The sequence below is a fragment of the Phreatobacter sp. genome (genome assembly GCF_022843985.1).
In the GTDB taxonomy this organism is placed as follows: domain Bacteria; phylum Pseudomonadota; class Alphaproteobacteria; order Rhizobiales; family Phreatobacteraceae; genus Phreatobacter.
In genome coordinates this window covers 1-57,025 of sequence record NZ_JALHMP010000006.1, presented here as the reverse complement: position 1 = coordinate 57,025, position 57,025 = coordinate 1, and the positions used below count along the sequence as shown (strand labels likewise).

Genomic DNA, 57,025 nt, shown 5'->3' with positions numbered 1-57,025 from the left:
CGGCGGCTACGTCAAGTTCTATGGCGATGCCGATGCCGCCTCGAAGCCAGATTTCGAGAGCGCTTCGGTCATGTCCGAGGAACAACGCTCGGAAAGCTTCTTCCACAAGAGCATCGGCCAGCGCGCGGCGATCGTCGCAGCCGGCCCGATTGCCAATTTCATCCTCGCCATCGTCATTTTCGCCGTCGTCTTTACCGTTTTCGGCAAGCCCATCACCCAGCCGCGCGTCGAGACCATCGTGGCGGACAGCGCCGCGGCCAAGGCCGGGTTCCAGCCGGGCGATCTTGTCGTCGCCATCGGCGGGCGGGCGATCGAGAGCTTCTCCGACATGCAGCGGATCGTCGGTGCCAGTGCCGGCGAGACCCTGACCATCAAGGTCGAGCGCGACGGCCGCGAGATGGACCTGACCGCCGTTCCGACTGTCTACGAGTTCAAGGACCGTTTCGGCGGCACCCATCGCATTGGCCGCCTCGGCATCTCGCGCTCGAACCAGGCGGGGGACACGCAGATCCGCCGCTACGATCCCCTCACGGCCACCTGGATGGGCATGAAGGAGACCTGGTTCGTGGTCGACCGGACCTTCGCCTATCTCGGCGGTGTCATCATGGGCACCCAGAGCGCCGACCAGCTCGGCGGCCCCATCAGAATCGCCCAGGTCTCGGGCGAGGCTGCGCAGATCGGATTCGTCGCGCTCCTGAGCCTCGCCGCGCTCATCTCGGTGTCCATCGGCCTGCTCAACCTCTTCCCCATTCCGATGCTCGATGGCGGCCATCTGGTCTTCTACGCGATCGAGGCCGTGCGCGGCCGTCCGATGAGCGAAGGAGCCCAGGAAATGGCGTTTCGCTTCGGTTTGGCGCTGGTGCTGATGCTGATGATCTTCGCCACCTGGAACGACATCCGGGGGCTCGTCGGCTGATGGCAGGCGTGGCGATCCAGCAACGGATTTCGAAAAACCCGCGGAGGCTCGGCGGTGCGGTTTGCACTCCGGGACAAACCGGTTACAAGCGTTTCGCCCGGGCGGAATCCACGGGTGGTTCGCGTTCGCGTGAAACCGACATAACGAACAGACAGGCGCGTGCTTCATGACTTCTTTCGCTCGGACGGTCCGAACGGTCGTGATCGCAGGGACGATGACCGCAGTGGGCGTGGTGATGGCCACGACCGCGGGCATGGTGCTCTCGACAGAGGTTTATGCGCAGTCCGCCGGGGCGATCGTCGTCCAGGGCAATCGGCGCATCGAGGCCGACACGGTGCGGTCCTATTTCCGCACCGGCCCGGGTGAGCCTCTCACCGCCGCCCGCGTCGACGAGGCCATCAAGGCCATGTATGCGACCGGCCTGTTCCGTGACGTGCGCGTGAGCCGCCAGGGTGGCCGCCTCGTTGTCCAGGTCGCCGAGAACGAAGTGATCAACCGCGTCGTCTTCGAGGGCAATCGCCGCCTGAAGACCGAGCAGCTGCAGGGTGAGATCGAGTCGCGGGCTCGCGGCACCTTTTCCCGCGCCACGGTCCAGTCCGATACCCAGCGTCTCTATGACGTCTACCGCCGCACCGGCCGCTATGAGGTCGAGATCGTTCCGAAGACCATCGAGCAGCCCAATGGCCGTATCGACCTGATCTTCGAGATCACTGAGGGCAAGAAGGCCGGCGTCCGCGCCATCAATTTCGTCGGCAACAACGCCTTTGGCCGCCAGCGCCTTCTCGACGTGATGTCGACGGCGGAAAGCGGCATCCTGTCCTGGCTGAAATCGAACGACGTCTATGATGCCGATCGGCTCAATGCCGACCAGGAAGCGATCCGCCGGCTCTACCTGCGTGCCGGTTATGTCGACATGCGCGTCCTCTCGGCCCGCGCCGACTTCGACCAGGCGGCGAATGCCTTCACCATCTATATCGAGATCGAGGAAGGCCCGCAGTACCGGATCGGCACGGTCGACGTGCAGTCCAACATCCGCGACGTCGATGGCGCGACCCTGCGCAGCGCCGTGAAGACGGCGCCTGGCGCGGTCTACAATGTCGAGCTGGTCGACAAGTCGCTGGAGGACGTGACCCTCGAGGTTGCCCGTCGCGGCTATGCCTTCGCCTCCGTGCGTCCGCGCGGCGAGCGCGACCCGTCGACGCTGACCGTCAATCTCGTCTACGTCGTCGAGGAAGGCCCGCGTGTCTATGTCGAGCGCATCAACGTGCGCGGCAATACCCGCACCCAAGACCGCGTCATTCGCCGCGAATTCGATATGGCCGAGGGTGACGCCTATAACCGCGTTCTCGTCGACCGCGCCGAGCGCCGCCTGAGGAACCTCGGGTTCTTCAAGGAGGTCAAGATCACCACCGAGCCGGGTTCGGCTGCTGACCGTGTCATCGTCAATGTCGAGGTCCAGGACCAGCCGACGGGCGCATTCTCGATCGCCGGCGGCTTTTCGACGGCGGACGGCTTCATCGCCGAGGCCTCGGTCGAGGAGCGCAACTTCCTCGGCCGCGGCCAGTTTGTCCGCCTCGGTGGCATGTATGGCCAGCGCTCGCGCGGTATCAACTTCTCGTTCACCGAACCCTTCCTGATGGAATATCGTCTGTCGGGTGGCTTCGACCTGTTCTACCGGCACACCAGCCGCGCCAGCTTCCAGCCGTTCGAATCGACCTCCTATGGCGGCACGCTCCGTCTGGGCATTCCGATCACCGAGCAGTTCGCCATGCAGCTGCGCTACAGCGCCGTGTCGCAGCGGATCTCGATGCGCGACGATCAGCTGAACTGCTTCACCGGTTATGGCGGCCAGCTCAGCCGCTATTCCGATGGCCAGTTCTTCGAGGCGTCGGATCCTCGTACAGCCGGTCTTGGTGCCGGAACGCCGCAATTCACGGATGCGAACGGGCTGCCGACCGCGGTGAATACGGGAACTCCGTATAGCTGTCTGCGGGATGGCGAGGTCTCGGCGGCTCTGCGCGCGATCAACAAGAAGAACCGCTTCATCTCCATGGTCGGCTATTCGCTGATCTATTCGAACCTCGATCGCGCGACCAATCCCACCCAGGGTCTGTTCGCCGAGCTGCGCCAGGACGTGGCCGGTGTCGGCGGCAATGCCCGGTTCATCCGCACGACCGGTGACGCGCGCTACTATCACGACCTGACCAATGACTGGGTCGGCATGCTCCGCGTCCAGGGCGGTCACATCGCCGGTCTGGGCGGCCGGCTCGACTCGGTCGATCAGTTCTTCATGGGTCCGGAGCTCGTGCGCGGCTTCCAGACGGCTGGCATCGGTCCGCGAGACTTCGAAATCCGGCGGGTGGCTGGGCTTCAGGGCATCAACCGGGAGGCCGACGCGATCGGTGGCACCATGTATTGGGGCGCTTCGGCCGAGGTTACCTTCCCGATAACCTTCCTGCCGCGTGACTTCGGCATGCGCGGCGCTCTCTATGCCGATGCCGGCTCGGTCTGGGGCTACAGCGGCATCACCTCGTTCAATACAGGTGGCGCGAACCTGCCCGTGACACTGAACGGGTCCGATGCCCACAAGATTCGCTCCTCCGTCGGTGTCGGCCTGTTGTGGAACTCGCCCTTCGGCCCGATCCGCTTCGACTATTCCTTCGTCCTTTCCAAGGCGCAGGGTGACCAGACGCAGGCCTTCCGCTTCTCGGGCGGCACGCGCTTCTGACCGCAGGCGTCCCGCTCCAGGGGCGCCGCGGTCCCTGGCGGGATGATCATGAGCGATCCCCAGTTCCTTGTTCCGGCCGAGGCGATGACCGTCGCCTCGGTCGCGGCTTTTCTGAAGGTCGATTGGACCGGCGGCGACGGCGAGCGTGTCATCCGCCGGGTCGCGGCGCTGTCCAATGCGTCGCCGGACAGCCTGTCCTTCCTCGACAATCCGAAATATGCCGAACAGCTCGCGGCGACGCGTGCCGCAGCCTGTCTTGTGGCGGCACGCCAGAGCCACCTCGTTCCCGAGGGGGTTGCGGCCATCGTCGTGTCCCATCCCCACGCAGCCTTCGTCTCGGTGTCACGCAGGCTCTTTCCGCAGGCGCTGCGCCCGCAGTCGCTGTTCGGGGCCACCGGGACATCCCCTGGTGCAATGATTCACCCCTCGGCGCGGCTTGAACCGGGTGTCGTCGTCGACCCCGGTGTCGTCATCGGGCCGCAGGCCGAAGTTGGTTCGGGAACCATCCTCGCCGCGGGCTGCGTCGTCGGCCCGGGTGTCCGCATCGGACGCGATTGTGCCATCGGCCCGCATGTGTCGCTGGTTCACGCGCTCGTCGGTAACCGCGTGATCCTCCATGCCGGTGTGCGCATCGGTCAGGACGGATTCGGTTTCGAGCTCGGCCGGATGAAACATGCCAAGGTGCCGCAGATCGGCCGGGTGATCATCCAGGACGATGTCGAGATCGGCGCCAATACGACCGTCGATCGGGGCCATGTCCTCGACACGGTGATCGGCGAGGGCACGAAGATCGACAATCTTGTGCAGATCGCCCACAACGTCGAGATCGGCCGTCACTGCGTCATCGTCAGCCAGGTCGGCATTTCCGGTTCGGCGCGGCTGGGCGATTTCGTCATGCTTGGTGGCCAGGTCGGCGTCAACAACCATGTCACGGTCGGTCATGGCGCGCAGATTGCCGCGACGTCGATCGTCAAGGATGATGTGCCCGACGGCGCGCGTTGGGGTGGTCGACCGGCCAAGCCGGTGCGTGACTGGTTCCGCGAGATCGCCGCCGTGGAGCGGCTGGCGCGGGCCAAGCCGGCGGACAAGGACGAGGGGGCTTCCTGACGATGAACGAGACGACGACCAGCATCGATACGGCCGGCATCCAGAAGATCCTGAGCGTGTTGCCGCACCGCTATCCGTTTCTGCTCATCGACAAGATCGTCGACATCCGGGCCGATGAATTCGGCATCGGGATCAAGAACGTCACGGCTAACGAGCCGCAGTTCATGGGCCATTTTCCGGGCAATCCGATCATGCCGGGCGTGCTGATGATCGAGGGCATGGCCCAGACCGGTGGCGTCATGGCCCTGACCTCGGTCGGTGGCACCGGCAAGCTCGTGTTCTTCATGACCATCGACAAGGCCAAGTTCCGCAAGCCGGTCATCCCCGGAGACCGGATCGAGTATCACATGACGAAGATCGCCAAGAAGCGTAACATCTGGTTCTACCGTGGCGAGGCCCTTGTCGATGGCAAGCTGGTCGCGGAGGCCGAACTCTCGGCCATGCTGGCGGACGCCTGACCGATGAGCGCGCGCGCGACCGAGATCCATCCCCTGGCCTATGTGGCGCCGGCGGCCGTGCTGGGGCAGGGGGTCAGGATCGGGCCCTTCTGCACGGTGGGCCCGGATGTCGTTCTGGGCGACGGCGTCACCCTGCATGCCCATGTCAATCTCGACGGCCACACGACGATCGGGGCGCGCAGCGAGGTCTATTCCTTCGCGTCGATCGGCACGGCCCCGCAGGACCTCTCCTACAAGGGCGAGCCGACGACGGTCAGCCTCGGGGAGGACTGCGTCGTCAGGGAAAGCGTCACGGTCAATCGCGGCACGCCGAAGAGCGGCGCGACGATCATCGGCGACCGCTGCTTCCTCATGGCCTATGCCCATGTCGCCCATGACTGCCGGGTAGGCGACAACGTGATCTTCGCCAATGCGGCCACCCTCGGCGGCCATGTGAAGGTCGGCGACTATGTCTTTCTTGGTGGCCTCTGCGCCGTTCACCAGTTCACCCGCATCGGCGATTTCGCCATGATTGGCGGTCTGACTGGCGTCAAGGACGACGTCATTCCCTATGGCATGGCCTTCGGTGCCAACGGCGTGTCCGGCGAGCTGATCGGTCTCAATGTCGTCGGCATGAAGCGCCGCGGACTGACCCGTGACGACCTCCGGGTGGTGCGCGCCTGCTACGAGACGCTGTTCTACGGCGTCGGCACCTTCGCGGAGCGGCTGGCGGACGCCACGGCGGCCTATCGTGAGCATCCTGCCGCCGGCCGTCTGATCGCCTTTATCGAGGCCGGCGAGAAGCGGCCGGTGATGATGGCGGCACCGAAGAAGACGCGGGTCGCCGGGACGGGCACGACCGCCACCGATGACTGAGACGGGCCCGCTCGGCATCATCGCGGGGGCGGGGAGTTTCCCTCTGGCGCTCGCGCGGGCGGCGACGGAGCAGGGGCGGCCCGTCTTTGCGCTGTTGCTGAAGGGCATCGCCGGTCCCGAGCTGCAGTCCTATCCGCACGCCTGGATCGGCATCGGCCAGTTCGGCGCCATGGTGGCGCAGGCACGCAAGGCCGGCTGCCGCGATCTCGTGCTGATCGGGTCCCTGGTTCGGCCCCATCTGTGGACCACCATGCCCGACCTCGGTGGCCTGCGCGTGCTGCCGGATCTGGTGCGGCTCTATCGCGGCGGCGATGATCACCTGCTCCGCGGTATTGCCGGGATTTTCGAACGCGAAGGGTTCCGTCTGCTCGGGGCGCAGGACGTAGCGCCGGAACTGCTTATTCCCGAAGGACCCCTGGGATCACTTGGCCCCTGCGAGGCCGACCGCGAGGATATTGCGCTCGCCCGGGACGCGATCGCCGCGCTCGGGCCCTACGATGTCGGCCAGGGCATGGTCATCGGCGGCCGGCGCATCGTGGCTGTCGAGGGGGCCGAGGGGACGGACGGGATGCTCGATCGCTGCACCGCCATGCGGGCGGCCGGGCGGTTGAAATGGCCGATGGGCAGCGGCATCCTCGTCAAGGCGCCGAAGCCGCACCAGGACCGCCGCGTCGACATGCCGGCCATTGGGCCGGCGACCGTCGAGAAGGCCGCGGTCGCAGGCCTCAAGGGCATCGCCGTTGTCGCCGGCTCGACCCTCGTCGTCGACCTGCAGCAGGTGATTGCCCTTGCCGACCGCCACGGTCTCTTCGTCGTCGGCGTTCCGGCGGATGGCGGGCCATCATGAGCGCGCGTACTGCCCGGGAACCGCTCGACATCTTCATCATTGCGGGCGAGGAATCCGGGGACCAACTCGGGGCGCACCTCATGGACGCACTCGTCAGCGAGCATGGCGGACCCGTCGCTTTCCGTGGCGTTGCCGGGCCCCGCATGACAGCCCGCGGGCTGTCCTCGCAGTTCCCCATGGTGGAGATCGCCCTGTTCGGTATCACCTCCATCATCATCCACATTCCGCGTGTGCTCAGGCGCATCCGCGAGACGGTCGCTGCTATCCTCGCAGATCCGCCGGACGTGCTGGTTCTGATCGACGCCCCGGGGTTCAACCGGCGGGTGGCGCGGCAGGTGCGCAAGTTCCGCCCCGCCATGCCGATCGTCTTCTATGTCTCGCCGACAGTCTGGGCCTGGCGCCCCGGACGGGCGGCGGAGATGCGCCCCTATATCGACCACCTTCTGGCGTTGCTGCCCTTTGAGCCCGAGGTCCACCGCCGTCTCGGCGGGCCGCCCACCACCTATGTCGGCCATCCGATCAGCGAGCGGGTCGCCGAGATCCGCCCCGGTCCTGGAGAGGCCCGGCGGCGGACCGAGGCGCCCCCGCAGGTCCTGGTCCTGCCCGGGAGCCGGCGCAACGAGATCACCCGCCTGTCGGCGCTCTATGCCGGGGTGCTGGCGCGGGTCGAGGCCGAACACGGCCCGGTCGACTGGCTGCTGCCGGCGGTGGCGCAGCATCGCGATCTGATCCTGCGCGAGATCGCGACCTGGCCAGTCAAGCCACGGATCATCGACGGCGAGGCGGCCAAATTCGCCGCCTTCAGGTCGGCCCATGCGGCGCTCGCCTGTTCGGGGACGGTGACCCTGGAGCTTGCCGTCGCCGGTGTGCCCCAGGTGGTGGCCTACCGGGCCGGCTGGCTCGAGGCGCAGATCGTCCGCCGGCTGGTGACGGTCGATACCGCCGTGCTGGCGAACCTGGTCGTCGGTGACAAGGTGGTCCCTGAATTCCTGCAGGAGAACGCCACGGTCGAGGCTGTGGCTGCGGCCCTGTCGGCAATCCTCGTCGACGGGCCGGCGCGGGACCGGCAGATCGCCGCCTTCGCGCGGATCGATGGGATCATGGACTTTGCCGGCGAAGCACCCAGCGTGAAGGCCGCCCGGATCGTCCTTGCCTGCTTGCGCGATACCGCACCGCCCGAAAAGGAACGGGGCGCCGAAGCGCCCCGCTGAACCCGACTGACCGGCGCGACTGCCAGGGATCACCCGTGGCTGGCGATCACTTGCGCCGGGAGATCGGCGTGTAGTCGCGGCGCGACTCGCCCGTGTAGAGCTGGCGCGGACGACCGATCTTCTGATGCGGGTCCTCGATCATTTCCTTCCACTGGGCGATCCAGCCGACGGTGCGCGCGAGGGCGAAGAGCACGGTGAACATGTCGGTCGGGAAGCCCATCGCCTTGAGCGTGATGCCCGAATAGAAGTCGATGTTAGGATAGAGTTTCTTCTCGACGAAATAGTCGTCGGACAGGGCAATGCGCTCCAGTTCGACGGCGACGTCGAGCAGCGGGTCGTCCTTGATGCCGAGTTCGCCGAGGACCTCGTGACAGGTCTTCTGCATGATCTTGGCGCGCGGATCGTAGTTCTTGTAGACGCGATGACCGAAGCCCATCAGGCGGAACGGGTCGTTCTTGTCCTTGGCCTTGGCGACATATTTCGGGATGTTCTCGACCGAGCCGATCTCGCCGAGCATCTTCAGCGCCGCCTCGTTGGCGCCGCCATGGGCCGGTCCCCAGAGGCAGGCGATGCCGGCCGCGATGCAGGCGAACGGATTGGCACCCGACGAGCCCGCCAGACGGACCGTCGAGGTCGAGGCGTTCTGCTCGTGATCGGCGTGAAGGATGAAGATCCTGTCCATGGCGCGGGCGAGGACCGGATTGGCCTTGTACTCCTCGGCCGGCACGGAGAAGCACATGCGCAGGAAGTTCGAGGCGTAGTCGAGCGAGTTCTGCGGGTAAACGAAGGGCTGGCCGATGGAGTACTTGTAGGCCATGGCGGCAAGCGTCGGCAGCTTGGCCACAAGGCGGATCGACGAGATCATCCGCTGGTGCGGATCGGCGATGTCGATCGAGTCGTGGTAGAAGGCCGACAGGGCGCCGACGGCTGCGACCATGACGGCCATCGGATGGGCGTCGCGGCGGAAGCCGGTGAAGAAGCGGCTCATCTGGTCGTGCACCATGGTGTGGTGCGTGACGCGATAGTCGAAATCGGCCTTCTGGGCGGCGGTCGGCAGGTCCCCGTAAAGCAGCAGATAGCAGGTCTCAAGGAAGTCGCCGTGCTCGGCGAGCTGCTCGATCGGGTAGCCGCGATAGAGCAGGACGCCCTCGTCACCGTCGATATAGGTGATCTTGCTTTCGCAGCTTGCGGTCGAGGTGAAGCCCGGGTCGTAGGTGAACATCCCCGTCTGTGCGTAGAGCTTGCCGATATCGACGGTCGACGGGCCCACGGTTCCGTTGGAAATCGACAGCGGAATGGTCTTGTCGCCAAGAGTGAGCGTCGCGGTCTTTGCGCTTGCGGACATCAGCAACCCCTTGAATTTCCTATCCGAAAATGCGTGCCCGGCCATGGTGGGTTCCACCCGTCGCGCCCCAGAAACCGGATAGACGCTTTTTGACCCAGCAGCAAGCGCGTGCGGCTGCGTAGGGCCCGCCCTGCGACATCGGCAGGACGGGGGATTTGCAGCCCTGGATGGCGTGTCAGGCCTGCATCTGATCGGCGATGCGGGCGAGGCTTTCGTCGCGGCCGAGCACCTCGAGGACATCGAAAATACCCGGAGAGGTGGTGCGTCCGGTCAGCGCTGCCCGCAGCGGCTGAGCGATGGCACCGAGCTTGATGCCCTGCGCCTCGGCCTCGGCACGGACCGCGGCATCGGCCGCGGCGGCAGTCCATTCGCCGAGCGCCGCGAGACGGCCATGCAGCGACGACAGGTGGCGGCGCGCCTCCGGCGACAGCAGGGCGGCCGCCTTGGCGTCGACGGCGAGGGGGCGGTTCGCCAGGATGAAGCCGGCGCCGTCGATCAGTTCCAGCACGGTCTTGGCGCGTTCCTTGATGCCCGGCATGGCCTTGAGGATCTGGGCGCGCCGGCCATCGGTCAGGGCTGCGGCGATCTCGGTACCACCCTCGACATGGGGCAGAATGTCGTCGATGGCGGCGAGCAGCCTGGCATCGTCGGCATGGCGGATATAATGGCCGTTGACCGCCTCGAGCTTGGTGAGGTCGAAGCGGGCCGGCGAGCGGCCGATGGCGGAGAGGTCGAAGGCTTCGATCATCTCCTCGGTTGAGAAGAACTCCTTGTCGCCCTGGCTCCACCCCAGCCGCACGAGATAGTTGCGCAGCGCCTCGGGCAGGTAGCCGAGGGCGCGGTACTGCTCGACGCCGAGGGCGCCGTGGCGTTTGGAGAGCTTGGCGCCGTCGGAACCGTGGATCAGCGGGATATGGGCCATGGCCGGTACCGGCCAGCCGAGCGCCTCGTAGATCTGCGTCTGGCGGGCGGCATTGGTCAGGTGGTCGACGCCGCGGACGATATGGGTAATCCCCATGTCATGATCATCGACGACGACCGCATGCATGTAGGTTGGCGTGCCGTCCGATCGCAGCAGCACGAGGTCGTCGAGATCCTTGTTCGGAATGACGACACGGCCCTGGACCAGGTCGTCGACCACTGTCTCGCCGTCCTGCCGGCCCTTGAGGCGGACCACGGGCTTGATTCCGGCCGGTGCGTCTGCCGGGTCGCGGTCCCGCCAGCGGCCGTCATAGCGCGGCGGACGGCCCTCCTTCATGGCGAGAGCCCGCATCTCGTCCAGTTCTTCGGGTGTTGCATAGCAATGATAAGCGCGCCCGGCCGCCAGCAATTGGTGGGCGACCTCGGCGTGACGCGCGGCACGGGCGAACTGGTAGATGGTGTCGTCGTCCCAGGCGAGGCCGAGCCAGGAGAGGCCGTCGAGGATCGCGTCGATCGCCTCGGTCGTCGACCGCTGGCGGTCGGTATCCTCGATGCGCAGTAGCATCTTGCCGCCGGTCTTCCTCGCATAGAGCCAGTTGAACAGGGCGGTGCGGGCACCGCCGATATGCAGGAAGCCCGTCGGGGAGGGGGCAAAGCGGGTGACGACGGTCATGATTCTTCCCAAGACGACAGGGCAAACCGGGCCGCGCTAGGCTCTCGGCCGGAAAGGGCGTGGCTGTAGCATGTTGTAGACGGCTTGGGGAGCGGCCCCATGGGGGCGAGACGGTGAGAACGCGGGCAAAGACCATCGCTGCCGCGGTGGCCGGCCGCGCCTGGCCGGTGGCAGGTGCGTGGCCCGGCCCCACCCTCGATGTCTGGACAGGTCGCCTGAGGCGCTGGGGCGCGCTGGAACTCGAACGCGGCCGTGCCTTCCTGATGCTGCCCGTGGCGATGGGTGCGGGCATTCTTCTGTATTTCGCCGCGCCCGCGGAACCGGCTCTGGCGGCCCCTCTGATGCTGCTCGCCCTGCTGTGTCTCGCCGCCTTTCGCCTGCGCGAGCGCTACGCAGCGTTCCTGGTCGTGTCGGCACTGGCCGCCATGGCAGGGGGTTTTGCGGCAGCGACGCTGAAGACCCAATGGATCAAGCACCCGGTCCTCGCCGGCGAAACCGGCACGGTGAAGATCGAGGCCTGGGTCGAGGCCGTGGAGAAACGCGAGGCCGGTGACCGCCTGACGCTCCATGTGATCACGATGGCGCCAGCGCCACCGCAGATTCCCCAGCGCATCCGCGTCACCAGCCGGACGCGTACTTCGGTCGCCGTCGGCCAGGCGGTCACACTGGCCGCAAGGCTGCGCCCGCCCGCCGATCCCGCCGCACCAGGTCACTACGATTTCGGCCGCGACGCCTATTTCATGGGGCTCGGCGCCAGCGGCTTCATCATCGGTGCGGTCACGATCGGCGCCACATCAGCCACCGGGGATCCGCCCTGGCCGGTGCAACTGAGGGCTCGCCTTGACAGCGTGCGGACCGCCATCAGCACGCGGATCCGTGCGGCGATCCCGGGGCCGGCTGGCGCCATCGCCGACGCTCTGGTCAGCGGCAAGCGCGACGGCATCCCCGAAGGCATCAACGAGGCGATGCGCGCCGCCGGCACCTATCACATCCTCTCGATCTCGGGCTTCCACATGGCTTTGGTTGCTGCACTGATCTTCGCCGTGGTGCGCGGCGGATTGGCGCTGGTGCCGTCCCTTGCGTTGACCCGCCACGTCAAGGCCTGGGCTGCGCTCGTCGCGCTCCTCGTCTCCACCGTCTATCTCGTTATCTCCGGCGCGGAGGTGGCGACCCAGCGCTCGTGGATCATGATCGCCGTGGTGCTGGTCGGCGTCGCCCTCGACCGCGGTGCACTGACGCTCCGGACGCTGGCGTTGGCCGCGATCGCCGTCCTGTTGATTGCTCCTGAAAGCCTGCTGGGGCCGAGCTTCCAGATGTCCTTCGCCGCCACCCTGGCGCTGATCGCCGGCTATGTCACCCTGCGTCCCTGGGCCGAGCGGCATTCCGGCGATCCGGCGGGATGGGGTCGCTCGCTCCTCATCGTCACCAACGGGGTGATCGGGCTCGCGACCAGTTCCTTCGTCGCATCCCTGGCGACGACGCCCTATGCGGCGTTCCATGTCAATGCGGTGCATCTCTATGGCGTCGCCGGAAATCTCCTGGGCGCACCGATCATCGAATTCTTCGTGATGCCGCTGCAGATCCTCGCCCTGCTGCTCTGGCCCTTCGGCTGGGACAAGCCTGTCTGGGCCCTGGCGGGTCTCGGCATCGATCTCTTCGTGCGGTCGGGAGAATGGGTGGCGTCCTGGCCCGGGGGGCGGGTCATCGTGCCGTCGCTCCATCCGACCGGGCTGCTGACCTTGTCGGCCGGTTTCATCATTCTCGGGTTGTTCTCGACACCGCTGCGCTGGCTCGGCTTGCCGGCCGTCGCGCTGGGCCTGCTCATGGCACCGGACGGACAGCGACCGCTGCTCCTGGTCGACGGGGAGGGGGCGACAGTCGCCGCCCGTGCTCCGGACGGAACGCTGCGGGTCGTCTCGGCGCGCGGCAATCGTTTCGCCGTCCAGCGCTGGCTGAGCGGGGAAGCGGACCGCCGCAGTGCCACCGACGAGACGCTGCAGGAGGGCGTCCGCTGCGATTCTCTGGGTTGCGCGATGCCGCTGGCGGGCGGCGGGCGGATCGCCGTACCGCGCCATCCCGATGCGCTGCCCGACGACTGCCACGAGGCGCGGATCGTCGTGACGCGGAATGATCCACCGCCAGGTTGCGCCGCCATCGTCGTCGACCTGCGCGCCATCGCCTGGACAGGGGCGCTGCGGATCCATGCGGAGGCCGGGGGGTTGCGGGTCGAGGCCGCCCGGCCGATGAGTGCGGAACGGCCCTGGTTCCGGCCGCGGCCGCCCGGCGTTGCGCCGCCGGTTCTCAGGTTTCCCAGCCGCAGCGCCGCGGCGCCATCTGCAGACCTGCCTGCAGAAAGCGGGCTCGGCCCTGACCTGGAGGAGATCGATCCAGAGCCGGCTCAATAACGCGCCTCAGTAGCGCCTGATGAGGCCGACCAGCTTGCCCTGGATCTGCACCCGGTCAGGCCCCAGGACACGCGTCTCATAGGCCGGGTTCGCGGCCTCGAGGGCGATGGAGGTGCCGCGCTTGCGCAGGCGCTTGAGCGTCGCTTCCTCATCATCGATCAGCGCGACGACAATATCGCCGGTCTCGGCGCTGTCGCCCTTGCGGATCAGTGCGAGGTCACCTTCAAGGATGCCCGCCTCAATCATGGAATCGCCCTTGACTTCAAGCGCATAGTGCTCGCCGCGCGTCAGCATTTCCGGCGGGACCGAGACTGTTGACATGCGCTGTTCGATGGCTTCGCGCGGCACGCCTGCAGCGATGCGGCCCATCAGCGGCACGGAAACCGGCATGGCCACGTCTTCGTCGGATACAGTCGGACGGGCGCGGCCGAGCGAGCCCTCGATGACGCTCGGCGAAAACTTGCCGCGGGCGGGGCCGGCCGATTGCTCTGGCTGGCGAATCACCTCCAGGGCCCGCGCTCTATTCGGTAGCCGGCGAATGAACCCGCGTTCTTCTAGAGCGGTGATCAGCCTGTGGATGCCGGATTTCGACTTGAGGTCGAGCGCTTCCTTCATCTCGTCGAAGGACGGGGGCACGCCGCTTTCCTTCAGGCGCTCCTGGATGAAGCGGAGAAGTTCATGTTGCTTGCGCGTCAGCATCGGTTTCCGTTCCTGGATTTCATCGGTCCGACTCACCCGAACAGACCATGAACAATCACTATCTGTTCTTTATGTGTTCCGCAACCGTTGATATCCGGTAAAGAACCGGTCTAGGGGTCGAGACGGAGAATCCGGCAGGGGCTTCCCGCTGCCGCGGCCGGGGCATGGGGCGGCCGGAGAATGAGGGCGTCGGCCTCGGCGAGCACCCGGATCATCGACGAGTCCTGGACAGCAAAGGGCGTTGCGACGAGTTGGCCGTCGCGCGTCGCGAGGGTCGCGCGCAGATGGTCGGCCCTGAGGTCGTTGGGACCGACGTCCGTACCGAGCACAGCTTCTTCGGTCGGGTCGTCCGCGTCGCTGCGCCCGCTGAGGCGAAACAGCAGCGGCCGCAGGAAGAGGGTCGCGCAGACGAACGAGGCGACGGGATTGCCCGGCAGGCCGAGCAGGCGCATCGGGCCGAGATCGGCCATCATCAGGGGTTTGCCCGGGCGCATCGCGATCTTCCAGAAGCCGGGTGCGGCGCCCTCGGCGGCGATCACCTCGCGCATCAGGTCATATTCGCCGACCGAAGCACCGCCGGAGGTCACGAGGACGTCGTGGCCCGTTTCGCGGGCGCCGCGCACGCGCGAGAGGGTCTCAGCGAGGCGGTCCGGCGCTATGCCGAGCATGGTGGGTTCGCCGCCGGCCCGCCGGACGATGGCGGCCAGCGCCAGGGCGTTCGAGGAGACGATCTGGTCCGGTCCCGGCGCCGTCCCAGGTTCCACCAGTTCGTCGCCGGTCGAAAGGATGGCGACCCGCGGCCTGCGGTGTACCGGAACGGTGGCATGATTCATGGCGGCGGCGAGCGCCAAGCGGCGCGGGTTCATCAGCGTGCCGGACGCCAGACCCGTCAGACCCTCGGTGAAGTCGAGCCCGCGGCGGCGGATGAACTGTCCGGCGCTAACACCGGTCGTTACCGCGACCTCGTCGCCGTCGCGCCGGGCTTCCTCCTGCATGACGATCGCGTCGGCTCCGGCTGGCACCGGTGCGCCGGTAAAGATCCGTACCGCCGTGCCGGCGGTGACAGCGCCGGCGAAACTGCGGCCCGCCGCCGATTCGCCGATGACGCTTAGCACTCCCGGCAGGTCGGCGCTGCGCACCGCATAACCATCCATCGACGACATGTCGTCCGGCGGCTGGCTGCGACCGGAGACCAGGTCACGGGTGAGCACACGGCCGTCGCAGGTGCCGACGGGGATCCATTCTTCCGGCAGGGGGGCAGCTCCCGCCAGCACGCGGGCAAGCGCTTCGGCGACGGGAAGCAGGCCCGCCATGGCTTACTCCGCCCTGTAGGTGCCGGAGGCGCCGCCGGTCTTCTCGACGAGATGCACGGCTTCGATCCGCATGCCCCGGTCGACGGCCTTGACCATGTCGTAGACCGTCAGGCAGGCGACCGAGACCGCCGTGAGGGCCTCCATCTCAACACCCGTCTGGCCAGACACCTTGACCGTGGCGCTTACCCTGACGCCCGGCAGCGCGTCGTCGGGCGTGACGTCCACGGCGACCTTGGTCAGCAGCAGCGGATGGCAGAGGGGAATGAGTTCGTGGGTGCGCTTGGCCGCCATGATGCCCGCGAGGCGCGCCGTGCCGAGGACGTCGCCCTTCTTGGCGTCGCCCGCGCGCACCAGGGCGAGGGTCTCCGCCTTCATCACCACCGTTCCCACGGCGACCGCCGTGCGCTCCGTGGCCGGTTTGGCGGAGACGTCGACCATGTTGGCCGTGCCGCTCGCATCGAGATGGGTAAGGGTCTTCGACTGTGCCATGGACCGGACCTAGCGCCTCCACTCACGCTCCGCAACGGCTGTCACGAAGCCACATGGCCCGCCTTTGCCGTCACTTCCGCCGCTGCCTTGCGGATGGCACCGGCGATCGTCTCCGGCGCCTCGGCGCCGGCGATGCCATAGCGACCGGCGACGATGAAGAAGGGAACACCGCTCACGCCGATCTTCTGCGCCGAGACATATTCGCGGCGGGTCCGGTCGATATCGGCGTCCGTCGCAAACAGCTCCGCCAGGAGTTCAGGATCGAGGCCACAGGATGCCCCGATGGCGACGAGTTCGGCGTTGTCGGCCAGGTTGCGCCCCTCAATGAAGAAGGCGGAGAACAGCGCTTCGACGACGCGGTTCTGCGTTTCTGGCGATCGGGCCCACAGGATCAGGCGGTGGGCGTTCAGCGTGTTGGGGGCGATGGCGATGCGGTCAAAATCGAAGGCGATTCCCTCTTCGGCGCCGATCCCGGTCAGCCTTTCGTGGATCTGCCGGATCCGTTCGGGATCGCCGAACTTGTCGAGCATGTACTGGCGCCGCGGCTTGCCCTCGGGCGGCAGGTCCGGCGCGAGCTGGAAGGGCCGCCAGTGGATCTCCGTTGCGATGTCGGGTGTCAGGGCCAGCGCCTTTTCCAGCCGGCGCTTGCCGACGAAACACCAGGGGCAGACGACGTCGGAGACGACGTCGATCGTCAGCACGGGCGGGGTCGAGGATGGGGTATCGGCCATGGCAGGCTCCCTGACAGAAAGCCCAGATTTAATACCCCGCGGCCGCCCGCGCCACGCTCAGGAGTTGTGCAAGGGCGGAATGGGCATCGCCGAGCGGGTCGAGCAGCGGTTCCGGTTCGCGCGGCCGCGTGTCCTCGAAGGGCATCTGCACGGCCTGCCGGGTCCCGCCGGGAATGGCGAGGGGCGTCACACCCGTCTCGAGAAGGCGGCTTGCCAGTCCTGCGATCGCCCGACCGTCACCGACGACGCCCGATACCCGGTCACCGAGCAGGGGATCGGGCCGGATGACCGGGGCGATCTCGCCGCCGGCCTCGACATAGGCGGCGCGCAGCGCGCTCTCGGCGAAGCGACGGCCGCCGATGGAGACCACACCCGGCTCGCGCGAGCCGATGGCGACGCTCTTGCGGGCCTTGTCGGCGGCGGCCGGCAGTCCGGTGTCGCGGAACCCGTCCGCGTCGACAGACCAGAAGGGCGGCTGGCCGTTCTCGGCCCCGGGCGGGAAGGCGGCGCGTGGCACCATGGCGCCGCGCAGCGACAGGTGACCCTCTGGCCCGACGCGCGATTCGACCAGGATCGGCGACTGCCCGCCGCCCGACGTATGGCTGTCTGGTCCCAGCATCAGGGCGCCCGGCTGGCCCTTGAGCGCGCGTGCGACCGCGGTTTCGCCGATGCCGAGGAAGATGTCGACGGCGAGACCTTCGGCAATGGCCTCCGCGAAGGCCTGGCTCTCGACGGGGCGCCGGGAAAAGAGAGCGAGGTGGCGCAGCGCCGGCCGCTGGGCCAGGCGGGCATTCACCACGGCCGCGGCGGCGGCGGCAGGCAGCACCGCGTGGGTGGTGCCGTCAGGGGCCAGACGGTCGATGACGATGCGCAGCGCCAGGGGCGGATGGGCGACGAGGGTGCCGCCGGCCATGAGCCAGGGGATGATCTGCAGGGCGATTCCGGCGAAACAATCCGGCGCCAGGGTCGCGGCGAAGACCGAATGTTCGTCCGGTACGCCGGCCATGAAGGCGGCTAGGCCCCCGGCGATCAGTTCATTATGGCTGCGGGCGACAGCAATATGGCCTTCCGCCACCGCGTCAGTGGTGACCACCGCGATATGGTCGGCGGGATTGTCCGGACGCGCGATCTCGATCCGATCGGCAGCGACCGGTAGTGTCAGCACGTCGTCGAGCGGGATGACGCCGTCGAGGGGTGGTCCGCCGAGCGACAGGACGAAGCGGACGGAGAAGGTCTCGGCAGCGGCGAAACGCATCATGTCGGCGCAGTCCATCGGGCCGATGCGGCCGGCGGTCAGGATGGCGCGGGCGCCGGTGCGCTGAAGATGGGCCGTGGTCTCGCGCCGACCCCAGCCGAGCGGCACGGGCGCGGCGATGAGGCCGGCGCGCGACAGGGCGAGAAGGGCGATGATCGCGTCGCTCGACAGGGCGAACTGCGTCGCGACGACGGCGTCGGTGGGGAGGCCCATGTCCCGCAACCGCCCGGCGAGGGCGTCAACGAGGCCGTCGAGTTCGGCCCAGGAGAGCTGGCGTGGATCACCGCCGATGAGATGAGGCCGGTTCGGCGCATCGGCCAGGGCGCGGGCGTCGGGGCGGATCTCGGCGGCGCGGCGCAGCAATCCGTCGAGCGATACGCGACCCGCCACGCCCGACGACGAACCCTTCTTGCCGCGCCCCAGAATCACTGCCTGTCAGCCCCACCGGCGTCACGACGCCACCACGTCTCAACGAGATAGCCGAAAACGGATGATTCGGCAGGCATGGCAATGTGATTCCATCGGGCAATCCACTGCGCCGGCTGGTGGAACAGCGGCACCCAGTAGAAGCCTGACGTCACAACCCGGTCGAGAGCCCGTGCGGCCATGACGAGGTCCTCACGCCGGCGGGCCTCGACGATCGCGGCCACCAGCCTGTCGACGGCGGGATCGGCAATGCCGGGCAGATTGCGGCTACCCGGCGAACGGCCGGCGGCAACCCCCCAGTAGAAGGCCTGCTCGTTGCCCGGCGAGAGGGAGGTGTTCCACCAGCGGTAGTCGACCATGTCGAAATCATATTCGCGAAGCCGACGGTCATATTGCACGGCATCGACATTGCGGACCGCCATGCGGATGCCGGCCCGCTGCAGGAAGCGCTGGTAGGTCAGGGCGAGGCGCTCCTGGTCGCGGGTGGCGACGAGAAATTCGAAGGTGAATGGCTGGCCCGTCGCCGCGAGGCGCATGGCGCCGCCCTCAAGGTGCCAGCCGGCCGCTGCGAACAGGGCGATCGCCTGGCGCAGGCGGGTGCGGTCACTGCCAGAGCCGTCGGAAACCGGCACCTGGTAGGTGCCATCGAGAATGTCGTCACGCACGCGGGCGCCGGATTGAGCGAGCAGGCGGCGTTCCGCGGCATCGGCGGGCCGGCCGCGGGCAGAGAGTTCGGATCCTTCGAACAGCGACTGGCTGCGCTCGAAGCCGCCGGCATAGAGGGCGTGGTTGGCCCATTCGAAGTCGAACAGGAGCCCCATGGCCTCGCGCACCCTCACGTCCTGGAAGACCGGGCGCCGTGTGTTCATGGTCAGGCCGCGAATACCCTTCGGCGTGCCGGGGCGCAGCGTCTCGCGCAGGATCCGGCCCTCGCGCATCGCCGGGAAATCGTAGCCCGAGGTCCAGCGGCCGGGATCGGTTTCCACGCGGCTGTCGACGAGCCCTTTCTTGAAGGCCTCGAAAAGTGTGTTGCCGTCGCGATAGAACTCGAAGCGGATCTCGTCGAAATTGAACAGGCCGCGGTTGATCGTCAGGTCGCGTCCCCACCAGTTGGGATTGCGCCTGAGGGACAGGCTCTCGCCCGCGCGGACCTCACCGACCGTATAGGGGCCGGAACCGACGAGTGGCTGCAGCGTCGTATCCTCGAAGGTTGCGGGATCGGTGGCGTGCTGCGGAAGGACCGGCATGAGGCCGAGTATCAGCGGCAGCTCGCGGTCGTTGGCCCCTGCGAGGTCGAAGCGGATCGTCTGCACATCAATCAGGTCGACCTGGCGGACCTTGCGATAATAGCTGCGGTGGTTGGGGCGGCCGCGCTCGCGGAGCAATTCGAAGGAGAAGCGTATATCGGCGGCGGTGACCGGGCGGCCGTCGGAGAAACGGGCCCGCGGATCGACATGGAAGATGATCCAGGAACGGTCGTCGGGCACTTCCAGCCCAGCCGCGATCTGCGGATAGAGGGTGAAAGGCTCGTCATAGGAGCGCGCCAGCAGGGTCTCGTGCAGGTATTGCCGGGCGCCGGGAACCGGCAGGCCACGCACGACGAAGGGGTTGAGCGTATCGAAAGTCCCCTGGACGCCGAGGACGATGCGCCCGCCCTTGGGGGCATCGGGGTTCACATAGCGGCGGTGGGCGGCATCCGGGCGGGCGGCCGGCTCGCCATGCATGGCGATGGCGGCCTGGACCGGCGCACGCGGAAACTCTGCCGCCGCCGCGGAGGGCGGAGCCAGCCCCGTCGCCAGCACGGCGAGGGCGAAGACGGGAAGGAGTAAGCGGGGCAGCATGGGAGTCCGTTCGGTTGGCCGCTTCTGTCCCTAGCATGAAGCCCCGTGATTCCGGCTTTTCAACGGGACGGCGAGCCGCTATTGAGCGCGCCGAGGGACCGCGCCACCATGTCGCCACGTTCGGCAGCGACACAGCGCGACCGACTACGACCCATTAAGGTCCGGCCCGCCAGGCTCCGGCTTGCGCTACGGACACGATCGAAAGGACCTTTCATGTCGATCTCCGCCAAAGCTGCGGCTCGTGTCGGTGCCGGCCTCGCACTCGCGCTGGTGCCCGCCTTCGCCTTCGCCCAGGCGCCGGCCCCGGCCCCCCAGCGTCCGGCGCCGCGTCCCGCCCAGGCGGCCCCCGCGCAGCCCGCTCCGGCCCAGCCGGCTGCACCGGCTGCCGGTGCCCAGGAAAATCTCGGCGCCATCCAGACCCCGTGGGTGAAACTCTGCGACCAGGTGCCCACTGACGAGCGGACGCCGCCGACAACCAAAAGACTCTGCATGGTTGTGCAGGAAACCCGCGCCGAGAACGGCCAGATGCTCGCCTCGGTCCAGATCCGCGACCTCGAGGGTGAGAAGCCGAGGCTGATTATCGCGGTGCCGGTGGGCATGTCGCTGCAGCCGGGCATCCGCGTCGTGCTGGAAGGGCCGGGACAGCCGCAGCCGCAGGCCATGCGCTACGAGGTTTGCCTTCCGAATGCCTGTTTTGCTCAGATGGAACTGCAGCCGGAATTCCTGACCCGCATGAAGCGTTCGACCAACCTCAATATCCAGGTCGTCAACATGAACAACCGGGCCATCTCGCTCGGCATGTCGCTGCAGGGTTTCCAGGCCTCCTATGACGGCGAGCCCGTCGATCCGAGGGCCTATGAGGAGAGCCAGCGCCGCCTTCAGGCCGAGTTGCAGCGCCGTGGCGAGGAGGCCCAGCGCCGCCTGCAGGAGCAGCAGCAGCGCCAGCAGGGTGCCGTTCCCGGCGCCGCGCCGATCCCGGGCGCGCCAGCCGGCATGCAGCCTCTGGCACCGCCCCAGCGCTGAACCATCACCCGGTCGATCGACGAGGGCGCGGACGTGTTCCGCGCCCTTTTTCGTTGCCCCACATCCGCCGTTCCACGGAATTGTGCGGTGCAACCTCGTCCTGTAGCGCTGGTCGCAACGAGGAGTGGGACATGAAGCTGCCGCGCAACGTCTACAAGCCGCTGGCGATCGGTGCGCCAGAGCCCTATCGCGACCTGCCGGTTCGGCTGGAACGGATGATCCATTTCGTGCCGCCGCACATGGAGAAGGTGCGCGCCAAGGTCCCGGATCTGGCGAAGAGCGTCGACATCGTCCTCGGCAATCTCGAGGACGCCATCCCGCTCGACGCCAAGGAGGCGGCCCGGGCCGGCTTCATCGAGATGGTGCGGGCCACGGATTTCGGCACGACGGGCGTCTGGACAAGGGTGAATGCCCTCAATTCCCCGTGGATCCTCGACGACCTCATGCAGATCGTCGCTGCCGTCGGCAACAAGCTCGACGTGATCATGCTGCCGAAGGTGGAAGGCGCCTGGGACGTCCACTATCTCGACCAGTTGCTCGCCCAGCTCGAGGCGCGCCATCAGGTCAGGAAGCCGATCCTCATCCACGCCATTCTGGAAACCGCGGAAGGCGTCAAGAATGTCGACGACATCGCGGCGGCCTCGCCGCGCATGCATGGCATGAGTCTCGGACCTGCCGACCTCGCGGCCTCGCGCGCCATGAAGACGACGCGGGTCGGCGGTGGCCATCCCGACTACAAGGTGGTCGCCGATCCCGGCGGGGAAGGGCCGCGTGCGATCTATCAGCAGGATCTGTGGCACTATACCATCGCCAAGATGGTCGATGCCTGCGCCGCCAACGGACTCAAGGCCTTCTATGGCCCGTTCGGCGACTTTTCCGACCCTGTCGCCTGCGAGACCCAGTTCCGCAACGCCTTCCTGATGGGCTGTGCCGGCGCCTGGAGCCTGCATCCCTCGCAGATCGACATCGCCAAGCGCGTCTTCTCGCCGGATCCCGGCGAGGTCGCCTTCGCGGCGCGTATCCTCGCCGCCATGCCGGACGGCTCCGGCGCGGTCATGATCGACGGCAAGATGCAGGACGACGCGACCTGGAAACAGGCCAAGGTGATCGTTGATCTCGCGCGGATCGTCGCCGCGAAGGACCCCGATTTCGCGGCGCGCTATGCGATCTGAGTTCGGGGGGCATCCGTAGACGGTCTCCAAGCCGCGTTGACAGAACGGCGACATGCCGCTTTTGTCGCGCGCCCAGAAACCACTTTCGTCTCAAGGGACCGAGACCGGCGTGATTGACAAGCCACGGCAAGCAAAATTCAAGATCGGCCAGATCGTGAAGCATCGGATCCATCCGTTCCGCGGCGTGGTGTTCGACGTCGATCCGACCTTCGCCAACACGGACGAATGGTACGAGGCCATTCCGGCAGAGATGCGCCCCTCGAAGGACCAGCCCTTCTATCATCTCTTCGCCGAGAACGACGTCACCGAGTACATCGCTTATGTGTCCGAGCAGAACCTGCTGATCGACACGAGCGGCGATCCGATCCGCCATCCGCAGGTCGACGAGGTGTTCGAACGCGATCCCGATGGCGAATACCGGGTCAAGCGGGCAGGGTTGCATTGATTTCGGGCGGCGGTGCCGTTGACCTCGGCGGTCCCGCCCAGTAGCGGTCGCTAACCTTCGGCCGCGCAGCGATCCATCCATGCTCCAGGTCCTCAACCTCGCCATGCCGTTCTTCGGCCTGATCGCGCTCGGCTTCTTCACCGCGCGCTTCAAGGCCTGGAGAGGCACGCCGATCGCCGAGGCCGGTTTGGCCTGGATGAACTTCTTCCTCATCTATATCGCGCTGCCGGCACTGTTCTTCCGCATCCTGGCCCAGACACCGCTCGAGAAGCTCAACAACGTGCCCTTCGTCCTCGGCACGACCTTTGCGACCTTCGCGGTCTTCGTCCTTGGCTTCGCCTATATGGCCTGGCGCTCGGGTGGCCATACCGGCCATGCCACGGTGGCGGGTGTGGCGGCGGCCTATGGCAATATCGGCTATATGGGCCCGGGCCTCGCCTTCTCGACGATCGGCGCGGAGGCGGCTGCTCCCGTCGCGCTGATCTTCTGTTTCGACAACATCCTGCTGTTCTCGCTCGTGCCGCTGCTGATGGCGCTCGACGGCACGGCGCGCCGGTCGATCCTGTCAGTGATCGGTGAGGTCGTCGTCAAGATCGCCACCCATCCCTTCATTCTGGCGACGGTGGCCGGCGTGATCTCGGCCTTCCTGCAATTCCAGCCGCCGGAAATGCTCGATCGGCTGCTGGCGTTCCTGCAGAACGCGGCGGCGCCGGTGGCGCTGTTCACCCTCGGTGTCACGGTCGCCCTGCGGATGGAAAGCTTTGCGGCGCTGGCGCGGGTCGCCGCCGCCATCTCGCCGATCCTCGCCCTCAAGCTGCTGATCCACCCGGCGCTGGTGATCCTGATCCTGTCGCTGATCGGCACCTTCGAGCCGTCATGGGTCTATGCCGCGGCGCTGATGGCCTGTCTGCCGCCGGCCCTCAACGTCTTCATCATCGCCCGGCAATACGACACTTTCGTCGAGGAGGCGTCGAACGCCGTCCTGCTGGGTACGGTGATCTCTGTCGGGACGCTGACCACCGTACTCTATCTCGTGAAGAACGGTCTTTTGCCGATCAACCTTTTCGCGCCTTGAAATATCAAGCGGCGTCGCGGGCCTCGGGCCGCATGAGACGCGGCGACGCGCCGGACGGTTGCAGCCCCTCACGCATGAAGGCCCGCCGGAGAGGGCCGATCTGGTCGAGGAACCAGAGTCCGGCGCCGCGGGCCAGATGGACCGGCATGAAGGGGGAGAGCAGCGAGCGGTTGAGCAGGTCGATGGCAAAGGTGCGGCTGACGATATCGGCGCGCCGGGCGCGGTCATAGGCGTCCATGGCATGCGGTCCGCCGAGCGGCTCGCCGGCGGCGCGCGCCTCCGCCAGGCAGTCGGCTAGGGCGGCCCCATCGCGCAGGCCGAGGTTCAGGCCCTGCGCGCCAATGGGCGGCACGACATGGGCGGCCTCGCCGACGAGGGGGGCATGGGGCACGGCGAAGCGGCGCGGCGTGACCGACGCGAGTTCGTAGCGGCCGCGGCCGGGTTCCACCGTGACCTTGCCGAGGATCGCCTGCGACCGCTTCTCGATCATGCGGGCGAAGGCAGCATCGTCGAGGGCAAGGAGCGTATCGGCCTCGCGGGGCGTCACCACGCAGACCAGGCTCGACCGGTCGCCCGGTAGCGGGACGAGGGTGAACGGGCCGGTCGGCGTGTGGAACTCGGTCGAGACGTCGCCATGGGGGCGGCTGTGGCGGAACGTCGCCGTCACGGCGGTCTGCGGATAGCGGGTGGTCACGACGTCGATGCCGGCAGCGGCGCGGACCGCCGACCGGCGCCCGTCGGCCCCGGCGACGACGGCGGCCGCCAGGGTCTCGCCGGAGGCGAGGGTGAGGGTGGCGCCAAGGGTGAGGTCGATGCCGGTCACCAGGCCGTCGATCAGTGTGATGCCACGAGAGCGGGCGCCGGCGAGCAGCACCCGGCCGATATCGTCATTGGCGATGTTGTAGCCGAAGGCGTCGAGGCCGATCTCGGTGGAGCGTCCTTCGAAAAGCGGCGCGCGCAGAAGGCTTCCCGTGGCGTCGACCAGCCGCATGACGCGCAGCGGTGCGGCATGGGGCGCAAGCTGTTCCCAAATGCCGAGCCGCTTGAGAGCGAGGACCGATCCGTCGAGAAGGGCCGAGGTTCGCCGGTCACTCGTCGCGCCCGGCAGGGCACCGACGACGGCGACGCGGAACCCCGCCTCATCGAGGGCGAGGGCAGCAAAAAGCCCGGCAGGGCCTGCTCCGACCACAACGACGTCGATTGGAGTATGCTTCGCACTCGCGCTCATGCGTCTTGCCGCCCGATGCTGTACCGATCCAGTCGTCTACCATCTGGTGGTGCCCGGCCCAAGTCCAAGACGCTGCGGCAGGGGCGACCGATCACGAAAGGATGAGGATGGCCGGGAGAAACTGGGCGAAGGGAGCGGGTGCGGCCTTCGCCGTCCATGCGTTCACCGCATCCGGGGCCGTGCTCGGCCTCCTCGCCCTGCAGGCGGCGTCGGACCGGCGGTTCGACGCAGTCTTCCTGTGGCTCGGCCTCGCTCTCGTCGTTGACGGCATCGACGGCACCATTGCCCGGCGGGTCGGCGTTGCGGCGCGCCTGCCGCGCTATTCCGGCGAGATCCTCGATCTCGTGGTCGACTATTTGACCTATGTGGTGGTGCCGGCCCAAGTGCTGGTCGTCGCCGGGCTCGTACCGGCGGGGCTGGTCTGGCCACTTGCGGCGGCGATCCTCGTCTCCGCGGCCTTCTATTTCGCCGATACCGCGATGAAGACCCCCGAGGGCGGCTTCCGCGGCTTTCCCGCGATCTGGAACGTCGCCATTTTCCTCCTCATGGTCTTCGGTCTGCCGCCGCTGGCCAATGCCGGAATCATCGCGGTGCTGGTCGCGGCGACCTTCGCGCCCTTCGGCTTCGTCCATCCGTTCCGCGTGGTCCGCTTCCGGCCGATGACCCTCGTGGTTCTCGCGCTGTGGATGCTGGCGGCAGGCCTGTCCGTCGCCGCGGGTCTCGCGCCGCCGCCCGGGGTGACGGTCGTCCTTGCGGTGACGACGGCCTATCTCGGCCTGATCGGCCTCGCCCTGCGCGCCCCTCTCAGGTGAAGGCCAACCGCGCATCGGCGGCCGCCATCGCCGCCTCCAGCGTCCGGGCGATGGTCACGCGCGGCTCGGCGATGCCGAAATGGGCGAGGGTCGCCTGCGCCGCCGGGCGCGGCCCGGCGATCACCACCCGCGTGCCGGCACGCTCGAGCTTGTGGACGAAGCTCTCCAGCGTGTTGGCGCCGGTGGTGTCGAGGAAGGGCACATCGGTCATGTCGAGGATGAAGATCGCCGGCGGATCGCCGATACGATCGAAGACCGAGGCGACGGTTGCCGCCGCGCCGAAAAAGAACGCACCGTTCAGGTGATAGGTGACGATGCGGCGGTCGGTGCCGCGCACGGTCGCATAGGGGGTGCGGGGCGCGGCGTCGTCGGCCATGTCCTCGTCGAGCAGGCGTACCTTGCTGTCCACGGCCATGGCCTCGGCCATGCGGTGCATGAAGAGCAGGGAACCGAGGACGATGCCGACCCCGATTCCCGCCGTCAGGTCGACGAAGACGGTCAACAGGAAGGCGGCGAGAAGCACGACCGCGTCGCCCGGCGAGGCGCGCACCAGCACGGCGAATTCGCGTTTCTCCGCCATGTTCCAGGCGACGATGGCGAGGACGCCGGCAAGCGCGGCGAGGGGCACGTAGCTCATCAGGCCGCCGGCGAGGCCGAGAAAGACCAGCAGGAAGACCGCATGGAACATGCCGGCCACCGGCCCGCGCGCCCCGGCCCGCACATTGGTGGCGGTGCGGGCGATCGTCCCGGTCACCGGCAGGCCGCCGAACAGGGCGGAGGCGATGTTGGCGATGCCCTGTGCCACCAGTTCGCAATTGGAACGATGGCGGCGCCCGGTCATGCCGTCCGCCACGACCGCTGACAGGAGCGACTCGATGCCTCCGAGCATGGCGAAGGCGATGGCCGGGACCAGCAACTCGCGCACCCGGGCAAGGGAGAGGCCCGGCAGGCCATTGAAACCGATCCCGGTCGGAAGGGCACCGAAGCGCGATCCGATCGTCTCGACGGGCAGTGCGAAGAGTGCCGTCGCGGCGCCGCCGAGCACCACGGCCACCAGCATGCCGGGGATGGCGGGGCGCCAGCTCTTGAGTGCCAGAATGCCGGCGATGGCCGCCACCGCGACGACCACTGCGATGGGATTGACGGTCGGCAGCGCCTGCCAGAGCGTCGGGAGCTTGTGCAGCATCTCCGCCGGTTCTGGCCCGGCGAGTGTCAGTCCGAGGAGGTCGCGGATCTGGCTCACGAAGATGATGACGGCGATGCCCGAGGTGAAGCCGACCGTCACCGGATAGGGGATGTACTTGATATAGGTCCCCAGCCGCAGGAACCCGACGGCGACCAGCATAATCCCCGCCATGAAGGTGGCGATCACCAGCCCGTCATAGCCGTGAAGGGCGATCGTCGAAGCGACCAACGGGATGAAGGCACCCGCCGGGCCGCCGATCTGGAACCGCGAGCCGCCCAGAGCCGAGATCAGAAAGCCGCCGACGATGGCCGTGATCAGGCCCTTGTCGGGTGTCGCGCCGGAGGCGATGGCGATCGCCATGGAGAGCGGCAGGGCGACGATGGCGACGGTCAGGCCCGCCACCGCATCGGTGCGCAGGTCCTTCCATCCATAACCTTCCCGCAGAACCGTCACCAGCTTCGGGGTGAAAAGGTCGCGGAAGGACGCGGGCGGGGAGACGGTGGGCGTCATGAGACATTTCGGCAGGGGGTGCGCTGACTCTAGGCGGCTCTCCCGCGACGCTGCGTCCGCACTAATACGTGCATCCTGCGACAGGACAGCTATTCTTTTTGCGGCGCAAAGCCGGCATTGTCGGAGGGACAAGGCCGCGACAGAGGAGCCCCCTGCATGCCCGGGCATCTTTCTACCCACGTTCTCGATACGGCGGCAGGCCGGCCTGCCGCCGGCATCGCCTATCGGCTCTATGCGATCGACGGGGAGACGCGGCAATTGATGGCCGAAGGCCGGACCAATGCGGACGGGCGTGCGCCGGTGCCGCTGCTGACCCCGGCGACGATCCGCAGCGGCCCCTACAGCCTGGAATATGACGTTGCCGCCTATCACCGGGCCACCGGTGTCCCCGTCAGCGATCCGCCGTTCCTCGACGTGGTAACCCTGCGCTTCAACGTGACGGCACTCGACCAGCACTACCACGTGCCGCTGCTGCTCTCCCCCTATGGCTACACGACCTATCGCGGCTCATGACGACGACACGCCCGATCCGCTTCCTGCATCGCGGGACCCTGGTGGAGGCCGCCGGCTTCGCACCGATGACCACCGTGCTCGATTGGCTGCGCCTCGACCGCCGGCTGACCGGCACCAAGGAAGGCTGCGGCGAGGGCGATTGCGGCGCCTGCACCGTGGCGCTCGGCCGCGTCAAGGACGGACGCCTGGTCTATGAGCCGGCCAATGCCTGCATCCTGCTGCTCGGCCAGCTCGATGGCGCCGAACTGGTGACGGTCGAGGATCTGGCGGCGGACGGGCAGCTGCACCCGGTCCAGCAGGCGCTGGTCGACCACCACGGTTCGCAATGCGGCTTCTGCACTCCGGGCTTCGTGATGAGCCTGTTCACGCTCTATCATGACGCTGGCGGCGCGAGGGACCGCGCGGCGGTTCTGTCAAGGCTCGCCGGCAATCTCTGCCGCTGTACCGGCTACCGGCCGATCGTCGATGCGGCGCTGGCGGCCTGCGCCGCGCCGCCTGCCGATGGTCATCACGACCGTCGCACGGCATCGGCTGCGATTCTGGCCGGCCTCGCCGACACGGCGGACGTCTGCGTTGGTGATGAAAACGCGTTCTTCGCGGCGCCGGCCTCGCTCGACGCGCTCGCCGCCCTCATGGAGAGCCATCCCGACGCGACCCTCGTCGGCGGGGCGACCGATGTGGGTCTCTGGATCACCAAGCAGCTCCGGACCCTGCCGAAACTCGTCCATACCGGCCGCGTGGCCGCCTTGCGGGCTATCGAACAGACCGCGACGGCGCTGACGATCGGCGCCGCCGTGACCTATGCCGAGGCGGAGACCGCCCTCGGTGCGCTCGATCCCGACATCGCCCTGCTCATCGACCGGCTCGGCTCGGCGCAAGTGCGTGCGGCGGGGACGATCGGCGGCAATGTGGCGAACGGCTCGCCGATCGGCGACATGCCGCCGCTGCTTATCGCGCTCGGGGCCACGGTCACGCTGCGCTGCGGCGGTTCCGTGCGGCTGCTGCCGCTCGAGCATTTCTTCCTCGCTTATGGCCGGCAGGACCGGGCGCCGGGCGAGATCCTGACCCATGTGACCGTGCCGCGACCCGAGGCGGGTGACCACCTGCGTGTCTTCAAGATCGCCAAACGCCACGACCAGGACATTTCGGCTGTCATGATGGCGCTGAAGGTCCGGCTCGACGGACGCCGGATCGCGGCGGCGCGGACCGCCTTCGGCGGCATGGCCGGCATCCCGAAGAGGGCGACGGCCGTGGAACAGGCGCTCGCCGGTGTCTGCGTCGACGATACCGGGGCGATCGCGGCAGCCGTGGCGCGGCTGCGGGACGATTTCGCGCCGCTCGACGATCACCGTGCTTCCGCCGCCTACCGGCTGCGCGTTGCCGGCAATCTCATCACCAAGGGGCTGATGGAAATCGCCGCGGGCGAAAGGTCGTCGACCCGGCTCGTCCCTCTCCGGGAGGCCCATCATGCGGCCTGACGGGGAGGGGGAGGGGCTGCGTCACATCCACCAGCCGATCCGCCATGACGCCGCCGATCGCCACGTGACGGGGTCCGCGCCCTATATCGACGACATCCGCGAGCCCGAGGGCACCCTGCATGTCGTGCCGGGCGGGGCGCCGGTGGCCCATGGCCGTCTGGTTCGACTCGATCTCGCTGCCGTGCGCGCCGTGCCCGGCGTTGTCGCGGTGCTCACCGCCGCCGATATTCCCGCCGTCAACGATGTCAGCCCGGTGGCCGGCGATGATCCACTTTTCGCGGTCGACACGATCGCCTTTCACGGACAGCCGCTCTTCGCCGTGGTGGCGGAGAGCCGCGACACGGCCCGGCGGGCGGTGCGGCTCGCGGTCATCGCGGTGGCGGAGGAGCCCCCGCTCGTTGACGTCGCCGATGCGCTCGCCGCCGATGCCGACCTGATGCCGGCCTATGCCTTCCGCCGCGGCGATCCCGAGGCGGTTCTCGCGGCGAGCCCGGCGCCGGTCGCCGGGACCCTGCGCATCGGCGGGCAGGAGCATTTCTACCTGGAAGGCCAGGCGGCGCTCGTCATCCCCGAGGAGGACGGCACCTATCTCATCCATTCGTCGACCCAGCATCCCAGTGAGGTGCAGCACGTCGTCGCCAGGGTCCTCGGCATTACCGATGCGGCGATCGAGGTGGCGGTCCGGCGCATGGGCGGCGGTTTCGGCGGCAAGGAGAGCCAGGCGAGCGGCTGGGCGGCGATGGCTGCCCTGGCGGCGCGGGTGACCGGCCGGCCGGCGAAGATTCGCCTCGACCGCGACGACGACTTCATCATGACGGGCAAGCGCCACGACTTCCTCGTCAGCTATCGCGCGGCCCATGATCCCGGCGGCCGGGTGGAGGCTGTCGAGGTCCGCTTCGCCGGGCGCTGTGGCTACAGCCACGACCTGTCATCGTCAATCAACGACCGGACGATGTTCCACGCCGACAACGCCTATTTCTATCCGCAGGTGCATATCCATTCGCGCCGGCTGAAGACCCACACGGTTTCCAACACGGCGTTCCGAGGTTTCGGCGGGCCGCAGGGCATGGTCTTCGCCGAGCACTTGATGGACCGGATCGCCTGGGCGACCGGGCGCGACCCGCTCGACGTGCGCTACGCCAATCTCTACGGCACCGACGAGCGCAACATCACGCCCTACGGCATGGTGGTGGAGGACAATGTCGCCGAGGCGCTCATGCGGCAGCTCGAGGCGACGAGCGATTATCGCGCCAGGCGCGCCGCCACTGCCGCCTTCAATGCCGGCTCTCGCGTGCTCAAGAAGGGTATCGCCCTGACGCCGGTTAAATTCGGCATCTCCTTCACCACCACCTTCCTGAACCAGGCCGGCGCCCTCGTGCATGTCTACCAGGACGGCTCCATCCACCTCAATCACGGTGGCACCGAGATGGGGCAGGGGCTCTTCGTGAAGGTGGCGCAGGTGGTGGCCGAGGAGTTCGGCGTCGCCCTCGACCGCGTCCGCATCACCGCCACCCATACCGGCAAGGTGCCGAACACCTCGCCGACAGCCGCCTCCTCGGGCACCGACATGAACGGCATGGCAGCGAAGGCCGCCGCGGCGGAGATCAAGGGCCGCATTGCCGAGTTCATCGCCCGCGACTGGCAGGTGCCGGTGGCGAGCATCGCCTTCCGCGACGACCGCGTCTGGTCCGGGGAGCGGAGCCTTTCCTTCGCCGAGGTGGTGAAGAAGGCCTATCTCGCCCGGACCCATCTGTCGGCCGCCGGCTTTTACGCGACGCCGAAGATCACCTGGGACCGTCCGAAGGCGACCGGGCGGCCGTTCTTCTATTTTGCCTATGGCGCCTCCTGCTCCGAGGTGACCATCGACACCCTGACCGGGGAATTCACCGTCGACCGCGTCGACATCCTCCACGATGCCGGCCGCTCGCTGAACCCGGCCATCGACATCGGCCAGATCGAGGGCGGCTTTGTCCAGGGCATGGGCTGGCTCACCATGGAAGAGCTGGTCTTCGACGCCAAGGGGCGGCTGCGGACACATGCGCCCTCGACCTACAAGATCCCAACAGCCCGCGACGTGCCGGAGGATTTTCGCGTCGCCTTCTTCGACAACCCCAACCGGGAGGACACGATCTACCGCTCCAAGGCCATCGGCGAGCCGCCGCTGATGCTGGCCAATTCGGTGTTCTGCGCCATCGCCGATGCCGTTCATGCGCTGGCGCCCGGCCGTGCCGTGGCCCTCGACGCGCCTGCCACGCCCGAGGCGATCCTCTTCGCCTGCAGCAAGCAGACCGGGGAGGGCTGACCCGTGGACATCTGGCCCCGCATCGCAGCGCTCATCGCAACAGAGGGGGCCTGCGTCCTTGTCAGCGTGCTGGCAGCGCGGGGCTCGGTGCCGCGCGAGCCGGGTGCGCGGATGATCGTCCGGCCGGACGGGGCCTTCCACGGCACGATCGGCGGCGGCACGCTGGAATGGCAGGCGCTGGCCAAGGCGCAGGCCCTGCTGGAGCGCGGCGAGGCGGCCGCGCTGATTCTCGACCAGCCGCTGGGACCAGCGCTGGGGCAATGCTGCGGCGGCCACGTGACCCTGGCGATCGAGCGCTTCGCCCATGGCGACCATGAGATGGTCGCGGCCCTGGCGGCGGCCGAGCGGGCAGGGCCCTTCCGCACAAGGACTACGGTGCACGACAGGCACCTCCGGCGCGTCGTCCTCGCCGATCATGAGGTCTCCGCGGCCGAAACAGGCACTGCCTTTGTCGAGACTTTCGGCGCGAACCTTCCGACCGTCGCGCTGTTCGGTGCCGGCCATGTCGGCAAGGCTGTCGTGCTGGCGCTGGCGCCGCTACCCTTCCGGGTCGTCTGGCACGACGGCCGTCCCGCTGCCTTCGCAGCGGCGATCCCGGCCAACGTCACCCTGCAGTCCGGCCCCCCTGAGACCGCGCTTGACGCGGTCCCGGAGGGCGCACAGGTCCTTGTCATGACCCACAGCCACGCCCTCGACCTCGCCATCGTGGCGGCAGCCCTGGCGTCCGGCCGCTTCGCCCATGTTGGCCTGATCGGTTCGGCCTCCAAGCGGGCGCGCTTCCTCCGGCAGCTCGCGGCTGTCGGGCTCGGCGAGGCGGCTGCGGCCCGGCTGCGCTGTCCCATCGGCCTTGCCGGTCTGGCCGGCAAGGAACCGGCGGTCATCGCCGCCTCCGTCGCCGCGGAGTGCTTGATCTTGGCGCAGTCCCGTACCATCAACGCAAAGCCGGCTCACCGGCGACAGAGCGCCTGAAGAGGCCGGCCGGACGCAACATGGACATCGCCCTCGCCACGGACTGGTTCAATCTCCTGTCCCGCTGGTTTCACATCACCGCCGGGATCACGTGGATCGGCACCAGTTTCTATTTCATGTCGCTGGACTTCAGCCTGAAGGCCAAGGCGCCGGGCACGAAGGGGGCCGACGGCGTCGCCTGGGAGGTCCATGGCGGCGGCTTCTACCATGTGCAGAAATATCTGGTCGCGCCCGACAACCTGCCGCCGGACCTGCTGTGGCACCGCTGGGCCGCCTACCTCACCTGGGTTTCCGGGTTCATCCTGCTGGTGGCGCAATATTACCTGAATGCCCGCGGCTTCCTCATCGATCCCGCGGTCGCCGACATCACGCCGGCCCAGGCGATCGGCTTGTCGCTCGCGTCCATCGTCGTCGGCTGGCTGCTCTACGATACGCTGTGCAAATCGCCGCTGGCGAACCATCCGACGGTGCTGGCGCTGGTCGTCTTCGCGATGGTGGTGGGGGCGGCATGGGCCTTCTCCCAGGTGTTCTCCGGCCGCGGCGCCTTCATCCATGTCGGCGTCTTCGTCGGGACGATCATGGCGGCGAACGTCTTCCTGGTGATCATCCCCAATCAGCGGATCGTGGTTGCCGACCTGATTGCCGGCCGCAAGCCCGACCCGAAATATGGCAAGATCGGCAAGACCCGATCCACCCACAACAATTACCTGACCCTGCCGGTCCTCCTGATGATGGTCTCGAACCATTATCCCATGCTCTATGCCCATCCGCATTCCTGGCTGGTCGTCGCCTTCATCCTCATCACCGGCGCACTGGTGCAGCACACGCTGAACCGCCACGAGGCGCATGATCCCTGGCAGAGCTATGGATGGGCCGTGCCGGTCGCTGCCATCGCGCTGCTGCTCGCCATATTCGTGACGTCGCAGCGGCCGAAGCTTGATCTCGCCGCTGCCGGACAGGTCAGCGAGGTCCAGGCGCTGCAGATCACCGCGACCCATTGCGCCTCCTGCCATGCCCGTCGACCGACCCAGGAGGGCTTTGCGGAAGCGCCGAAGAACGTCATTCTGGAGACGGCTGCCGATCTCAGGCGCCATGCGACCGCCGTCATCCAGCAATCCGTCCAGTCCAGGGCCATGCCACTCGGGAACCAGACCACCATGAGCGATCATGACCGCGCCGCGCTCGGCGCCTATCTGGCCGGGCTGAAATGAGCGGGCTCGACATCGACCGTCTCGGTCGGCGCGCCGAGGCCATGCTGGACGAACTGGCGGCGATCTCGGAAGAGCCGGATCGCCTGACGCGGCGCTACCTGACGCCGGAGCACAAGCGCGCCGCCCATCTGGTGGCGCAGTGGATGGCGGAAGCCGGCATGACGACCGCCGAGGACGCCCTCGGCACGATCCGCGGCCATTATCCAATGGCGGATGAGGCTGCCGGCGCCAATGCGGTGCCGCGCCTGCTGATCGGCTCGCATATCGATACGGTGATCAATGCCGGCAAATATGACGGCATGCTGGGCGTCGTCTGCGGCATCCTCGCCGTGGAACATTTCCGCGATGCCGGCCGCCGCTTTCCCTTTGCCCTCGACGTGCTGGCCTTCGGCGACGAGGAGGGCGTGCGCTTTCCCACGGTGCTGTCGTCGTCGGCTGCCCTGGCGGGCACTTTCGATCCCGCCTGGCTGGACGGCAAGGACAGGGACGGCGTGACGCTCGCGGCGGCGCTGCGCGACTACGGGCTCGACCCCGCCGGAATCCCTGCTGCCGCCATGAGCCGCGACGAGGCGCTCGCCTATGTCGAGATCCACATCGAACAGGGACCGGTCCTCGAACATGGCGACAAGCCACTCGGTGTCGTAACCTCCATTGCCGGCCAGTTCCGCACCCGGGTCACCCTATCGGGTATGGCCGGTCATGCCGGCACCGTGCCGATGCCCCTGCGACAGGACGCGCTGCTCGCTGCCGCCGAGATGATGCTCGCCGCCGAACAGATCGCGAAGGCCCACCCGGAATCGGCCATGGTGGCAACCGTCGGCCAGATCAGCGTCAAGCCAGGCGCCATCAACGTCATTCCGGACCGCGTGGAGTTCGTCCTCGATCTGAGGGCTGCCGCCGATGCGCCGCGTCACGCCGCGCTGCAGTCCTTCACGGCCCGGGCGCAGGCGCTGGCGGCGGCCCGCGGGTGCTCCGTGGTCTTCGAAACCTACCACGATTGCCCGACGGCTGCTTGCGCGCCCTGGCTGCAGGACGGGCTTGCCCGCAGCATGGAGAGCCTCGGACTCGCCGCGCCGCGCCTTGTCTCGGGGGCGGGCCATGACGGCCAGGCCATGGCCGGTCTCACCGACTTCGCCATGATGTTCGTGCGTTGCAAGGGTGGTATCAGCCACAATCCGCTGGAATTCGCCGATAGTGCCGATATGGGCGCGGCGGTGGCGACACTGATCCGCTTCATCGAGGATTTCAGCCCGGCACGAAACGTCTGACCGGCCACCGGATGCGGCATTCGGGCGCGTTGAACGCAACACCCCGTCGCAGTAGCGCTGCCGCTGCGGCATGCTAGGGGTTGGGCTTTTTTGATGACGAATGCGTCTTTGTGGAACGTCGCGCTGACGCGCGCGAGCTATGCCGTGTCGACGGCGCTGGCGAAGCCGTCAGCGGTAGTTCTCGATAGTCTGTTTTCCGCCTATCCGGACTATTACCGCATGCGGATTAACGGCGATGAGCGGATGGCGGCGATCGCCAACGTCATTCGCAGCGAGGTCGGCACCTGCGAGAGCCTTGGCGACGTGAGCGTCTACGAAGGCTATGTGCTCGGTTGGGTGGCGCGCGAGCTCGGCGTTCAGACCGTCTCCGGCTGCGACCTCTCGGGGGTCGCCGTGGACCGCGCGAGGGCTCACCTGCCCGGCACCTACACCACCTTTGACCTCAACGACCTCTACAAGAATCCAGCATCGGATCTGCCGATCCCGAAGCCGGACGTGCTGCTTGTCTGCGAGTGTCTCTATTACATCGGCCCGCTCGCGAACCTCACGTGGCGCCAAACCTGGCTGTTCCGTGAAGCCAAACTTGCCTTCATGCAGGCGCTGCGGCGGCAAGCCAACAAGGCCATCATCGTTCAGCATTTCGGCAAGGGCCAGAAGGAATCGATCGGCGAGCTCGTGGTCGCCGCGGGCGGGCGCAAAGTTGAGGACCGCTGGGGAATCTGGCTGCTGCCCGCCGCGACCTGAGGTCTTGCGCCGGCCCGGTTGCCGCATCCTCTTGCCATTCGGTCCGTGGCTTGCCTAATGAGGAGCATGGCTACACTCATCGATACCCTGAAGAGCGACAACCGCCCCCGGCATCCGGAAAAGGCGCATCGGCCGGACAAGCCGATCGCCCGCAAGCCGGATTGGATCCGCGTCAAGGCGCCGGGCTCGCCGAAATGGGCGGAGACCCACAGGATCGTCAAGGAAAACGGCCTCGTCACCGTCTGCGAGGAGGCGGGTTGCCCGAATATCGGCGAGTGCTGGGAGAAGAAGCACGCCACCTTCATGATCATGGGCGACACCTGCACGCGCGCCTGTTCGTTCTGCAACGTCAAGACCGGAATGCCGGCGCCCCTCGACCCCAACGAGCCCGAGCACACGGCGATCGCCGTCGAGAAGCTCGGACTTGAACATGTCGTCATCACCTCGGTCGACCGTGACGACCTTGCCGATGGCGGTGCGCAGCATTTTGCCGACGTCATCCACGCGATCCGCCGCCGCTCGCCGCAGACGACGATCGAGATTCTCACGCCTGATTTCCTGCGCAAGGACGGCGCCCTGGAGGTCGTGGTGGCGGCGCGGCCCGACGTCTTCAACCACAATCTGGAGACAGTGCCGTCGAAATATCTGAAGGTCCGCCCCGGCGCCCGCTACTTCCACTCCATCCGGCTGCTGCAGCGGGTGAAGGAGCTCGACCCCACCATCTTCACCAAGTCCGGCATCATGGTCGGGCTCGGCGAGGAGCGGAACGAGGTGCTGCAGCTGATGGACGACCTGCGCTCCGCCGAGGTCGATTTCATGACCATCGGCCAGTACCTGCAGCCGACCCGCAAGCACCACGAGGTCGTCCGCTTCGTCACGCCGGACGAGTTCAAGGGCTTCGAGACCATCGCCATGGCGAAGGGATTCCTTCTCGTGGCATCGAGCCCGTTGACGCGCTCCTCGCACCATGCGGGCGACGACTTCGCCAAGCTCCGTGCCGCCCGTCTCGCGCGCCTCGGCCATTGAGTTCGGGCGAGGCCTCTTCATGCCCGTCTTCAAGACCGAGCGGCGGGTCGGCCACCGACCCGGACAGATGTTCGACCTCGTCGCCGATGTGGACCAGTATCCGCTTTTCGTGCCGCTCTGCGAGGCCCTCAAGGTGCGTCGGCGGGTCAACGCGGGCGACGACGGCATCGCGATCCTCGTCGCCGACATGACGGTGTCCTATGGGCCGCTGCGCGAGACCTTTACCAGCCGCGTCACCCTCGACCGCCCGCGGCTTCACATTGTCGCCGAATATATCGACGGCCCGTTCTCGCGGCTGGAAAACCACTGGCGGTTCACCGCCGACGGGGAGGGAGCGCGCGTCTCCTTCTCCATCGACTACGAGTTCCGCTCGCGGGCGCTCGCCCTCGTCATGGGTGCCGTCTTCGACGCGGCCTTCCGGCGCTTCGCCGAGGCCTTCGAGGCGCGGGCCGATGCGGTTTACGGACGGCCTGGCGCGTCTCCGGCAGCCTGACCGTCCGCCGCGGCAAGGTCGAGCAGCATTCCAAGCGCGACGCGTACGCTCGCCGCGCGCACCGCCTCCCGGCCGATGGGGCCGAAGCGCTCCTCGCGAAGGACCACTTGGTCGCCGCGTTGCGCGGCGAAATGGACGAGGCCGACGGGCTTGCCCGGCGTCGCGCCGCCGGGGCCGGCAATGCCGGTGACGGAGACGGCGATCTGGGCGCGCGACCGTGCAAGAGCCCCGGCGGCCATGGCGGCGGCCGTCTGGGGGGAGACGGCGCCATGGGTCGCGAGCGTCGACGCCGGTACGCCGAGCATCTCCTGCTTGGCTTCGTTGGTGTAGGTGACGAAGCCCCGATCGACCACGTCGGAGGAGCCGGCAATGGCGGTGAGCGCCGCGCTGACGAGGCCGCCGGTGCAACTCTCGGCCGTCACCGTCATCAATCCGCGCGCCCGGCAGGCGGCGAGGACCGCGGTGGCGAGGGCGTCGATCTCGGTCGGGCTCATGCACCGTCTCCCGGCAGGCGGATGGTGGCGAGTGCGAGGGCGGCGAGGCCCTCGCGCCGGCCGGTGAAGCCCATCTTCTCGCTGGTCGTCGCCTTGATGGCGATGCGGTCCAGGCCAACGCCGAGGATCGCGGCCATGCGGGCGCGGATCGCCTCGCGGTGCGGGCCGATCTTCGGCGCCTCGCAGACCACCGTCACGTCCAGCATGGCGAGGCGGCCACCGCGATCGGCCAGGAGCCGCGCCGCATGGGCGAGGAAGTGGTCGGACGAGGCCCCCTTCCACTGGACGTCGCTCGGCGGGAAATGGGTGCCGATATCACCGTCTGCCAGCGCCCCGAGGATCGCGTCGGTCGCGGCATGGAGCACCACGTCGCCGTCGGAATGGGCGATGACCCCGCGGTCATGGGCGATGCGCACGCCGCCGAGCCAGACATGGTCGCCTTCGGCAAAGGCGTGGACGTCATAGCCCTGGCCGACCCTGACGTCGTTCATCGCCGCCTGCATCCGCCGTTCCGCCGCATCGAAATCCTCGGGATGTGTCAGTTTCACATTGCCCGGCTCGCCGGGAAAGACCGCGACCGCATGGCCGGCCCATTCCATCACCGCGGCGTCGTCGGTCAGGGCGGCGATGCCGGCGATCGCCGCCCGGCGATGGGCCTCGCGCAGGGCCGCATAGGCGAAGGCCTGCGGGGTCTGGATCGCGCGCAGGGTGGCGCGATCAGGCGTGCCCGTCACACGACCGTCACCATCGACCACCTTGATCGTGTCGACCACGGCGAGGCCCGGCACCGCGGACAAGGCCCCGCGCGAGACCGATTCGATTGCCGTAGCGATCAGGCCGGCTGACAGGAAGGGTCGCGCCGCATCATGGACGAGCACGATGTCGGGGGCTGTGTCAGCGAGCGCTTCCAGCCCGGCCAGGACCGATGCCTGCCGCACGGCGCCACCGACAACCGGGGCCAGAAGCTTGTCCGACGGGGTCATCGCCGCCGCGTAGAAGCTGTGGTCGTCCTCGCCGATCACGACGAGGACGCGAGCCACTCGGTCATGCAGCCGGAAAGCCTCCACCGTGCGATCGAGCAGGGGGCGGCCGGCGATGCTGCGATATTGCTTCGGCACGTTGCCGCCGGCGCGGGTGCCGCGACCGGCGGCGACGATGAGAGCTGCGACGGAGGGTTGCGAGCGCATGCGCGGCGTCCAGGTTTTCAGCGTCTTCCCTAGCGCGTTCACCACGACCTGTCTTGTCGTGCGGCACGCCTCTTGTGCAGCGCGGAAAATGATGTCTAAAGTGTAGGCATCATTGCATCACGCTTACGAAATAGGCAGTTTAATGAGAAACCCATCGACCGAAGCGCCGTTACGGCGTGTGCTGTCGATCGGGCCGTTCGAGATGGCATCCCCCGTCGCCCTCGCCCCCATGTCCGGAATCACGGACGCGCCTTTCAGGCGCATGGTGGCGCGGTTCGGTGTGGGCTGGACCGTGTCGGAAATGGTTCCGGGCGACGGGCTCGCCGCTGGCGAGGAAGAGGCACGGCTGCGCGCGGAAGGCGAGGGCCTGTCGCCGCATGTGGTGCAGATCGCCGGCTGCGACCCGTACTGGATGGGCGAGGGCGCGAGGATCGCGGTCGCAGCGGGCGCCGACATCATCGACATCAATATGGGCTGCCCGGCCAAGCGCGTGACCGGCGGCTATGCCGGATCGGCGCTGATGCGCGATCTCGACCATGCCGAGCGGCTGATCGCCGCGACGGTCGCCGCCGTCGATGCACCGGTGACGCTGAAGATGCGGCTCGGCTGGGACCACGCCTCGCTCAACGCTGCGCAACTGGCGCGCCGCGCCGCGCAGGCGGGCGTTGCGCTCGTCACGGTCCATGGCCGCACGCGCCAGCAATTCTACAAGGGCCGGGCCGACTGGCATGCCATCGGCGCCGTTCGCGGGGCGGTACCGTTGCCGCTGGTCGCCAATGGCGACATCACGACGCCGGAGGACGCGCGCCTCTGTCTCGCCCAGTCCGGGGCGGATGCGGTGATGATCGGCCGCGCTGCCCAGGGGCGGCCCTGGCTGCCGGCGCAGATCGCCGCCCATCTCGCCGGCGCGCCGGTTCCAGCCGATCCGGACCTTGCGACGCAATTGTCCTGCGCCATCGAACTCTACGAGGCCCAGCTCACCCATTACGGGCGCGCCGTCGGCATCCGCCATGCGCGCAAGCATTTGGGATGGGCTCTGGATGCGGCCGCCGCCACCTGCGGCGCCGATTCCGCGACCCTCGCCGAGGCCCGTGGCAGCGTCCTCACATCGGAGGATCCGGGCCGGGTGATCGCGGCGATGGCCGAGAGCTACGACCGGTTCCGGTGGAGGCGGGCGGCATGAAGGGCTCGGCGCAGGTTCTCTCCGTGCATGATTCGATTCTCAACGCCCTGCCGCACCCTGTCATCAGCGTTTCGGCGACGGGCATGGTCCTCGACGGCAACGCAGCGGCGGAAGGCTTCTTCCAGGCGTCGATCTCGGTGCTGAAGCGCCACGCGCTGAAGGAACTCGTGCCTTTCGGCAGCCCGCTCCTTGCCCTGGTCGACCAGGTCCGCGACCGGCATGCGCCGGTGAATGAATACAAGGTCGACCTTGGCACGCCGCGCAACGGCCACGAGCGGATCGTCGACATCTATGTCGCCCCGCTCGCCGAGCGCCCGGGCGACGTCGTCGTGATGCTGCAGGAGCGCACCATTGCCGACAAGATGGACCGTCAGCTGACCCATCGCGGCGCAGCCCGCTCGGTCACGGCGCTGGCGGCGATGCTGGCCCACGAGATCAAGAATCCGCTGTCCGGCATCCGTGGCGCGGCGCAGCTCCTTGAAGCCTCGGTGGACGATCAGGACCGGACGCTGACCCGGCTGATCTGTGACGAGGCCGACCGGATCGTGAAGCTGGTCGACCGCATGGAGGTGTTCTCCGACGAGCGCCCGGTCGAGCGCCAGCCGGTCAACATCCACGTCGTGCTGGAACATGTGAAGAAGCTGTCGCAGTCGGGCTTTGCCCGCCACATCCGCTTCGTTGAGGAATATGACCCGTCGCTGCCGCCGGTCTTCGGCAACCGCGACCAGCTGATCCAGGTGTTCCTCAACCTCGTCAAGAACGCCGCCGAGGCCATCGGCGAGCAGGCGGGTGACGGCGAGATCCTGCTGACGACAGCCTTCCGTCCCGGCGTCCGGCTTACCATGCCCGGCCTATCGAGCCGTGTCGCGCTGCCGCTGGAGGTCTGTGTGCGTGATAACGGTCCGGGCGTGCCGGACGACCTGATGCCGCATCTCTTCGATCCGTTCGTGACCACCAAGAGTTCGGGCACCGGCCTCGGCCTCGCCCTGGTCGCCAAGATCGTCGGCGATCACGGCGGCATCGTCGAATGCGACAGCCAGCCGCGCAAGACAGTTTTCCGCATCCTCCTGCCCATGGCCCGCGTCTCCCATTCCGACGCCAACGGCCGCAAAGCGCTCTGAAGAGGTTCATATGCCGACGGGTACCATCCTAGTCGCCGATGACGACGCCGCGATCCGCACTGTCCTCAACCAGGCGCTCTCGCGGGCCGGCTATGACGTGCGCCTGACCGGCAATGCGACGACGCTCTGGCGCTGGGTCTCGCAGGGCGACGGTGACCTCGTCATCACCGATGTGGTCATGCCGGACGAGAACGCCTTCGACCTGCTGCCGCGGGTGAAGAAGCTCAGGCCCGACCTGCCGGTGGTGGTGATGAGCGCGCAGAACACGTTCATGACCGCCATCAAGGCCTCGGAGCGCGGCGCCTATGACTATCTGCCCAAGCCCTTCGACCTGAAGGAACTGGTGGCGATTGTCGGCCGGGCCCTGGCCGAGCCGAAGGGCCGGCCCGGCAAGGCTCCTGCGGTGGATGCCGACACCATGCCGCTGGTCGGCCGGTCGCCGGCCATGCAGGACATCTACCGTGTCCTCGCCCGCCTCATGCAGACCGACCTGACGGTGATGATCGTCGGCGAGAGCGGCACCGGCAAGGAACTCGTCGCCCGGGCGCTGCACGATTATGGCAAGCGCCGCAACGGGCCCTTCGTCGCCATCAACATGGCTGCCATCCCGCGCGACCTCATCGAGAGCGAGCTGTTCGGCCACGAGAAGGGCGCCTTCACGGGTGCCCAGGCGCGAAATGCCGGCCGTTTCGAACAGGCCGAAGGCGGGACGCTCTTCCTCGACGAGATCGGCGACATGCCGATGGAGGCGCAGACCCGGCTGCTGCGCGTGCTGCAGCAGGGTGAATATACGACGGTCGGCGGCCGCACCCCGATCAAGGCGGATGTGCGCATCGTCGCCGCCACCAACAAGGACCTGCGCCAGCTCATCCAGCAGGGCCTGTTCCGCGAGGACCTGTTCTTCCGCCTCAACGTCGTGCCGCTGCGCCTGCCGCCGCTGCGCGAACGCAGCGACGACGTGCCCGATCTCGTCCGCCACTTCTTTGCCCAGGCCGAACGCGAGGGCCTCCCGGCCAAGCAGATCGATTCGGCAGCGCTGGAGAAGCTCAAGCGCTATCGCTGGCCCGGCAATATCCGCGAGCTGGAAAACCTGATCCGCCGCCTCACCGCGCTCTATCCGCAAGAGATCATCACCGCGCCGATCGTCGATAACGAACTGTCGACGCCGGAGCCGGCTTCGTCGCAGGACGAGCCGCGCGAGGATGACACGCTGATGGCCTCGGTGGAGCGCCATATGGGCGCCTATTTCAAGGGCTTCGGCGATGACCTGCCGCCGCCGGGTCTCTATCACCGGGTGCTGCGGGAGGTGGAGATCCCGCTGATCTCGGCGGCATTGGCGGCGACTCGCGGCAACCAGATCAAGGCGGCCGATCTCCTCGGCGTCAACCGCAACACGCTGCGCAAGAAGGTCCGCGACCTCGACATCCAGGTGATCCGAACGTCGCGCTGATTGCCACGCGGCCTCACGATCGCGTTGGGATCCTCGCGAGGGCGTGACGTTTCGGTCACAGTTGTTGTAAGAGGGTCACCCTTGAGTCCCGAAGAGGGGTCGACGGTTCGCCGCGCCGGCTTTCCGCCGAACTCTCCGGAGATGATCGCCGGATGACCGATACCGCGCAGCCCGCGACGCCTCTTGCCCCGGCCGACGGCTCTGCCTTAATGCCGCGCCTGCGCGCGCGACGGGCCGGGCCGATCATGGTCGGCGTGGCGCTGTTTTTCGGCCTGATCACCTTCCTGCTCGTCACCGGCCTGCTGCCGATTTCGGCGACCCACGAGGTCGTCCTCACCGTCCTCATCATCGATGGGCTGCTGGTCTGCGCGCTGATCTTCCTCATCGTCCGGGAAATCATGGTGCTGCGGCGGGCGCGCCGGGCCGGGCAGGCGGCCTCCCGGCTGCACGAGCGTGTCGTGAGGCTCTTCGCGATCGTCGCCTCGGTGCCGGTCGCGGTCATCGCCATCGCCGCCTCGATCACCCTCGACAGGGGACTCGAGAGCATCTTTTCCGGCAGCGTGCGCCAGTCGGTGGAGGCCTCGGCCAATCTCGCCAATGCCTATCTCAACGAACAGGTCTCGGTGGTCCGCGCCGAGGCGGCGGCGCTGGTGCAGGACATCGAGCGCGTGCGCTCGCTCACCACGACGGAGGTGAATTTCGAACGGTTCCTGACCGCCCAGGCCATGGTGCGCGGCCTGACGGTCGTGCGGATCCTGAAGAGCGACGGTTCGGTGGTCGATCGTGCCGACGTGCCGATGCAGGGGGATTTCACCGTTCCCGCCTCGATCCTCGACGAGGTCAGCAAGACCGACGACATCATCGCCAATGTCTCCTCGCGCGAGGACCGCGACTTCATCGAAGCCATCCTCAAGATGCAGCGCGGCGGCAACGAGATCCTGTATGTCGTGCGGCAGATCAGCCCGCAGATCGCCCAGCACCTCCGGGCGACCCAGTCCGGCCTGTTCGAGTACCAGGCGCTGCAGTCAAGGCGGCTCGGTCTGCAGATCGCCTTCGCGCTGATGTTCGCGCTCATCGCCTTCCTGGTGACGCTGTCGGCGGTCTATCTGGGGCTCAGCTTCGCCAACCGGCTGGTGCAGCCGATCCGTCGGCTGATCGGCGCCGCCGACCAGGTCGCCGCCGGCGATCTCGACGTCCAGGTCCATATCCGCAAGTCGGAGGGCGATCTCGCCAATCTCGGCGACACGTTCAACAAGATGACCGGGGAACTGCGCGACCAGCGCGCCGACCTCATCGCCGCCCGCGACCAGATCGACAGCCGCCGGCGCTTCACCGAGGCGGTACTGGCCGGCGTCACGGCCGGCGTGATCGGCCTCGACGAAGCCGGCCGGGTGACTTTGCTCAACCGTTTCGCGGTCGAGATCCTCGGTGTCAGCGAAGCGGCGCTGTCCGGCACCATGCTGTCGGAGACCATCCCGGAATTCGCCGAACTGATCGCCGGCGCGGCGCGCGGCGCGCCTATCGTCCAGGGCCAGGTCATGCTGGTGCGGGGCGGGCGGGAGCGCACGCTGGTGGTCCGCGTGGCGCTGGAAGCCGACGAGGACGGGGCCCATGGCGCGGTGGTGACGATCGATGACGTGACCGATCTCGTGGTGGCGCAGCGCACCTCGGCCTGGGCCGACATTGCCCGCCGCATCGCCCACGAGATCAAGAATCCGCTCACCCCTATCCAGCTCTCGGCCGAGCGGCTGAAGCGGCGCTACGGCCGAGTCATCACCGAGGACCGCGAGGTTTTCGACCAGTGCACCGACACGATCATCCGCCAGGTCGGCGATATCGGGCGCATGGTGGACGAGTTCTCCTCCTTCGCCCGCATGCCGAAGCCGGTTTTCGAGATGGAGGACGTCGCCGATACCGTCCGTCAGGCGGTCTTCATGATGCGCATCGGCTATCCGGAGATCGAGATCGTCGACGAGATTCCGGAAGGGGCGATGCCGGCCTCCTTTGACCGCCGCCTGATCAGCCAGGCGCTGACCAACATCATCAAGAACGCCACGGAGGCCATTGCCGCCGTGCCGGAAGAGGTTCGCGGCAAGGGCAGGATCATGGTCAGGCTCACCGCCAGCCAGCCCTTCTATGCGGTGGATATCATCGACAACGGCATCGGCCTGCCCAAAGAAAACCGTCATAGGCTGCTTGAGCCTTACGTTACGACACGGGAAAAGGGCACGGGCCTCGGTCTGGCGATCGTCGGCAAGATCCTTGAGGAGCACGGCGGGGGGCTCGGCCTCTATGACGCGCCCGCAGGGGCCGGCGGAGACCAGCGCGGGGCCCTCATCCGGCTCAGTTTCAGGGACCAGCGGCTGGCGATGCAGACCACCGCCGCGGCAGAATGACGAAGAACGGATAAGGACGCATGGCAGGGGACATTCTCGTTGTCGACGACGAGGCGGATATCCGGGACATCGTCGCCGGCATTCTCGACGACGAGGGCTATCGCACCCGCACGGCCCGCAATGCCGACGAGGCGCTGGCGGCCATCGAGGCGCGGCGCCCCAACCTGGTTTTCCTCGATATCTGGATGCAGGGCAGCCGGCTCGACGGGCTGCAGCTCCTCGATGTTGTCAAGGAGCGCCATCCCGAGGTCCCGGTCGTCATGATTTCGGGCCACGGCAATATCGAGACCGCCGTATCCGCCATCAAGCGCGGCGCCTATGACTATATCGAGAAGCCCTTCAAGGCCGATCGCCTGGTGCTGATCGCCGAACGGGCGATCGAAACCTCGCGGTTGCGCCGCGAAATCAAGGAACTGCGCCAGATCTCGGGGCAGACAGCCGGGCTGATCGGCCGTTCCTCGGCGATGAACCAGCTTCGCCAGACGATCGAGCGCGTGGCGCCGACCAACAGCCGCATCATGATCTTCGGCGCGTCGGGCGCCGGCAAGGAGCTGACGGCGAGAACGATCCATGCGACGTCGGCCCGCGCCAGCGGCCCCTTCGTGGTGATCAATGCCGCCGCCATCACGCCCGATCGCATGGAGATCGAACTGTTCGGCGCCGAGACCGACGGCGCCCAGGGCCGCAAGGTCGGCGCGCTGGAAGAGGCGCATGGCGGCACGCTCTTCATCGAGGAGATCGCGGAAATGCCGCGCGAGACGCAGAACCGCATCCTGCGGGTTCTGGTCGAGCAGAGCTTCCAGCGGGTCGGCGGCACCGCCAAGGTGCAGGTCGACGTCCGGATCGTCTCGGCGACTGCCCGCGACATCCAGGCCGACATCGCCGAGGGGCGTTTCCGCGAGGACCTCTTCCACCGTCTTGCCGTGGTCCCGGTCCGCGTGCCCTCGCTCGCCGAAAGGCGTGAGGATATCCCCGAGCTCGTCGAGCATTTCGTCGAACAGCTCGCCACCGTGTCGGGCCTGCCGCGTCGCAGGATCGGCGACGATGCCATGGCGGTGCTGCAGTCCCACGACTGGCCAGGCAATCTGCGCCAGCTGCGCAACAATATCGAGCGGGTGCTGATCCTGGCCGGTGGCGACCCGGATGCGGTGGTCTCCGTCTCCATGCTGCCGCCGGATGTCGGCGCCGCGGCGCCGTCCATGCCGACGGGGCAGGGGGGCGAGCATCTCATGGCCCTGCCGCTGCGTGAGGCCCGCGAGGCCTTCGAGCGCGAATATCTTGCTGCCCAGATCAACCGGTTCGGCGGCAACATCTCGCGCACGGCCGAATTCATCGGCATGGAGCGCTCGGCCCTGCACCGCAAGCTCAAGGCACTGTCGGTGGAGTGATCCGCGATTTCGGCAGGGCGGCCTTGCGCCGCCATCGCCTGCGGCAGGTTTCGCCCGTTGCGCGAACCATGGCAGATTGGCGTTGCACTGCGGCAAGGACCGCCGCTGCGCAAAGCCGGTCGAGCGTCATTGATCCCACGTCGTCGTCCCATGCCCTTCGAGGAGCCGCCGTATGTCCCGCGTCGCCTATGTCAACGGAAGCTACGTGCCCCATGGCGAGGCCGCCGTTCATATCGAGGATCGCGGCTACCAATTCGCCGACGGGGTCTATGAGGTCTGCGAGGTAAAGGGCGGGCGGCTGGTCGACGAGACGCGCCACATGGACCGCCTCGAGCGCTCGCTCGGCGAATTGCGCATCGCCATGCCCATGGACCGCCGGCCGCTCGGCATGGTCCTCAGGGAAACGGTACGCCGCAACCGCGTCCGTGACGGCCTCGTCTATCTGCAGGTGACCCGCGGCGTTGCCCGCCGCGACCATGCCTTCCCCAAGCCCGGCACGCCGCCGGCCCTGGTCGTCACCGCCAAGAACATCGATCCTGCCAAGGGCGAGGCGAACGCCGTCAAGGGCGTCAAGGTCATCTCGGTCGCCGACAACCGCTGGGAACGCGTCGACATCAAGTCCGTCGGCCTGCTGCCCAACTGCATCGCCAAGCAGACGGCGCGCGAGGCGGGCGCCTTCGAGGCCTGGCTGGTGGATGCGGACGGGTTCGTCACCGAGGGGTCCTCGACCAATGCCTGGATTATCACCAAGGACGGCGCCCTGGTGACGCGTTTCGCCGATACCGGCATTCTCAAGGGCATCACGCGCACGACGATCTTCGACCTGTGCGAGCGCGAGGGGTTGAGGATCGAGGAGCGCAAGTTCACCATCGAAGAGGCCCAGAACGCCCGCGAGGCCTTCCTGTCCTCGGCGACGACGATCGTCATGCCGATCGTCGAGATCGACGGCCGGCCGGTCGGCAATGGCGCGCCCGGATCGATCGCCACGGAGCTGCGGGCGAAATTCCACGAGGTGGCGGAGATCGCCTGAGCGGCGAGGGGGCCGTCCACACGCGGCTGTGACGAGACTTTCGCTTGTGCGCTGCGGGACGATCGGCCTTAAATGGGGATGTCAAGAACAAGCCCGACCGGCCCGGCCGGTCCATAAACCTTCGCGGCACGTGTGAGTCCGCGGCAACAACGGAAAAACACCATGGCGGAACGAGCTCAGAACCTCCAGGACACATTCCTCAACCATGTGCGCAAGCACAAGATTCCCCTGACGATTTTTCTGGTCAACGGCGTCAAGCTGCAGGGCGTGGTGACCTGGTTCGACAATTTCTGCGTCCTGCTGCGCCGGGACGGCCACTCGCAATTGGTCTATAAGCACGCCATATCGACAATCATGCCCGGTGCGCCGGTCCAGCTGTTCGATCCGCAGGACGGAGACGGCGACAAGGGCTGAGCTCACCCGACGAGGCCCTGTTGGACATACGCCGCCCCGATATCATCAGCACCACCCCGCATGACGGCGACGAGCCGCGTGGCGAGTCGACACGCGTCGTGGTCGTCGTGCCGGTGCTGACCGGGCCACGGCGAGGCGAGGGGGTCGACATTCCCGCCCGCACCGTCGCGGCGCGCCGCGACGAGGCCGTCGGCCTCGCCGCCGCCATCGATCTCGAGGTCATGGACACCGTCACGGTCGGGCTGAACACGCCACGGCCGGCCACCCTGATCGGCAAGGGCAAGGTGGAGGAGATCGGCGGCCTGGTGACGGCCCACGATGCCGGCCTCGTCTTCGTCGATGCCGCCCTGTCGCCGGTGCAGCAGCGCAACCTCGAAAAGGCGTGGAAGGCCAAGGTCGTCGACCGCACCGGGCTGATCCTCGAGATCTTCGGCCGCCGCGCCCGCACGAAAGAGGGCGCGTTGCAGGTCGAGCTCGCCCATCTCAGCTACCAGAAGAGCAGGCTGGTCCGCTCCTGGACCCATCTCGAACGCCAGCGTGGCGGCTTCGGCTTCCTTGGCGGCCCCGGCGAGACGCAGATCGAGGCCGACCGCCGCATGATCCAGGAGCGCATCATGCGGATCGAGCGCGAGCTCGAACAGGTGACGCGCACCCGCCGCCTGCACCGCGAGAGCCGAAGGCGCGTGCCCTATCCGATCATCGCGCTGGTCGGCTACACCAATGCCGGCAAGTCGACGCTTTTCAATGCGCTGACCACCGGCGGGGTTCTGGCGCAGGACCTGCTCTTCGCCACCCTCGACCCGACGCTGCGCCAGATGCGCCTGCCACACGGCACCAAGGCCATCCTGTCGGACACGGTCGGGTTCATCTCCGACCTGCCCACCATGCTCGTCGCCGCCTTCCGGGCGACACTGGAAGAGGTGATCGAGGCTGATGTCATCCTGCATGTGCGCGACGTCAGCCATGGCGATACCGAGGCCCAGGCCGCCGATGTCGCGGCGATCCTCGCCGATCTCGGCATCGACCCGGCCAGCCGCACCCTCGTCGAGGTCTGGAACAAGGTCGATCTGCTCGACGAACCGGCCCGCGAGTCGGCGCTGAACCGCGCCGCCCGCCACGACGAGGCGCATCGGCCCTATTTCGTCTCCGCCGTGACGGGCGAGGGGCTGCCCGATCTTCTCGCGGCCGTCGAGGACAAGCTGCGGGCCGCCCATGAACGCCTCACCGTCACGGTCGATGCGGCCGATGGCGGCACGCTGCACTGGATCCACGAGAATGCCGAGGTCGAGGAGCGCCGGTCCCTCGACAGCGGCGATACGCAGGTGACGCTGCGCATCGCCCCGGCCAAGCGCGACCAGCTGGAGCGGCGGCTGGCGCGCAGCGCCTGAGGCCCGCTTCAGGCCCCGCCGGCCTTCTCGCGCCGCTTGGCCTCGTCCCAGAGCGCGTCCATCTCGGCGAGCGAGGCCTCGGCCGGCTTGCGGCCTTCGGCCGCCAGCGCCGCCTCGATGGCGGCGAAACGCCGCTCGAACTTGGCATTGGTACCGCGCAGGGCCGCCTCCGGATCGACATCGAGGTGGCGGGCGAGATTGACGACAGCGAACAGCAGGTCACCGACCTCGTCGGCAATGGCCGCCGGCCCGGCACCGTCGCGCCGCGCCGCGACGATCTCGCCGGCCTCTTCGACGATCTTGGCGAGCACGGCATCGACATTATTCCAGTCGAAGCCGACCGAGCCGGCCTTGGCCTGAAGCTTCAGGGCGCGGGTCAGGGCGGGAAGGGCGGTCGGAACTCCCGCCAGCACGCCGGCCGCCGTTTCGGCCGGCAGGCCCAGCCGCTGCCGTTCGGCAGCCCTGGCGCGCTTCTCCTCGGCCTTGATGCTGTCCCAAAGGCCCTTCACCGCCGCCGGGCTGACGTCGCGGTCGCCGCCGAAGACATGGGGATGCCGGCGGATGAGCTTCCCGGTGATGGCGCGGACAACGTCGGGAAAGGCGAAGAGCCCTTGTTCCTCGGCCATGCGGGCGTGAAAAACGACCTGCAGCAGCAGGTCGCCCAGTTCATCCCTGAGATCGGCGAAGTCGCCGCGCTGGATCGCATCAGCCACCTCATAGGCTTCCTCGATCGTATAGGGCGCGATGGTCGCGAAGGTCTGTGCCAGGTCCCAGGGACAACCGCGGCCCGGCGCCCGCAGCCAGGCCATGATGGCCACGAGATCGGCAATGTCGTCGGAGGGGGTCGGCGTCTGCGGCATGGATGTCATGGGGCAGTCTGAGCGGGGACGGGCCAGTGATGGCAAGCGCGCAGGAGGGTCATCCACAGGTCTCGGCCAGGGGCGAGGCGGGCGTCAGCATGAGCCAACCATGATTCGCATAAGACATATTATGGAATGTCGTCATGAACCCAATGAAGCACCAGAACGGCCCCATACCCGTGGGAACCCTGCGGCCCGGCGGATCAGCCCGTCCGGACGATCAGCCTGTCCGGATGGCCATCCCGTCATAAGCCGGCACGATGCCCGCCGGCAGCCGCGCTGCCAGGGTCGCATAGTCGATGTCCGAATGGAGATTGGTCAGCACGGCGCGGTCGGGCCTGTGGCGCGCGATGACCGCCAGGGCCTCGTCGACGGAGAAATGGGTCGGATGGCGCGTGTAGCGCAGCGCGTCCAGGATGACGGTTTCCGCGCTGTCGAAATAGCCGGCACTCTCGTCGGGAAGCCGATTGATATCAGGGCAATAGACGTAGTTTTTGACACGAAACCCGAAGGCGCGATAGCCGGCGCCGTGCTCCACGGGGAATGGCTGGAAGGTCAAGGCGCCGCCAGGCCCGGGCACCATGATCGGCACATGCGGTTCGAACAGGCTCAGATCGACGATGGGCGGATAGTCGCTGCCCGGCGGCGAGGCGAAGCAATAGCCGAACCGCTCGCGCAGCGATCCGGCGGTCGTGGCGTCGGCATGGGCGACGATGCGCCGCCGCATGGCGAGAACGAGCGGCCGGAGGTCGTCGATGCCGTGGGTATGGTCGGCATGGTCGTGGGTGTAGAGCACCGCGTCGAGCCGCGTGACCCCGGCTGCAAGGAGTTGGTCACGCAGGTCCGGTCCGGTATCGATCAGGACGGTGGTGACGCCCTCCGGTCCGCTCTGCTCGATGAGCAAGGCACAGCGCCGCCGCCGGTTGCGCGGTTCGGACGGGTCGCAGGCGCCCCAGCCCTGGGCCACCCGCGGCACGCCGCCGGAGGAGCCGCAGCCGAGGATGGTCAGGGTCAGCGCCATGGTCGGCTCAGGCCGCGAGGCGCCGGCCGGGATCGGCCTTGGCGAAGAGGCGGTAGAAATTCTCGGTGGTCTGCCGCGCCATCGCCTCGGGCGTGACGGCACGTGCCTCGGCGATCACCCGGCCGGTCTCGACGACATAGGACGGCTCGTTGGTCTTGCCGCGGAACTTGCCCGGCGCGAGATAGGGCGCGTCGGTCTCCACCAGGATGCGGTCCGCCGGCAGTTCGGCCGCCAGTTCCCGCAGATTGGCGGCGCTCTTGTAGGTCGCGATGCCTGAAAACGACACGTAAAGGCCGAGGGCAATGCCGGTGATGGCGAGGTCGCGGGAGCCGGTGAAACAGTGCAGGACGGCTGTGAAGGCCCCCTTCCCCATTTCCTCCGTGAGGATCGCGGCGACCGCCTCGTCGGCCTCGCGGGCATGGATGACCAGCGGCAGGCCAGAGGCGCGCGCCGCGGCGATATGGGTACGGAACCCCTGTTCCTGGGCGTCCCGCGGCGACTTGTCATAAAACCAGTCGAGGCCGGCCTCGCCGATGGCGATGACCTTGGGATGGTCCGCCAGCGCCACCAGCGCCTCTGCCGTGACGTCGAGCTCCTCGTGGGCATTGTGCGGATGGGTGCCGACCGAGCACCAGATGCCCTCATGGGCCTCGGCGATGGCGCGGATGGCATCGAAGCGGCGCACACGGGTGGAGATCGTCACCATGGACTGAAGGCCCGCCGCGACGGCACGGCCGATCAGGCCGCCACGATCGGCGGCAAGCTCGGGGAAGTCGAGATGACAATGGCTGTCGACCCACATCAGGCCGCCGTCTCCGGCTCGACATAGCGCGGGAAGACCCCGGCCGGCGGCGGCAGGACCGTCCCGGGCTTCAGCCGGGTGGCGAGCGCGGCGAAGTCGCGCGCGTCCTCCGGGACCGCGAGCAGGTCGAGCAGCTTGGGCGCGCCGAGCGGAATGGCGGGCGCGGCCAGGATCGCCGCCTGGCGGATGACTTCGGCCGTGACGTAGAGAACCGTCTCCATCCGCGCCGGATCGGTCTTCCGCAGCGCCCAGGGCGCCTGCGCCGCGAAATAGCGGTTGGCATCGCCGACGACGGCCCAGACCGCCTCGAGCCAGCGGTGCAGCTGCTGGCTGCCCACCGCCTCGCGGGACAGGGCGAGCATGCCTTCGGCCGCGGCGAGGATCGCCTCGTCCTCGGCGCTGAAGGCGCCGGGCGTCGGCAGCACGCCGTCGCAGTTCTTGGCGATCATCGACAGCGAGCGCTGGGCGAGGTTGCCGATGTCGTTGGCGAGATCGGCATTGGTCCGCGCCACGATCGCCTCGTGCGAATAGGAGCCGTCATTGCCGAAGGCGACCTCGCGCAGCAAGAAATAGCGCATGGCGTCGACGCCATAGGCTTCCGCCATGGCGAAGGGATCGACGACATTGCCGAGCGACTTCGACATCTTCTCGCCGCGGTTGAACAGAAAGCCGTGGCCATAGACGCGCTTCGGCAGGGCGATGCCGGCCGACATGAGGAAGGCCGGCCAGTAGACCGCGTGGAAACGGACGATGTCCTTGCCGATGACGTGGAGATCGGCCGGCCAGAAGGCCCATTTCGGGTCGGTCTCGTCGGGAAAGCCGGCGCCGGTGATGTAATTGGTCAGGGCGTCGACCCAGACATACATGACGTGGCCGTCGGCGCCGGGCACCGGGACGCCCCAGTCGAAGGTGGTGCGCGACACCGACAGGTCGGTGAGGCCGCCCTTGACGAAGCTGATGACCTCGTTGAACCGCGTGTCGGGTCCGACGAAGTCCGGATGGGCCTCGTAATGGGCGAGGAGACGATCCTGGTACTTGGACAGGCGGAAGAAAAAGGTCTCCTCCTTGGTCCATTCCACCGGGGTCCCCTGCCCGCCGACGCGCACGCCGTCCGGGCCGACCGAGGTCTCGTCCTCGCCATAGAAGGCCTCGTCGCGGACCGAATACCAGCCCTCGTAGCCGCCGCGATAGATGTCGCCGGCCGCCACCATCCGCTCCCAGATGGCCTGGCTGGCACGATAATGGCGCGGCTCGGTGGTGCGGATGAAGTCGTCGTTGGAAATGGCGAGCGCCCCCGCCATGGCGCGGAACCGGTCGGCGTTGCGGTCGGCCAGCGCGCGCACGGCGAGGCCCTCGCGCTCCGCCGTCTGGACCATCTTCAGCCCGTGCTCGTCGGTGCCGGTCAGGAACTGGACCTCGCGCCCGTCCGCCCGCATGAAACGGGCGATCGCATCGGTGGCGATCACCTCATAGGCGTGGCCGATATGGGGCGCGCCGTTGGGATAGGAAATGGCGGTCGTGACGTAGAAGCGGGGCTTCGACATGAGGCGTTTCGGACGGTTCGGGGTCAGGCGCGCCGCCGGCCGGCCTCGGCGAGCCAGCCGAAAACCTGGAAAACGAAGGGCTTGCGTTCGAGATTGAACGTGCGCACCTGCGCCGCGGTAGCCTCGACCTTCTCCCATACCTCGGCATGGGGTGCAAGGCGGCGGGCCCCCTCGCCCGCCTCCGCCAGGACCTGCCGGTGCAGATGGGCGAAGACCATGCGCAGGAACAGCTCGAACAGACCGTCGTCGCGCCGTGCGAGCTTGTCGCCAAGGCCGTGGATGGCCAGCGGATCGGGGGCCGGCAGGCTCGCCAGCAGCCTTTCGACCTCGCCGGCAAAGCTCTCCTGTCCACCCGCGGCGATCTCCAGCGCCCGGCGCAGGCTGCCGTCGGCCAGGGCCGCGATGCGGCCCGCCTCCTCGGCCGGCAGGCGGATGTCGTCGAAGGTCTGGAGGCCGGCGGCGATCTCGTCCGCCGTCAGAGGCAGGAGCGGCAGGGCGCGGCAGCGCGAGCGGATGGTCGGCAGGAGCCGGCCGGGCATATGGGCGACGATCAGGAAGAGCGAGCGCGGCGGCGGCTCTTCCAGAAGTTTCAGCAGGGCGTTGGCGCTGGAGCGGTTGAGGTCGTCGGCGGCATCGACGATACAGATGCGCCAGCCGCCCTCGCCCGCCGTCGAGCCGAAGAAGCGGACGATCTCGCGCATCGCGCCGACGGAAATGTCCTGGGGGATCTTCTCCTTGCCGGCCTCGGCGATGCGCCGCAGCGCCAGCAGGTCGGGATGGGAGCCGGCGACGATGCGCCGGGCCGCCGGTTGGGCGTCAGGCACGGACAGGTCCGCCGTCGCGACCGGGACGGCCGCCGCGACGGGATGGGCGAGGACGAAGCGGGCGAAGCGATAGGCGAGCGTCGCCTTGCCGATGCCCTCGGGACCGCCGATGAGCCAGGCATGGTGCATGCGCGGGCCGCGATAGGCGTCGAGCAGCTGGCGCTCGGCCGCGCCATGGCCGACCAGGACCTGCCGTTCGCGCGGATGCGGGGCGCCGTCGAGGCGGTCGGCGGCAGTCTCCGAGATCATGGGGCCACCAGCCGGGCCCCGAGGCCGAAATGCTCCGTTACCGCGTTGCGGATGGCGTCGGCGACAATGTCGGCGTCGCCGCTGGCATCGATCAGCCTGCAGCGCTCGGGTTCAGCGCGGGCAATGGCCTTGAAACCGGCGCGCAGTTTGTTGTGGAAGGCAAGGCCCTCCTTCTCGAAACGGTCCGTCGCCTCGCCGCGGCTGGCGACGCGGGCGAGCCCCACCTTGGCCGGCAGGTCGAGGATCAGCGTCAGGTCCGGCCGGTTCTCGCCGACGGTGACGCGCTCGACCGCCATGATAAAATCGAGCGGCACCTTGCCGGCATGGCCCTGATAGACGCGGGTGGAATCGGCGAAACGGTCGCAGATCACCCAGGCGCCGCGCGCCAATGCCGGCAGGATGGTGACGGCGAGATGGTCGCGGCGGGCGGCGGCGAAGAGCATGGTCTCGGCCTCCGGCCCGAAAGGCGCGGCGCCGCCGGAGAGCAGGACATGGCGGAGGATCTCGGCGCCGGGCGATCCGCCGGGCTCGCGGGTCATGACGACATCGTAGCCGCGCTGTTCGAGGAAGGCGGCAAGGCGGCGCGCCTGCGTCGATTTTCCGGCCCCCTCCCCGCCCTCCAGCGTGATGAAGCGTCCGCGGGCCTTGGCGGGAGCACTCAAGGCCGAGCCGCCCCGGACCGGATCCAGCCGGTGGCGAGTTCCCAGGCGCCCTGCATGGCGCGCTGGCTCAGGGTTCCTGTCTCGACATCGGCGGCGGCGAAGACCGGCACCTGAAGGGCGAGCTGCGCGCCACGCATCACCCGGAGCTGGCCGACCTCCGTGCCCTGCTTGACCGGTGCCCGGACCGGGCCGCGATAGACGATCTGGGCCGTCACGCGGTCCGACTGGCCGCGCGGCAGCAGCAGCCGCACCAGATTGCCGGCGGTGACGGGAACGCTGCCCTGCGCTCCGCCGAAGACGGCGACCTCGCCGATCGTTTCCTGTTCCTGGAACAGGTCGCGCAGCTCGAAGGAGCGGAAGCCCCAGTCGAGCAGCTTGCGCGCCTCGTTGGAGCGCTCCTGCAGCGAACGGGCGCCCAACACCACGACGATCAGCCGCTGGCCGTTCTGCACCGCCGATCCCGCAAGGTTGAATCCGGCCTCATCGATATAGCCGGTCTTCAGTCCGTCGGCGCCGTTATAGGTCCCGAGCAGCGGATTGCGGTTCTGCTGGCGGATGCCGCCCCAGGTGAATTCCCTCTCGCTGTAGAGCGGGTAATGTTCGGGATAGGTGCGGATGATGTGGTCGGCGAGGCGCGCCATCTCGCGGGCCGTGGTGCGCTGCTCCGGGTGCGGCAGGCCGGTGGTGTTGCGGAACACCGACTGGGTGAGGCCGATGGTCCGCGCCCGGCTGTTCATCACCGGAATGAAATTCGCCTCGGTGCCCGATACGGCCTCGCCGAGGGCGATCGTCGCGTCGTTGCCCGACTGGATGATGGCGCCGCGCAGCAGGTCCTGCACCTTCACGCGGGAATTGACGGCCGCATACATGGAGGAGGTCCGCGACGGAGCCCCTCCCCGCCGCCAGGCATCCTCGCTGATGACGATCTCCTGGTCGGGAAGCAGCCGTCCCTGGCGCATCTCCTCGAAGATCACCGCCAGCGTCATCAGCTTGGCCAGGCTGGCGGGGGCCTGGAGTTCGTCGGCGGCCTTCTCGAACAGCACCGATTGCGTCCCGACATCGACGAGGATGGCGTTGCGGACCGTGGTCTGGAAATTGTCCTGGGCGAGCGCCGGCCCTGCCAGACCGACAGCCAGCGCCAAAAGGCCGGCGACGGCGCATTGCATCAACCCGAGTCGCGGCTTGGTCACGGTCGTCCTCCCGCCCCATGGATGGGGCGGGACGCGGCTGAAATCAAGGCGGATCAGTAGAGCGAGCCGAAGCCGAGGGCGGCACGCACCGGGGCGCCGCCGGGCATGGCGGCGATGGCCGGGGCCGGCGGGCGCGGCGGCGCGAAG

The 57,025-nt window shown here is 67.9% G+C and carries 50 protein-coding genes and 1 pseudogene (1 of these 51 cut by a window edge); 31 read left to right on the top strand and 20 right to left on the bottom strand.

The genetic code is table 11. From position 1 onward, the window contains the following. From rseP to lpxB, 7 genes are all read left to right on the top strand, one after another. Positions 1-916, top strand: partial view of an RIP metalloprotease RseP gene (gene rseP / locus Q0C57_RS05755; protein ID WP_296573346.1) — the 3' portion only. Its footprint begins 227 nt before the window's first position; only the last 916 of its 1,143 coding nucleotides appear in the window; its start codon lies beyond the left edge, outside the window; the stop codon is at positions 914-916. A 214-nt stretch (positions 917-1,130) separates the two neighbouring features. Then, a complete protein-coding gene (bamA, locus tag Q0C57_RS05750; RefSeq protein ID WP_296573343.1) occupies positions 1,131-3,644 on the top strand; it encodes an outer membrane protein assembly factor BamA in 2,514 nt (837 codons plus the stop codon). 48 nt (positions 3,645-3,692) lie between these two features. Then, entirely contained in the window at positions 3,693-4,751 is a 1,059-nt protein-coding gene (lpxD, locus tag Q0C57_RS05745) for a UDP-3-O-(3-hydroxymyristoyl)glucosamine N-acyltransferase (protein ID WP_296573340.1), read from the top strand. Between the two features lie 2 nt (positions 4,752-4,753). Beyond that, on the top strand, positions 4,754-5,209 hold the full coding sequence (gene fabZ / locus Q0C57_RS05740) for a 3-hydroxyacyl-ACP dehydratase FabZ (RefSeq protein WP_296573337.1): 456 nt from the start codon (positions 4,754-4,756) through the stop codon (positions 5,207-5,209). 3 nt (positions 5,210-5,212) lie between these two features. Further along, on the top strand, positions 5,213-6,064 hold the full coding sequence (gene lpxA, locus Q0C57_RS05735) for an acyl-ACP--UDP-N-acetylglucosamine O-acyltransferase (RefSeq protein ID WP_296573334.1): 852 nt from the start codon (positions 5,213-5,215) through the stop codon (positions 6,062-6,064). Next, on the top strand, positions 6,057-6,911 hold the full coding sequence (lpxI, locus tag Q0C57_RS05730) for a UDP-2,3-diacylglucosamine diphosphatase LpxI (RefSeq protein WP_296573331.1): 855 nt from the start codon (positions 6,057-6,059) through the stop codon (positions 6,909-6,911). Before lpxA ends, lpxI begins: the two co-directional genes overlap by 8 nt. Further along, positions 6,908-8,122 carry a lipid-A-disaccharide synthase gene (gene lpxB, locus Q0C57_RS05725; RefSeq protein WP_296573328.1) on the top strand — a complete coding sequence of 405 codons (1,215 nt, stop codon included), beginning with the start codon at positions 6,908-6,910 and terminating at the stop codon, positions 8,120-8,122. The genes lpxI and lpxB overlap by 4 nt, the downstream gene beginning before the upstream one ends. Before the next feature lie 46 nt (positions 8,123-8,168). Here lpxB and gltA read toward each other — a convergent pair whose 3' ends face one another. Continuing rightward, positions 8,169-9,467, bottom strand: a complete 1,299-nt coding sequence (gene gltA, locus Q0C57_RS05720) for a citrate synthase (RefSeq protein ID WP_296573325.1) — start codon at positions 9,465-9,467, stop codon at positions 8,169-8,171. A gap of 175 nt (positions 9,468-9,642) precedes the next feature. Then, a complete protein-coding gene (gene gltX / locus Q0C57_RS05715; RefSeq protein ID WP_296573323.1) occupies positions 9,643-11,061 on the bottom strand; it encodes a glutamate--tRNA ligase in 1,419 nt (472 codons plus the stop codon). Between the two features lie 113 nt (positions 11,062-11,174). On the opposite strand from gltX, the gene Q0C57_RS05710 reads away from it, so the two are divergent. Then, complete coding sequence (locus Q0C57_RS05710) at positions 11,175-13,466, top strand: ComEC/Rec2 family competence protein (RefSeq protein WP_296573320.1); 2,292 nt, start codon at positions 11,175-11,177, stop codon at positions 13,464-13,466. Positions 13,467-13,472: 6 nt separating this feature from the next. On the opposite strand, the gene lexA is transcribed toward Q0C57_RS05710, so the two are convergent. The 6 genes from lexA to Q0C57_RS05680 all read right to left on the bottom strand — a co-directional run bounded on the left by lexA (position 13,473) and on the right by Q0C57_RS05680 (position 20,220). Further along, entirely contained in the window at positions 13,473-14,165 is a 693-nt protein-coding gene (lexA, locus tag Q0C57_RS05705) for a transcriptional repressor LexA (protein ID WP_296573317.1), read from the bottom strand. 110 nt (positions 14,166-14,275) lie between these two features. After that, entirely contained in the window at positions 14,276-15,478 is a 1,203-nt protein-coding gene (gene glp / locus Q0C57_RS05700) for a gephyrin-like molybdotransferase Glp (RefSeq protein ID WP_296573314.1), read from the bottom strand. A 3-nt stretch (positions 15,479-15,481) separates the two neighbouring features. Beyond that, on the bottom strand, positions 15,482-15,967 hold the full coding sequence (gene moaC / locus Q0C57_RS05695; RefSeq protein WP_296573312.1) for a cyclic pyranopterin monophosphate synthase MoaC: 486 nt from the start codon (positions 15,965-15,967) through the stop codon (positions 15,482-15,484). A 41-nt stretch (positions 15,968-16,008) separates the two neighbouring features. After that, positions 16,009-16,698: a DsbA family oxidoreductase gene (locus tag Q0C57_RS05690; protein WP_296573309.1), complete on the bottom strand. Its 690-nt coding sequence runs from the start codon at positions 16,696-16,698 to the stop codon at positions 16,009-16,011. Positions 16,699-16,726: 28 nt separating this feature from the next. Beyond that, entirely contained in the window at positions 16,727-18,382 is a 1,656-nt protein-coding gene (locus tag Q0C57_RS05685) for an AMP-binding protein (RefSeq protein ID WP_296573307.1), read from the bottom strand. Next, entirely contained in the window at positions 18,379-20,220 is a 1,842-nt protein-coding gene (locus Q0C57_RS05680) for an extracellular solute-binding protein (protein ID WP_296573303.1), read from the bottom strand. The genes Q0C57_RS05685 and Q0C57_RS05680 overlap by 4 nt, the downstream gene beginning before the upstream one ends. 213 nt (positions 20,221-20,433) lie before the next feature. Between Q0C57_RS05680 and Q0C57_RS05675 the strand changes: the two genes are divergently transcribed. From Q0C57_RS05675 to Q0C57_RS05660, 4 genes are all read left to right on the top strand, one after another. After that, entirely contained in the window at positions 20,434-21,243 is an 810-nt protein-coding gene (locus Q0C57_RS05675; protein ID WP_296573299.1) for an invasion associated locus B family protein, read from the top strand. Positions 21,244-21,374: 131 nt separating this feature from the next. Then, positions 21,375-22,415, top strand: coding sequence for a CoA ester lyase (locus Q0C57_RS05670; protein ID WP_296573296.1), 1,041 nt, complete (start codon positions 21,375-21,377; stop codon positions 22,413-22,415). Positions 22,416-22,524: 109 nt separating this feature from the next. After that, positions 22,525-22,860 carry a heat shock protein HspQ gene (gene hspQ / locus Q0C57_RS05665; protein ID WP_296573293.1) on the top strand — a complete coding sequence of 112 codons (336 nt, stop codon included), beginning with the start codon at positions 22,525-22,527 and terminating at the stop codon, positions 22,858-22,860. A gap of 79 nt (positions 22,861-22,939) precedes the next feature. Next, a complete protein-coding gene (locus tag Q0C57_RS05660; protein WP_296573288.1) occupies positions 22,940-23,935 on the top strand; it encodes an AEC family transporter in 996 nt (331 codons plus the stop codon). 4 nt (positions 23,936-23,939) lie between these two features. On the opposite strand, the gene Q0C57_RS05655 is transcribed toward Q0C57_RS05660, so the two are convergent. After that, positions 23,940-25,163, bottom strand: a complete 1,224-nt coding sequence (locus Q0C57_RS05655; RefSeq protein ID WP_296573285.1) for a UbiH/UbiF family hydroxylase — start codon at positions 25,161-25,163, stop codon at positions 23,940-23,942. Positions 25,164-25,270: 107 nt separating this feature from the next. Here Q0C57_RS05655 and Q0C57_RS05650 point away from each other — a divergent pair, with 107 nt between their 5' ends. Continuing rightward, complete coding sequence (locus tag Q0C57_RS05650; protein ID WP_296573282.1) at positions 25,271-25,975, top strand: CDP-alcohol phosphatidyltransferase family protein; 705 nt, start codon at positions 25,271-25,273, stop codon at positions 25,973-25,975. Here Q0C57_RS05650 and Q0C57_RS05645 read toward each other — a convergent pair. Beyond that, positions 25,968-27,671: a SulP family inorganic anion transporter gene (locus Q0C57_RS05645; RefSeq protein ID WP_296573279.1), complete on the bottom strand. Its 1,704-nt coding sequence runs from the start codon at positions 27,669-27,671 to the stop codon at positions 25,968-25,970. The two genes, Q0C57_RS05650 and Q0C57_RS05645, sit on opposite strands and share 8 nt — an antisense overlap. Positions 27,672-27,827: 156 nt before the next feature. On the opposite strand from Q0C57_RS05645, the gene uraH reads away from it, so the two are divergent. The 9 genes from uraH (at position 27,828) to Q0C57_RS05600 (ending at position 37,675) form a co-directional block, all read left to right on the top strand. Continuing rightward, a complete protein-coding gene (gene uraH / locus Q0C57_RS05640; protein ID WP_296573275.1) occupies positions 27,828-28,184 on the top strand; it encodes a hydroxyisourate hydrolase in 357 nt (118 codons plus the stop codon). Continuing rightward, positions 28,181-29,662 (top strand): xanthine dehydrogenase small subunit, encoded by a 1,482-nt coding sequence (gene xdhA / locus Q0C57_RS05635; protein ID WP_296573272.1) that lies wholly within the window; start codon positions 28,181-28,183, stop codon positions 29,660-29,662. The genes uraH and xdhA overlap by 4 nt, the downstream gene beginning before the upstream one ends. Continuing rightward, positions 29,652-31,964: a xanthine dehydrogenase molybdopterin binding subunit gene (gene xdhB, locus Q0C57_RS05630; protein ID WP_296573269.1), complete on the top strand. Its 2,313-nt coding sequence runs from the start codon at positions 29,652-29,654 to the stop codon at positions 31,962-31,964. The genes xdhA and xdhB overlap by 11 nt, the downstream gene beginning before the upstream one ends. 3 nt (positions 31,965-31,967) lie before the next feature. Then, positions 31,968-32,933, top strand: coding sequence for a xanthine dehydrogenase accessory protein XdhC (gene xdhC, locus Q0C57_RS05625; RefSeq protein ID WP_296573266.1), 966 nt, complete (start codon positions 31,968-31,970; stop codon positions 32,931-32,933). A 20-nt stretch (positions 32,934-32,953) separates the two neighbouring features. Next, on the top strand, positions 32,954-34,144 hold the full coding sequence (locus Q0C57_RS05620; RefSeq protein ID WP_296573263.1) for a urate hydroxylase PuuD: 1,191 nt from the start codon (positions 32,954-32,956) through the stop codon (positions 34,142-34,144). Beyond that, positions 34,141-35,412 carry an allantoate amidohydrolase gene (locus Q0C57_RS05615; protein ID WP_296573260.1) on the top strand — a complete coding sequence of 424 codons (1,272 nt, stop codon included), beginning with the start codon at positions 34,141-34,143 and terminating at the stop codon, positions 35,410-35,412. Before Q0C57_RS05620 ends, Q0C57_RS05615 begins: the two co-directional genes overlap by 4 nt. 93 nt (positions 35,413-35,505) lie before the next feature. Continuing rightward, the gene (locus tag Q0C57_RS05610) at positions 35,506-36,156 is read left to right on the top strand and encodes a hypothetical protein (protein WP_296573257.1); all 651 of its coding nucleotides are present in this window, start codon (positions 35,506-35,508) and stop codon (positions 36,154-36,156) included. Positions 36,157-36,222: 66 nt separating this feature from the next. Beyond that, entirely contained in the window at positions 36,223-37,182 is a 960-nt protein-coding gene (lipA, locus tag Q0C57_RS05605) for a lipoyl synthase (protein ID WP_296573255.1), read from the top strand. A 19-nt stretch (positions 37,183-37,201) separates the two neighbouring features. Further along, positions 37,202-37,675 carry a type II toxin-antitoxin system RatA family toxin gene (locus Q0C57_RS05600; RefSeq protein ID WP_296573252.1) on the top strand — a complete coding sequence of 158 codons (474 nt, stop codon included), beginning with the start codon at positions 37,202-37,204 and terminating at the stop codon, positions 37,673-37,675. Here the strand turns inward: Q0C57_RS05600 and Q0C57_RS05595 are convergent. Next, complete coding sequence (locus tag Q0C57_RS05595; protein ID WP_296573250.1) at positions 37,642-38,169, bottom strand: CinA family protein; 528 nt, start codon at positions 38,167-38,169, stop codon at positions 37,642-37,644. The genes Q0C57_RS05600 and Q0C57_RS05595 overlap by 34 nt on opposite strands. Further along, positions 38,166-39,356 (bottom strand): bifunctional 2-C-methyl-D-erythritol 4-phosphate cytidylyltransferase/2-C-methyl-D-erythritol 2,4-cyclodiphosphate synthase, encoded by a 1,191-nt coding sequence (locus Q0C57_RS05590; RefSeq protein WP_296573247.1) that lies wholly within the window; start codon positions 39,354-39,356, stop codon positions 38,166-38,168. The genes Q0C57_RS05595 and Q0C57_RS05590 overlap by 4 nt, the downstream gene beginning before the upstream one ends. A 202-nt stretch (positions 39,357-39,558) precedes the next feature. Between Q0C57_RS05590 and dusB the strand changes: the two genes are divergently transcribed. The 4 genes and pseudogenes from dusB to Q0C57_RS05570 all read left to right on the top strand — a co-directional run. Then, the gene (gene dusB, locus Q0C57_RS05585) at positions 39,559-40,539 is read left to right on the top strand and encodes a tRNA dihydrouridine synthase DusB (protein ID WP_366937801.1); all 981 of its coding nucleotides are present in this window, start codon (positions 39,559-39,561) and stop codon (positions 40,537-40,539) included. Continuing rightward, positions 40,536-41,660 carry a nitrogen regulation protein NR(II) gene (locus tag Q0C57_RS05580; RefSeq protein WP_296573246.1) on the top strand — a complete coding sequence of 375 codons (1,125 nt, stop codon included), beginning with the start codon at positions 40,536-40,538 and terminating at the stop codon, positions 41,658-41,660. The genes dusB and Q0C57_RS05580 overlap by 4 nt, the downstream gene beginning before the upstream one ends. A gap of 10 nt (positions 41,661-41,670) precedes the next feature. Then, on the top strand, positions 41,671-43,110 hold the full coding sequence (ntrC, locus tag Q0C57_RS05575; RefSeq protein WP_296573244.1) for a nitrogen regulation protein NR(I): 1,440 nt from the start codon (positions 41,671-41,673) through the stop codon (positions 43,108-43,110). Between the two features lie 152 nt (positions 43,111-43,262). Further along, positions 43,263-44,975: pseudogene (locus tag Q0C57_RS05570) on the top strand (HAMP domain-containing protein); the annotation flags it as partial. An 83-nt stretch (positions 44,976-45,058) separates the two neighbouring features. Here Q0C57_RS05570 and Q0C57_RS21115 read toward each other — a convergent pair. Continuing rightward, positions 45,059-45,175 (bottom strand): hypothetical protein, encoded by a 117-nt coding sequence (locus Q0C57_RS21115; RefSeq protein WP_366937807.1) that lies wholly within the window; start codon positions 45,173-45,175, stop codon positions 45,059-45,061. Between Q0C57_RS21115 and Q0C57_RS21110 the strand changes: the two genes are divergently transcribed. The 5 genes from Q0C57_RS21110 (at position 45,126) to hflX (ending at position 49,726) form a co-directional block, all read left to right on the top strand. Beyond that, complete coding sequence (locus tag Q0C57_RS21110; RefSeq protein ID WP_366937806.1) at positions 45,126-45,506, top strand: ATP-binding protein; 381 nt, start codon at positions 45,126-45,128, stop codon at positions 45,504-45,506. The genes Q0C57_RS21115 and Q0C57_RS21110 overlap by 50 nt on opposite strands. 20 nt (positions 45,507-45,526) lie before the next feature. Next, positions 45,527-46,894 (top strand): sigma-54 dependent transcriptional regulator, encoded by a 1,368-nt coding sequence (locus tag Q0C57_RS05565; protein ID WP_296573238.1) that lies wholly within the window; start codon positions 45,527-45,529, stop codon positions 46,892-46,894. Between the two features lie 172 nt (positions 46,895-47,066). Further along, positions 47,067-47,924 (top strand): D-amino-acid transaminase, encoded by an 858-nt coding sequence (locus tag Q0C57_RS05560; RefSeq protein WP_296573235.1) that lies wholly within the window; start codon positions 47,067-47,069, stop codon positions 47,922-47,924. Between the two features lie 162 nt (positions 47,925-48,086). Next, entirely contained in the window at positions 48,087-48,338 is a 252-nt protein-coding gene (gene hfq, locus Q0C57_RS05555; RefSeq protein WP_106748278.1) for an RNA chaperone Hfq, read from the top strand. Positions 48,339-48,364: 26 nt separating this feature from the next. Next, complete coding sequence (hflX, locus tag Q0C57_RS05550; RefSeq protein WP_296573753.1) at positions 48,365-49,726, top strand: GTPase HflX; 1,362 nt, start codon at positions 48,365-48,367, stop codon at positions 49,724-49,726. 8 nt (positions 49,727-49,734) lie between these two features. Here hflX and mazG read toward each other — a convergent pair whose 3' ends face one another. The 7 genes from mazG to Q0C57_RS05515 all read right to left on the bottom strand — a co-directional run bounded on the left by mazG (position 49,735) and on the right by Q0C57_RS05515 (position 56,878). Next, complete coding sequence (gene mazG / locus Q0C57_RS05545; RefSeq protein ID WP_296573226.1) at positions 49,735-50,595, bottom strand: nucleoside triphosphate pyrophosphohydrolase; 861 nt, start codon at positions 50,593-50,595, stop codon at positions 49,735-49,737. A 211-nt stretch (positions 50,596-50,806) separates the two neighbouring features. Then, positions 50,807-51,607, bottom strand: a complete 801-nt coding sequence (locus Q0C57_RS05540) for an MBL fold metallo-hydrolase (RefSeq protein ID WP_296573223.1) — start codon at positions 51,605-51,607, stop codon at positions 50,807-50,809. 7 nt (positions 51,608-51,614) lie between these two features. Continuing rightward, positions 51,615-52,409: a TatD family hydrolase gene (locus Q0C57_RS05535; protein ID WP_296573220.1), complete on the bottom strand. Its 795-nt coding sequence runs from the start codon at positions 52,407-52,409 to the stop codon at positions 51,615-51,617. Beyond that, positions 52,409-53,953, bottom strand: coding sequence for a methionine--tRNA ligase (metG, locus tag Q0C57_RS05530; RefSeq protein WP_296573217.1), 1,545 nt, complete (start codon positions 53,951-53,953; stop codon positions 52,409-52,411). The genes Q0C57_RS05535 and metG overlap by 1 nt, the downstream gene beginning before the upstream one ends. Before the next feature lie 23 nt (positions 53,954-53,976). Further along, complete coding sequence (locus Q0C57_RS05525; RefSeq protein WP_296573213.1) at positions 53,977-55,026, bottom strand: DNA polymerase III subunit delta'; 1,050 nt, start codon at positions 55,024-55,026, stop codon at positions 53,977-53,979. Beyond that, positions 55,023-55,688 (bottom strand): dTMP kinase, encoded by a 666-nt coding sequence (gene tmk / locus Q0C57_RS05520; protein ID WP_296573210.1) that lies wholly within the window; start codon positions 55,686-55,688, stop codon positions 55,023-55,025. The genes Q0C57_RS05525 and tmk overlap by 4 nt, the downstream gene beginning before the upstream one ends. Further along, positions 55,685-56,878: a D-alanyl-D-alanine carboxypeptidase family protein gene (locus Q0C57_RS05515; RefSeq protein WP_296573207.1), complete on the bottom strand. Its 1,194-nt coding sequence runs from the start codon at positions 56,876-56,878 to the stop codon at positions 55,685-55,687. The genes tmk and Q0C57_RS05515 overlap by 4 nt, the downstream gene beginning before the upstream one ends. Positions 56,879-57,025: the final 147 nt, after the last annotated feature.

What these genes read in the sequence shown, in the direction of transcription:
- bamA (WP_296573343.1), top strand. Translation starts at nt 1,131, where the DNA reads ATGACCGCAGTGGGCGTGGTGATGGCCACGACCGCGGGCATGGTGCTC.
- lpxD (WP_296573340.1), top strand. Translation starts at nt 3,693, where the DNA reads ATGAGCGATCCCCAGTTCCTTGTTCCGGCCGAGGCGATGACCGTCGCC.
- fabZ (WP_296573337.1), top strand. Translation starts at nt 4,754, where the DNA reads ATGAACGAGACGACGACCAGCATCGATACGGCCGGCATCCAGAAGATC.
- lpxA (WP_296573334.1), top strand. Translation starts at nt 5,213, where the DNA reads ATGAGCGCGCGCGCGACCGAGATCCATCCCCTGGCCTATGTGGCGCCG.
- lpxI (WP_296573331.1), top strand. Translation starts at nt 6,057, where the DNA reads ATGACTGAGACGGGCCCGCTCGGCATCATCGCGGGGGCGGGGAGTTTC.
- lpxB (WP_296573328.1), top strand. Translation starts at nt 6,908, where the DNA reads ATGAGCGCGCGTACTGCCCGGGAACCGCTCGACATCTTCATCATTGCG.
- gltA (WP_296573325.1), bottom strand. Translation starts at nt 9,467, where the DNA reads ATGTCCGCAAGCGCAAAGACCGCGACGCTCACTCTTGGCGACAAGACC.
- gltX (WP_296573323.1), bottom strand. Translation starts at nt 11,061, where the DNA reads ATGACCGTCGTCACCCGCTTTGCCCCCTCCCCGACGGGCTTCCTGCAT.
- lexA (WP_296573317.1), bottom strand. Translation starts at nt 14,165, where the DNA reads ATGCTGACGCGCAAGCAACATGAACTTCTCCGCTTCATCCAGGAGCGC.
- glp (WP_296573314.1), bottom strand. Translation starts at nt 15,478, where the DNA reads ATGGCGGGCCTGCTTCCCGTCGCCGAAGCGCTTGCCCGCGTGCTGGCG.
- moaC (WP_296573312.1), bottom strand. Translation starts at nt 15,967, where the DNA reads ATGGCACAGTCGAAGACCCTTACCCATCTCGATGCGAGCGGCACGGCC.
- Q0C57_RS05690 (WP_296573309.1), bottom strand. Translation starts at nt 16,698, where the DNA reads ATGGCCGATACCCCATCCTCGACCCCGCCCGTGCTGACGATCGACGTC.
- Q0C57_RS05680 (WP_296573303.1), bottom strand. Translation starts at nt 20,220, where the DNA reads ATGCTGCCCCGCTTACTCCTTCCCGTCTTCGCCCTCGCCGTGCTGGCG.
- Q0C57_RS05675 (WP_296573299.1), top strand. Translation starts at nt 20,434, where the DNA reads ATGTCGATCTCCGCCAAAGCTGCGGCTCGTGTCGGTGCCGGCCTCGCA.
- Q0C57_RS05670 (WP_296573296.1), top strand. Translation starts at nt 21,375, where the DNA reads ATGAAGCTGCCGCGCAACGTCTACAAGCCGCTGGCGATCGGTGCGCCA.
- Q0C57_RS05660 (WP_296573288.1), top strand. Translation starts at nt 22,940, where the DNA reads ATGCTCCAGGTCCTCAACCTCGCCATGCCGTTCTTCGGCCTGATCGCG.
- Q0C57_RS05655 (WP_296573285.1), bottom strand. Translation starts at nt 25,163, where the DNA reads ATGAGCGCGAGTGCGAAGCATACTCCAATCGACGTCGTTGTGGTCGGA.
- Q0C57_RS05650 (WP_296573282.1), top strand. Translation starts at nt 25,271, where the DNA reads ATGGCCGGGAGAAACTGGGCGAAGGGAGCGGGTGCGGCCTTCGCCGTC.
- Q0C57_RS05645 (WP_296573279.1), bottom strand. Translation starts at nt 27,671, where the DNA reads ATGACGCCCACCGTCTCCCCGCCCGCGTCCTTCCGCGACCTTTTCACC.
- uraH (WP_296573275.1), top strand. Translation starts at nt 27,828, where the DNA reads ATGCCCGGGCATCTTTCTACCCACGTTCTCGATACGGCGGCAGGCCGG.
- xdhA (WP_296573272.1), top strand. Translation starts at nt 28,181, where the DNA reads ATGACGACGACACGCCCGATCCGCTTCCTGCATCGCGGGACCCTGGTG.
- xdhB (WP_296573269.1), top strand. Translation starts at nt 29,652, where the DNA reads ATGCGGCCTGACGGGGAGGGGGAGGGGCTGCGTCACATCCACCAGCCG.
- Q0C57_RS05620 (WP_296573263.1), top strand. Translation starts at nt 32,954, where the DNA reads ATGGACATCGCCCTCGCCACGGACTGGTTCAATCTCCTGTCCCGCTGG.
- Q0C57_RS05615 (WP_296573260.1), top strand. Translation starts at nt 34,141, where the DNA reads ATGAGCGGGCTCGACATCGACCGTCTCGGTCGGCGCGCCGAGGCCATG.
- Q0C57_RS05610 (WP_296573257.1), top strand. Translation starts at nt 35,506, where the DNA reads ATGACGAATGCGTCTTTGTGGAACGTCGCGCTGACGCGCGCGAGCTAT.
- lipA (WP_296573255.1), top strand. Translation starts at nt 36,223, where the DNA reads ATGGCTACACTCATCGATACCCTGAAGAGCGACAACCGCCCCCGGCAT.
- Q0C57_RS05600 (WP_296573252.1), top strand. Translation starts at nt 37,202, where the DNA reads ATGCCCGTCTTCAAGACCGAGCGGCGGGTCGGCCACCGACCCGGACAG.
- Q0C57_RS05595 (WP_296573250.1), bottom strand. Translation starts at nt 38,169, where the DNA reads ATGAGCCCGACCGAGATCGACGCCCTCGCCACCGCGGTCCTCGCCGCC.
- Q0C57_RS05590 (WP_296573247.1), bottom strand. Translation starts at nt 39,356, where the DNA reads ATGCGCTCGCAACCCTCCGTCGCAGCTCTCATCGTCGCCGCCGGTCGC.
- dusB (WP_366937801.1), top strand. Translation starts at nt 39,559, where the DNA reads ATGGCATCCCCCGTCGCCCTCGCCCCCATGTCCGGAATCACGGACGCG.
- Q0C57_RS05580 (WP_296573246.1), top strand. Translation starts at nt 40,536, where the DNA reads ATGAAGGGCTCGGCGCAGGTTCTCTCCGTGCATGATTCGATTCTCAAC.
- ntrC (WP_296573244.1), top strand. Translation starts at nt 41,671, where the DNA reads ATGCCGACGGGTACCATCCTAGTCGCCGATGACGACGCCGCGATCCGC.
- Q0C57_RS21115 (WP_366937807.1), bottom strand. Translation starts at nt 45,175, where the DNA reads ATGGCCTCCGTGGCGTTCTTGATGATGTTGGTCAGCGCCTGGCTGATC.
- Q0C57_RS05565 (WP_296573238.1), top strand. Translation starts at nt 45,527, where the DNA reads ATGGCAGGGGACATTCTCGTTGTCGACGACGAGGCGGATATCCGGGAC.
- Q0C57_RS05560 (WP_296573235.1), top strand. Translation starts at nt 47,067, where the DNA reads ATGTCCCGCGTCGCCTATGTCAACGGAAGCTACGTGCCCCATGGCGAG.
- hfq (WP_106748278.1), top strand. Translation starts at nt 48,087, where the DNA reads ATGGCGGAACGAGCTCAGAACCTCCAGGACACATTCCTCAACCATGTG.
- mazG (WP_296573226.1), bottom strand. Translation starts at nt 50,595, where the DNA reads ATGACATCCATGCCGCAGACGCCGACCCCCTCCGACGACATTGCCGAT.
- Q0C57_RS05540 (WP_296573223.1), bottom strand. Translation starts at nt 51,607, where the DNA reads ATGGCGCTGACCCTGACCATCCTCGGCTGCGGCTCCTCCGGCGGCGTG.
- Q0C57_RS05535 (WP_296573220.1), bottom strand. Translation starts at nt 52,409, where the DNA reads ATGTGGGTCGACAGCCATTGTCATCTCGACTTCCCCGAGCTTGCCGCC.
- metG (WP_296573217.1), bottom strand. Translation starts at nt 53,953, where the DNA reads ATGTCGAAGCCCCGCTTCTACGTCACGACCGCCATTTCCTATCCCAAC.
- Q0C57_RS05525 (WP_296573213.1), bottom strand. Translation starts at nt 55,026, where the DNA reads ATGATCTCGGAGACTGCCGCCGACCGCCTCGACGGCGCCCCGCATCCG.